The sequence below is a fragment of the Crystallibacter permensis genome, from assembly GCF_025960875.1.
Taxonomy (GTDB): domain Bacteria; phylum Actinomycetota; class Actinomycetes; order Actinomycetales; family Micrococcaceae; genus Crystallibacter; species Crystallibacter permensis.
Genome location: NZ_JAODLR010000015.1, coordinates 1 through 55,993, shown reverse-complemented (window position 1 = coordinate 55,993; position 55,993 = coordinate 1). Strand labels below are relative to the sequence as shown.

The 55,993-nt window shown below is 65.1% G+C and carries 54 protein-coding genes and 1 pseudogene (1 of these 55 cut by a window edge); 29 read left to right on the top strand and 26 right to left on the bottom strand.

Annotated elements, in window-relative coordinates; translation table 11 throughout:
• Together B0G38_RS16150 and B0G38_RS16145 are read left to right on the top strand one after the other, a co-directional pair.
• Positions 1 to 37 carry the end of an NAD(P)-dependent alcohol dehydrogenase gene (locus tag B0G38_RS16150; RefSeq protein ID WP_264670350.1) on the top strand. The gene continues 1,082 nt to the left of window position 1, outside the view, so 37 of the gene's 1,119 nt are visible here — the last part of the coding sequence; its start codon lies off the left edge, out of view; the stop codon is at positions 35 to 37.
• 170 nt (positions 38 to 207) lie between these two features.
• Entirely contained in the window at positions 208 to 1,107 is a 900-nt protein-coding gene (locus B0G38_RS16145) for a pullulanase X25 domain-containing protein (protein ID WP_264670349.1), read from the top strand.
• Positions 1,108 to 1,237: 130 nt separating this feature from the next.
• Here B0G38_RS16145 and B0G38_RS16140 read toward each other — a convergent pair whose 3' ends face one another.
• Complete coding sequence (locus B0G38_RS16140) at positions 1,238 to 1,510, bottom strand: DUF3040 domain-containing protein (RefSeq protein WP_264670348.1); 273 nt, start codon at positions 1,508 to 1,510, stop codon at positions 1,238 to 1,240.
• A 106-nt stretch (positions 1,511 to 1,616) separates the two neighbouring features.
• Entirely contained in the window at positions 1,617 to 2,561 is a 945-nt protein-coding gene (locus B0G38_RS16135) for an NAD-dependent epimerase/dehydratase family protein (RefSeq protein WP_264670347.1), read from the bottom strand.
• Between the two features lie 138 nt (positions 2,562 to 2,699).
• On the opposite strand from B0G38_RS16135, the gene B0G38_RS16130 reads away from it, so the two are divergent.
• Positions 2,700 to 3,401 carry a TetR/AcrR family transcriptional regulator gene (locus B0G38_RS16130; protein ID WP_264670346.1) on the top strand — a complete coding sequence of 234 codons (702 nt, stop codon included), beginning with the start codon at positions 2,700 to 2,702 and terminating at the stop codon, positions 3,399 to 3,401.
• A gap of 40 nt (positions 3,402 to 3,441) precedes the next feature.
• Here the strand turns inward: B0G38_RS16130 and B0G38_RS16125 are convergent, their stop codons facing one another.
• Positions 3,442 to 4,152, bottom strand: a complete 711-nt coding sequence (locus B0G38_RS16125; protein WP_264670345.1) for an HAD family hydrolase — start codon at positions 4,150 to 4,152, stop codon at positions 3,442 to 3,444.
• A gap of 217 nt (positions 4,153 to 4,369) precedes the next feature.
• On the opposite strand from B0G38_RS16125, the gene B0G38_RS16120 reads away from it, so the two are divergent.
• Complete coding sequence (locus B0G38_RS16120; protein WP_264670344.1) at positions 4,370 to 5,095, top strand: hypothetical protein; 726 nt, start codon at positions 4,370 to 4,372, stop codon at positions 5,093 to 5,095.
• A gap of 74 nt (positions 5,096 to 5,169) precedes the next feature.
• Positions 5,170 to 5,571: a hypothetical protein gene (locus tag B0G38_RS16115; RefSeq protein ID WP_264670343.1), complete on the top strand. Its 402-nt coding sequence runs from the start codon at positions 5,170 to 5,172 to the stop codon at positions 5,569 to 5,571.
• Positions 5,572 to 5,785: 214 nt separating this feature from the next.
• Here the strand turns inward: B0G38_RS16115 and B0G38_RS16110 are convergent, their stop codons facing one another.
• From B0G38_RS16110 to B0G38_RS16095, 4 genes are all read right to left on the bottom strand, one after another.
• Entirely contained in the window at positions 5,786 to 6,403 is a 618-nt protein-coding gene (locus B0G38_RS16110) for a DUF305 domain-containing protein (RefSeq protein ID WP_264670342.1), read from the bottom strand.
• A gap of 117 nt (positions 6,404 to 6,520) precedes the next feature.
• Positions 6,521 to 6,991 (bottom strand): DUF6153 family protein, encoded by a 471-nt coding sequence (locus tag B0G38_RS16105; RefSeq protein WP_264670341.1) that lies wholly within the window; start codon positions 6,989 to 6,991, stop codon positions 6,521 to 6,523.
• Positions 6,992 to 7,077: 86 nt separating this feature from the next.
• Positions 7,078 to 9,222, bottom strand: coding sequence for a heavy metal translocating P-type ATPase (locus B0G38_RS16100; protein WP_413542081.1), 2,145 nt, complete (start codon positions 9,220 to 9,222; stop codon positions 7,078 to 7,080).
• A gap of 28 nt (positions 9,223 to 9,250) precedes the next feature.
• The gene (locus B0G38_RS16095; protein ID WP_264670340.1) at positions 9,251 to 9,595 is read right to left on the bottom strand and encodes a heavy-metal-associated domain-containing protein; all 345 of its coding nucleotides are present in this window, start codon (positions 9,593 to 9,595) and stop codon (positions 9,251 to 9,253) included.
• A gap of 337 nt (positions 9,596 to 9,932) precedes the next feature.
• Here B0G38_RS16095 and B0G38_RS16090 point away from each other — a divergent pair, with 337 nt between their 5' ends.
• The 3 genes from B0G38_RS16090 (at position 9,933) to B0G38_RS16080 (ending at position 13,645) form a co-directional block, all read left to right on the top strand.
• Positions 9,933 to 10,340 (top strand): four-helix bundle copper-binding protein, encoded by a 408-nt coding sequence (locus B0G38_RS16090; protein WP_264670339.1) that lies wholly within the window; start codon positions 9,933 to 9,935, stop codon positions 10,338 to 10,340.
• A gap of 200 nt (positions 10,341 to 10,540) precedes the next feature.
• Positions 10,541 to 11,890 (top strand): Na+/H+ antiporter NhaA, encoded by a 1,350-nt coding sequence (gene nhaA / locus B0G38_RS16085; RefSeq protein WP_264670338.1) that lies wholly within the window; start codon positions 10,541 to 10,543, stop codon positions 11,888 to 11,890.
• A 126-nt stretch (positions 11,891 to 12,016) separates the two neighbouring features.
• Positions 12,017 to 13,645, top strand: coding sequence for an HNH endonuclease (locus tag B0G38_RS16080; RefSeq protein WP_264670337.1), 1,629 nt, complete (start codon positions 12,017 to 12,019; stop codon positions 13,643 to 13,645).
• A 68-nt stretch (positions 13,646 to 13,713) separates the two neighbouring features.
• On the opposite strand, the gene aztD is transcribed toward B0G38_RS16080, so the two are convergent.
• Positions 13,714 to 14,967 carry a zinc metallochaperone AztD gene (aztD, locus tag B0G38_RS16075; protein WP_264670336.1) on the bottom strand — a complete coding sequence of 418 codons (1,254 nt, stop codon included), beginning with the start codon at positions 14,965 to 14,967 and terminating at the stop codon, positions 13,714 to 13,716.
• Between the two features lie 631 nt (positions 14,968 to 15,598).
• Between aztD and B0G38_RS16070 the strand changes: the two genes are divergently transcribed.
• From B0G38_RS16070 to B0G38_RS16045, 6 genes are all read left to right on the top strand, one after another.
• Positions 15,599 to 17,482, top strand: a complete 1,884-nt coding sequence (locus tag B0G38_RS16070) for a hypothetical protein (RefSeq protein WP_264670335.1) — start codon at positions 15,599 to 15,601, stop codon at positions 17,480 to 17,482.
• A 178-nt stretch (positions 17,483 to 17,660) separates the two neighbouring features.
• Positions 17,661 to 19,052 carry a CAP domain-containing protein gene (locus B0G38_RS16065; protein ID WP_264670334.1) on the top strand — a complete coding sequence of 464 codons (1,392 nt, stop codon included), beginning with the start codon at positions 17,661 to 17,663 and terminating at the stop codon, positions 19,050 to 19,052.
• A gap of 58 nt (positions 19,053 to 19,110) precedes the next feature.
• Positions 19,111 to 20,142: a universal stress protein gene (locus B0G38_RS16060; RefSeq protein ID WP_264670333.1), complete on the top strand. Its 1,032-nt coding sequence runs from the start codon at positions 19,111 to 19,113 to the stop codon at positions 20,140 to 20,142.
• A gap of 75 nt (positions 20,143 to 20,217) precedes the next feature.
• Positions 20,218 to 21,222, top strand: coding sequence for a pirin family protein (locus B0G38_RS16055; protein WP_264670332.1), 1,005 nt, complete (start codon positions 20,218 to 20,220; stop codon positions 21,220 to 21,222).
• Between the two features lie 64 nt (positions 21,223 to 21,286).
• On the top strand, positions 21,287 to 21,649 hold the full coding sequence (locus B0G38_RS16050) for a GNAT family N-acetyltransferase (RefSeq protein ID WP_264670331.1): 363 nt from the start codon (positions 21,287 to 21,289) through the stop codon (positions 21,647 to 21,649).
• Positions 21,637 to 22,110: a carboxymuconolactone decarboxylase family protein gene (locus B0G38_RS16045; RefSeq protein WP_264670330.1), complete on the top strand. Its 474-nt coding sequence runs from the start codon at positions 21,637 to 21,639 to the stop codon at positions 22,108 to 22,110. Before B0G38_RS16050 ends, B0G38_RS16045 begins: the two co-directional genes overlap by 13 nt.
• A 28-nt stretch (positions 22,111 to 22,138) precedes the next feature.
• Here the strand turns inward: B0G38_RS16045 and B0G38_RS16040 are convergent, their stop codons facing one another.
• Positions 22,139 to 23,662, bottom strand: a complete 1,524-nt coding sequence (locus B0G38_RS16040) for an FAD-dependent monooxygenase (protein ID WP_264670329.1) — start codon at positions 23,660 to 23,662, stop codon at positions 22,139 to 22,141.
• 212 nt (positions 23,663 to 23,874) lie between these two features.
• On the opposite strand from B0G38_RS16040, the gene B0G38_RS16035 reads away from it, so the two are divergent.
• On the top strand, positions 23,875 to 24,267 hold the full coding sequence (locus B0G38_RS16035) for a TraR/DksA family transcriptional regulator (RefSeq protein WP_264670328.1): 393 nt from the start codon (positions 23,875 to 23,877) through the stop codon (positions 24,265 to 24,267).
• Between the two features lie 24 nt (positions 24,268 to 24,291).
• On the opposite strand, the gene B0G38_RS16030 is transcribed toward B0G38_RS16035, so the two are convergent.
• On the bottom strand, positions 24,292 to 24,576 hold the full coding sequence (locus tag B0G38_RS16030; protein WP_264670327.1) for a hypothetical protein: 285 nt from the start codon (positions 24,574 to 24,576) through the stop codon (positions 24,292 to 24,294).
• A gap of 246 nt (positions 24,577 to 24,822) precedes the next feature.
• On the opposite strand from B0G38_RS16030, the gene B0G38_RS16025 reads away from it, so the two are divergent.
• On the top strand, positions 24,823 to 26,133 hold the full coding sequence (locus B0G38_RS16025; protein ID WP_264670326.1) for a Glu/Leu/Phe/Val family dehydrogenase: 1,311 nt from the start codon (positions 24,823 to 24,825) through the stop codon (positions 26,131 to 26,133).
• Between the two features lie 85 nt (positions 26,134 to 26,218).
• Here the strand turns inward: B0G38_RS16025 and B0G38_RS16020 are convergent, their stop codons facing one another.
• The 6 genes from B0G38_RS16020 to B0G38_RS15995 form a co-directional block, all read right to left on the bottom strand.
• A complete protein-coding gene (locus B0G38_RS16020; protein WP_264670325.1) occupies positions 26,219 to 27,748 on the bottom strand; it encodes an APC family permease in 1,530 nt (509 codons plus the stop codon).
• On the bottom strand, positions 27,745 to 28,770 hold the full coding sequence (locus B0G38_RS16015) for an agmatine deiminase family protein (protein ID WP_264670324.1): 1,026 nt from the start codon (positions 28,768 to 28,770) through the stop codon (positions 27,745 to 27,747). Before B0G38_RS16015 ends, B0G38_RS16020 begins: the two co-directional genes overlap by 4 nt.
• Positions 28,771 to 28,784: 14 nt before the next feature.
• Entirely contained in the window at positions 28,785 to 29,810 is a 1,026-nt protein-coding gene (locus B0G38_RS16010) for a nitrilase-related carbon-nitrogen hydrolase (RefSeq protein WP_264670323.1), read from the bottom strand.
• Between the two features lie 141 nt (positions 29,811 to 29,951).
• A complete protein-coding gene (locus B0G38_RS16005) occupies positions 29,952 to 30,317 on the bottom strand; it encodes a PIN domain-containing protein (RefSeq protein ID WP_264670322.1) in 366 nt (121 codons plus the stop codon).
• Positions 30,314 to 30,559: an AbrB/MazE/SpoVT family DNA-binding domain-containing protein gene (locus tag B0G38_RS16000; RefSeq protein WP_264670321.1), complete on the bottom strand. Its 246-nt coding sequence runs from the start codon at positions 30,557 to 30,559 to the stop codon at positions 30,314 to 30,316. Before B0G38_RS16000 ends, B0G38_RS16005 begins: the two co-directional genes overlap by 4 nt.
• A gap of 199 nt (positions 30,560 to 30,758) precedes the next feature.
• Positions 30,759 to 32,450 (bottom strand): amidohydrolase, encoded by a 1,692-nt coding sequence (locus tag B0G38_RS15995; RefSeq protein ID WP_264670320.1) that lies wholly within the window; start codon positions 32,448 to 32,450, stop codon positions 30,759 to 30,761.
• 189 nt (positions 32,451 to 32,639) lie between these two features.
• Here B0G38_RS15995 and B0G38_RS15990 point away from each other — a divergent pair, with 189 nt between their 5' ends.
• Both B0G38_RS15990 and B0G38_RS15985 read left to right on the top strand, forming a co-directional pair.
• The gene (locus tag B0G38_RS15990) at positions 32,640 to 34,043 is read left to right on the top strand and encodes an AAA family ATPase (protein WP_264670319.1); all 1,404 of its coding nucleotides are present in this window, start codon (positions 32,640 to 32,642) and stop codon (positions 34,041 to 34,043) included.
• 47 nt (positions 34,044 to 34,090) lie between these two features.
• Positions 34,091 to 34,840, top strand: a complete 750-nt coding sequence (locus B0G38_RS15985) for a hypothetical protein (protein ID WP_264670318.1) — start codon at positions 34,091 to 34,093, stop codon at positions 34,838 to 34,840.
• A gap of 122 nt (positions 34,841 to 34,962) precedes the next feature.
• Here the strand turns inward: B0G38_RS15985 and B0G38_RS15980 are convergent, their stop codons facing one another.
• Positions 34,963 to 35,580, bottom strand: coding sequence for a TetR/AcrR family transcriptional regulator (locus tag B0G38_RS15980; protein WP_319801261.1), 618 nt, complete (start codon positions 35,578 to 35,580; stop codon positions 34,963 to 34,965).
• 222 nt (positions 35,581 to 35,802) lie between these two features.
• Between B0G38_RS15980 and B0G38_RS15975 the strand changes: the two genes are divergently transcribed.
• The 4 genes and pseudogenes from B0G38_RS15975 (at position 35,803) to B0G38_RS15960 (ending at position 40,688) form a co-directional block, all read left to right on the top strand.
• Positions 35,803 to 37,242, top strand: a complete 1,440-nt coding sequence (locus B0G38_RS15975) for a flavin monoamine oxidase family protein (RefSeq protein ID WP_264670317.1) — start codon at positions 35,803 to 35,805, stop codon at positions 37,240 to 37,242.
• Between the two features lie 5 nt (positions 37,243 to 37,247).
• Entirely contained in the window at positions 37,248 to 38,132 is an 885-nt protein-coding gene (locus B0G38_RS15970) for a universal stress protein (protein ID WP_264670400.1), read from the top strand.
• 2 nt (positions 38,133 to 38,134) lie between these two features.
• Positions 38,135 to 39,664, top strand: a pseudogene (locus tag B0G38_RS15965) (APC family permease).
• A gap of 127 nt (positions 39,665 to 39,791) precedes the next feature.
• Positions 39,792 to 40,688 (top strand): diacylglycerol/lipid kinase family protein, encoded by an 897-nt coding sequence (locus B0G38_RS15960; RefSeq protein ID WP_264670316.1) that lies wholly within the window; start codon positions 39,792 to 39,794, stop codon positions 40,686 to 40,688.
• Positions 40,689 to 40,705: 17 nt separating this feature from the next.
• Here B0G38_RS15960 and B0G38_RS15955 read toward each other — a convergent pair whose 3' ends face one another.
• Both B0G38_RS15955 and B0G38_RS15950 read right to left on the bottom strand, forming a co-directional pair.
• A complete protein-coding gene (locus B0G38_RS15955) occupies positions 40,706 to 41,200 on the bottom strand; it encodes a LapA family protein (RefSeq protein WP_264670315.1) in 495 nt (164 codons plus the stop codon).
• Between the two features lie 188 nt (positions 41,201 to 41,388).
• The gene (locus tag B0G38_RS15950) at positions 41,389 to 41,967 is read right to left on the bottom strand and encodes a dihydrofolate reductase family protein (RefSeq protein WP_264670314.1); all 579 of its coding nucleotides are present in this window, start codon (positions 41,965 to 41,967) and stop codon (positions 41,389 to 41,391) included.
• 155 nt (positions 41,968 to 42,122) lie between these two features.
• On the opposite strand from B0G38_RS15950, the gene B0G38_RS15945 reads away from it, so the two are divergent.
• Positions 42,123 to 42,647, top strand: coding sequence for an IclR family transcriptional regulator domain-containing protein (locus B0G38_RS15945; RefSeq protein ID WP_264670313.1), 525 nt, complete (start codon positions 42,123 to 42,125; stop codon positions 42,645 to 42,647).
• 104 nt (positions 42,648 to 42,751) lie between these two features.
• A complete protein-coding gene (locus tag B0G38_RS15940) occupies positions 42,752 to 43,654 on the top strand; it encodes a macrolide 2'-phosphotransferase (RefSeq protein WP_264670312.1) in 903 nt (300 codons plus the stop codon).
• Here B0G38_RS15940 and B0G38_RS15935 read toward each other — a convergent pair.
• The 4 genes from B0G38_RS15935 to B0G38_RS15920 form a co-directional block, all read right to left on the bottom strand.
• Positions 43,651 to 44,484 carry an MSMEG_6728 family protein gene (locus tag B0G38_RS15935; protein ID WP_264670311.1) on the bottom strand — a complete coding sequence of 278 codons (834 nt, stop codon included), beginning with the start codon at positions 44,482 to 44,484 and terminating at the stop codon, positions 43,651 to 43,653. The genes B0G38_RS15940 and B0G38_RS15935 overlap by 4 nt on opposite strands.
• Before the next feature lie 5 nt (positions 44,485 to 44,489).
• Complete coding sequence (locus tag B0G38_RS15930; RefSeq protein ID WP_264670310.1) at positions 44,490 to 45,923, bottom strand: FAD-binding oxidoreductase; 1,434 nt, start codon at positions 45,921 to 45,923, stop codon at positions 44,490 to 44,492.
• 251 nt (positions 45,924 to 46,174) lie between these two features.
• A complete protein-coding gene (locus B0G38_RS15925) occupies positions 46,175 to 46,930 on the bottom strand; it encodes a hypothetical protein (RefSeq protein ID WP_264670309.1) in 756 nt (251 codons plus the stop codon).
• Positions 46,927 to 47,304, bottom strand: a complete 378-nt coding sequence (locus B0G38_RS15920; protein WP_169991265.1) for a MarR family winged helix-turn-helix transcriptional regulator — start codon at positions 47,302 to 47,304, stop codon at positions 46,927 to 46,929. The genes B0G38_RS15925 and B0G38_RS15920 overlap by 4 nt, the downstream gene beginning before the upstream one ends.
• 365 nt (positions 47,305 to 47,669) lie before the next feature.
• Here B0G38_RS15920 and B0G38_RS15915 point away from each other — a divergent pair, with 365 nt between their 5' ends.
• Positions 47,670 to 48,116, top strand: a complete 447-nt coding sequence (locus B0G38_RS15915) for a hypothetical protein (RefSeq protein WP_264670308.1) — start codon at positions 47,670 to 47,672, stop codon at positions 48,114 to 48,116.
• Between the two features lie 50 nt (positions 48,117 to 48,166).
• Here B0G38_RS15915 and B0G38_RS15910 read toward each other — a convergent pair whose 3' ends face one another.
• Complete coding sequence (locus B0G38_RS15910; RefSeq protein WP_264670307.1) at positions 48,167 to 48,448, bottom strand: hypothetical protein; 282 nt, start codon at positions 48,446 to 48,448, stop codon at positions 48,167 to 48,169.
• Positions 48,449 to 48,687: 239 nt separating this feature from the next.
• On the opposite strand from B0G38_RS15910, the gene B0G38_RS15905 reads away from it, so the two are divergent.
• Positions 48,688 to 49,176 (top strand): NADPH-dependent FMN reductase, encoded by a 489-nt coding sequence (locus tag B0G38_RS15905; protein ID WP_264670306.1) that lies wholly within the window; start codon positions 48,688 to 48,690, stop codon positions 49,174 to 49,176.
• Position 49,177: 1 nt separating this feature from the next.
• Here B0G38_RS15905 and B0G38_RS15900 read toward each other — a convergent pair whose 3' ends face one another.
• Positions 49,178 to 49,720, bottom strand: coding sequence for a histidine phosphatase family protein (locus tag B0G38_RS15900; protein WP_264670305.1), 543 nt, complete (start codon positions 49,718 to 49,720; stop codon positions 49,178 to 49,180).
• Positions 49,721 to 49,987: 267 nt separating this feature from the next.
• On the opposite strand from B0G38_RS15900, the gene B0G38_RS15895 reads away from it, so the two are divergent.
• The 3 genes from B0G38_RS15895 (at position 49,988) to B0G38_RS15885 (ending at position 54,724) form a co-directional block, all read left to right on the top strand.
• A complete protein-coding gene (locus tag B0G38_RS15895) occupies positions 49,988 to 51,097 on the top strand; it encodes a DUF1611 domain-containing protein (RefSeq protein ID WP_264670304.1) in 1,110 nt (369 codons plus the stop codon).
• Between the two features lie 14 nt (positions 51,098 to 51,111).
• The gene (locus tag B0G38_RS15890; protein ID WP_264670303.1) at positions 51,112 to 52,869 is read left to right on the top strand and encodes an ABC transporter ATP-binding protein; all 1,758 of its coding nucleotides are present in this window, start codon (positions 51,112 to 51,114) and stop codon (positions 52,867 to 52,869) included.
• 193 nt (positions 52,870 to 53,062) lie between these two features.
• On the top strand, positions 53,063 to 54,724 hold the full coding sequence (locus tag B0G38_RS15885; RefSeq protein WP_264670302.1) for a catalase: 1,662 nt from the start codon (positions 53,063 to 53,065) through the stop codon (positions 54,722 to 54,724).
• 107 nt (positions 54,725 to 54,831) lie between these two features.
• On the opposite strand, the gene B0G38_RS15880 is transcribed toward B0G38_RS15885, so the two are convergent.
• A partial coding sequence (locus B0G38_RS15880; protein ID WP_264670301.1) for an HNH endonuclease signature motif containing protein occupies positions 54,832 to 55,993 on the bottom strand: 1,162 nt, incomplete at its 5' end.

Sequence of the window (55,993 nt, the reverse complement as noted above, 5' to 3'; positions counted from 1 at the left end):
CCTCAAACCCGTCCTGCACTTCCGCGACGAAAGCTGAACCGGCGCGCCGTGTTCCGAATCCGGGCAGGACACCTGTAACATCATTGCCGATTGGGGAGAGCGGTGTCACAAACCGTTAAGTCATGAGGAATTAACCTTTAACTTATCCTTCGGGCATCACCGTCATGCCACACTGCAAGTAAGCGATCGACGATGGGGAAAACCATAATGAGCACAAATCCTGCCGACCGTACTAACCTGCGGCTGAAAATTGTCCTGGACACGCTGGCGGAGGCGGCTGCCTCCGGCGAGGCTGCCATGGGCGGCAGCGCAGTCCTGGCGCAGGCCATCACACAGTTGCCCTTGAGCGATGCTGAAAGCGAGCTGCTTGCCGGGGGAGTCCCGCGGGGCCACAAGTCCCTGACCACCGCCACCAGCAAGCTGGTCAAGGCCGGCTGGCTGGTCAAGAAGCGCGGCGGCTGGGTGCTGACGGACGAGGGGCTGCGCGCCGCGGCCGCTTTCCCGGATGCTGAATCCCTGACCGACGCACTGCAGAACGGTTCACCGGTTCCGGCTGTCGCAGCCGCGGCCGCGAAGACCTCCGGATCGAAGTCCGCGGTGGCACCGGTTGAGGAATCCAAGCAGGCCGGGGGCCGCAAGCCGCGCGCCAAGAAGACTGCTGCCGCAGCGCAAGCAGTTACAGCAGCCGAAACCACAGCTCCGGCAGCCGCGGAGTCCGCAGCACCGACCGCAACCGAGCCTGCAGCTCCAGCCGAACCCGCAGCTCCAGCCCAACCCGCAGCGCCTGCCGCTGCCGTGGATACCGCCGGGCAGCCGGAGGCCGTAGCGCTCGCCGGTGACTTCAGCACCAAGCTCGGTGCGCCGGAAAACTGGCAGCCGCACTTCGACGAGGTCCAGATGGAACTGGATCCGTCGGACCGGCTCTGGAAGCTGACCGCCGAACTGCCCGCGGGCTTCTACACCTACAAGGTCGCGCTGGACCGGTCCTGGGAAGAGAACTACGGCGCGTTCGGCGTCCGCGACGGGGCTAACCACGAGTTCCACCACGACGGCGGCGCCCTGACCTTCCACTACGACCACAAGACCAGGGACGTCAGCCGCGTCTAGCGGTATCAGGCCCGGCGGGACATCGGGTCCAACTCCATTGCCCTCCGCTGGGACTGCGGTGTGTTTCAGTCCCTGAAACGCACCGCGGTCTCGCGCAGGTACAGGTCCTACCGGACAGGCACATGGCTGGTCAGTTTTGACGGATCCAGTCCGTGGCCATCCGGAACATCCCCGCAAGCAGGGTGACCAGGCCGATCACGGACAGCACCGAGATGTTCGTCGAAATGCTGAACAGCAGGAGCAGGGCACCGACCAGCATAAGCTTGGCGCCGAAGCTTAGTTTCCATCTGGCTCCTGGCTGGCGGCCCTTGCCCGAGAGCGAAGCCGCGAGCCTGGGGTCTTCCGATTCCAGCTGCTGTTCCAGTTCGGCCAGCCGCTTTCTCTCCTCGTCGGACAGGGGCATGGACGGCTCCTCAAACTGGATGATGTCAGCGGGACGGCCTCCGCTCTTCGGCGGCGGACCATCAGTATACGTACCGGTTGCCGTTTAGCGGCAGGTGCGGCCGGATTTACCGCCGGGCAGGAGCATGTTCGCCCTGCCACCAGTGCACCGTCTCTTCCGCTGCCGCCGCGACCGGGGTCGGAGCCAGCCCCAGCAGCGCCTGCGTGTAGGACGAGTCCATGACGAACGGCTCCTCGAACTGATAGAGCATCTCAGCCAGTTCGCGGGCGTCGGCCGACAGCAGACCCGCGGCGCGCACCACCCACCCCGGAATCGAACCTACCTTCGGGGGTTCTGCTCCTGCGGCACGGGCAAAGGCCGCCGCCATGGTCCGCTGCGTCACCGCCGGTCCGGTGGGAGCATGCAGCACCGAGTTCCAGGCCGCCGGGTTGTGTGCGGCCGTAATCATAGCCGCGGCGAGGTCGGGCACGTAGGTGAAGGAATGCGGCGTGTCCGGATTTCCCATCACCCGGATAGTCCTGCCCGCCAGGACTGCCGGCACCATGCGCTCGCCGGCGTGGGCATTGAGCGCCCGCGGACCAAAGTAATCCGAGGCCACCATGCTCACGGTGGGCGTCGCCGAAGCCGCCCGTGCCCGAAGCAACTGCGCGCGAATGCCGCGCTTGCCGGACGCTGCCTCCCGTGAACTGCGCTCGGTCATTACGTCCTGCGGCCGGTCATGCGCGTACAGGCTTTCCGGGAAAACAACGACGGCGCCGGCCCGCCCGGCTGCATCGAGTACCGTTTGTTCGGCGGCCGGGAGCTCATGGGCCCACGCCTTGGCGCTGTAGGCGCTGGGATGGATGCAATGGAAGACCGCGACGGCGCCTTCGAGGGCGGCTTCGAATCCGGCCGGCTGCGAGACGTCGACCTTCCGTCGTTCCACCAGAGGGTGCTCGGGTCCGCTTCCCGAGCGCGTCAGCAGCCGGACCGGGTGGCCCTGCCCGGCGAGTTGCTCGGCCACGGTCGAGCCGACCGGCCCGGCGCCGGTGACGATGTGCAGATCTGACATTGCTTGTCCCATCTCTGGAGCCTCCTAGAATCCGAGAGCGGTGCTCTCTCAATAAGGGTGCGCCGTCGTTCCAGCCCTGTCAAGAGCGCTGCTCTCTAAAGTTGACAGTGCTCTCTTATGGGCGGCAGGGTAGAGGGCATGACTGGTACCCCACGGGAGCGTGCACGAGAACAAACCATCACTGAAATTATCCGGATCGGCCGTGAACATTTAGCCGCCGAGGGCGCAGCAGCGCTGTCCCTGCGGGCCGTGGCGCGCGATCTTGGTGTGGTTTCCAGCGCCGTGTACCGGTATGTCAAGAACCGCGACGACCTGTTGACCCTGCTGGTCGTGGATGCCTATAACGATCTGGGCGACGAGGTGGATGAGGCCGTCGTGTCCGCCGGTGCGGATTTCATCGGGCAGTACAAGGCGCTGGCCCGGGCGGTCCGCGGATGGGGTATCTGCGAACCGTCCCGCTACGCGCTGCTGTTCGGCAGCCCTGTTCCGGGCTACCGTGCACCTGCCGAGCGGACCACCGGCCCCGGAACGCGGGTGATCCGGGCACTGGTGGACATCGTCGAAGCGGCCTATCGTGCAGGGAAAATCGTGCCAGGGGAGCAGAGGGAGCAGGGTGCGCTGCAGCCGGTTCTCGCCGATGATCTGGCCCGGATCCGCGCCGAGCTGGATTTGTCTGCTCCGGAGCCGGTGGTCGTTCGCGGCGTGATGGTCTGGTCCGCGCTCTTCGGCGCTGTCAGCTTCGAGGTCTTCGGGCAGTACGGGGAGAACACTTTCACCGACCCGGCCGGACTGTTCGAACAGCATCTGGAGTTCCACGTAAGGTTACTGGGACTCGAGTAGCCGGGCGCCGCCGTCGTTGTTTTACGGGTTGTGGTCTGGTTTACCGGTTTTGGCCTGCATCCGCAGCGCCCGCGGCCAGCCTTCCCAGGGCGCTGGCTTCGAAGTCCGCGAGCAAGGCCGCCGGATCCGTGTGGATTTCGATGGCGCCTGCGTCCCGCAGCTCGGCCTCGCCGGTGCCGCCGCAGGTCAGGCCGATGGTGGGGATGCCCAGTTCGCTGGCGGCCAGGACATCCCAGACGGCGTCGCCGACGAAGAGCGCGTCCGCCGCCTGGAGTCCGCCCGCGTCGAGGGCCGCGGCGAGGATGTCCGGCGCCGGCTTGCTCTCCTCCGCGTCCGAAGAACTCGTGGTGCCGGCCACCGCGTCGTCGGCGTCGATGGCGGCGGTGAGGACGTCCAGTTCGCGCCGTTTCGACGAGGACGCCAGCACTACGGTGAGGCCCGCTCCGGAGCAGTGCTGCAGCAGGTCCTTGGCGCCGTCGAACGCCTGCAGCGCCGGCCAATAGGTGGAGAAAACAGCGCCGTGGGCGGCTTCGGCCTGGCTGTCCTGGTCCTTGTCCCGGTCCTCGCCCAGCAGGTGCGCGATCAGCTTATCCGCGCCCATGCCCACCGCGCGGTGGATGGTGGCCATGGGAACGTTCCGGCCCAACTGGCGGAAGGCGTGCCACCACGAGATGGTGTGCAGATAGTTCGAATCAACCAGGGTGCCGTCCACGTCGAACAGTACGCCGAGCTTGCGGTTGGCCTGCTGCATGGTCTCCTCCTGGTCGATCCTGCGCGGATGTGACCGAGTCTAGCGGCAAGCCTGCCGTGCCATCGCGGGTAATAGTGGTAGAGGGTTTGATCGATCAACCTTCAACCACCCAGTTTCGGAGAGTATCCTAGGTAGTCCATCCACAGCAGTAGGGGCCCGCCGGTCGGCGCCGCGCCCTCAGGACCTGCCCCAAAACTTACCGGATCGAGGTACGGCTGTGTACCAGCTCAAGGACGGATCGCCGCGTTATGGCATCCGCACTGAACATCATGACCAGGCACTGCAGCAGGACACGCTCCCGCGGGGCGGCAGCCCGGAAACGATCGCCCGTGAGGCCTCGCAACTGGGGCTGCACCATTTGGCGGCGGGCGCGGAGCACCGGTTGACCCAGTCCTGGGCGGACGAGGATGATGCGCTGCTGGTGTCGCTTCGGAACGAAAATCCGCTGGAACTCGCCGTGGCCGAGAAGATCGTCAACGAAAAGCTGGGCAGCACGAAGCAGTGGCTGCACAAGGCCCGCACTGTATATAGCCGGCGCCTGGCCCCGGCGGCCGCCCGCCGGCAGACCGCCGGGATGCTGGCCAAAGCGTTGTTCCTGCGGCTGTTCCTGATTGTGCTGCTGATCGGCCCGGCCGTGCTGGCCGTCAGCGTCAACGTTCCGCTGCTGGTCCTGGTGCTTATCGGCGTGGCCTCGATCCTGGCGGCGATGTACCTCGGCGGCGTGGTGACGGAGTGGCTGCGGCTGCCGGTCCATCCTCCCGTCCGTGCAGGCTGGGTCAAGGAACTGCGGCGGGACGTGGTTGATGCCACCCTGCTGGCCGTCCTGCAAAACAAGCGGGCTGCCGTGGACCGCCAAACCGCTGCTGCCGCCGCTCGTGGCTGGAAGCACCTGAGCTTCGTCGCTGGCCAGCTGGACCGGATGGACCAGGGACCGGCACTCTGAGTAGCCCGCTGCGACGGGGAGATTTGTGACGGAGCCGGCCTCCCGCCGTCGTACTTTGGAATAACATCGGAAGTATGCCCAGCGCTTTGGAATCCATCGGCCTGATCACCGAAATTTTGACCTGGGTGGGGCTGGTGCCCGGGCTGCTGCTCCTGCTGGCCGGCTGGATTGTCCGGCACTCTGGCGTGAAGTGGCGCAGCGCGGACGGCGTGGTCTTCATGGACGGCGAGGGGAGCGGTTTCCGCTGGTTCGACAAGCAGCATGGCTTCCTGCAGGCCAGGCTGCCCGTCGAACAGGAGCGCAGCGTGGTGCCCGGGTCCGACGTGCTGATCTATTACGACGCCCACCGGCCGATGACCTATCGGACCACGCCGCCGCCGGAGCGCGGCACGATACTGCTGCTGTTGGGCAAGATCCTCACCGCTGTCGGCGTCGCGGCCTTCGTTGCCGGGCTCATCGTCATGCTGATGCTCTGACTTGTCCGGGGCTGTTCGGACCCGAGCCGTTGAGGCCTGGGGCCGACAACATCAGTTCAGGACATATTTGGGGTCAACCGTGCGGTGTTCATCAGGGAAAAGTCTCCGAGTAAGGGGAAGGCGTCTGCGGGTACGCGCGAGGCCGGGGAGGGAACAGCACGCTGCCGGGGCACCAGGATCAAGCCGAGTGCCCCGGCAACGTGGCCAGGAAGGGTCAGAGACCGGCGAGGAGATCCTTCATCTTCTCGATCTCCGCACTTTGGTCAGCCACGACCGCCTCGGCGAGAGCTACGGCGTCAGCGTTCTTCCCGTTGTCGACTTCCTCTTCAGCCATGACGATGGCGCCCTCGTGGTGGGCGATCATCTGGGTGAGGAACATCCGGGCTGCTTCGTCACCCTGGGCCGTCTCAAGCGCGGCGAGGTCGTCCGGACTCATCATGCCTTCCATGGCATGATCACCGGACATTTCCATCGGCTCGCCCCAAGCCTGCAGCCAGCCGGTCATTTTCTCGATTTCCGGACCCTGGGCGGCCTTGATGCCCTCGGCCAATCGGACGATCTGCGGATCCAGTCCGTCCTTGGTGAGGATAATGTCGCTCATTTCCACGGCCTGCTCATGGTGCGGAATCATCATCTGCGCGAACATGGCGTCCGCGCTGTTATGGTCCGCGGCAACGCCGGAAGAGGCAGCCGAGGGGGACGCAGACATACTGCCGTGGTCCATGCCCGGAATGGTCCCTTCGGTGGTGTCCGATCCTGTGTCCGAACCGCAGCCGGCCAGGAAAAGGGCGGTGGCGACGGCGGTTGCTGAAATGGCGGTAAAGCGCTTCATGGCGGATTCCTTTGTATGCTCAAAAAATTTGCGTGGCTATCAGAGGCGCAGTGCCCCGCACATGCTGCAGGACATGCGGAAACATGCCTTCCAGGTACGGGAGAAGGCGCCGGGATTCTAGGTGCGGCTGATAGAGAGCTGGACGAGTGAAGGAGGACGAAGCGCGGGGACGCCGGGGCCAACCGCTTTGGGCGGCGCACGGAGGCCAGCCCCGCTTCTGATGCGGATCCATTTGGGGACGAAGAGCAGGACGAATCCGGCTACGATCGTCATCAGCACGCAAACAGCAGCCATCAGATGGTGGTCTCCGGCGCAAGGGCCGCCGGCGCAACCATCAGCGGGAAGTATGTCATTGGCAGCGTCAGCCGAAGGGATGGCCGTGTCCGCGTCGGGCGCATGATGCGTGGCATGGGCAACAGCCGCCGGAGCCGACGTGGAGTGACCGGACATGGCCGGTACGGAAGCCTGGTGCGAGACATTCAGGATGTGCATCCCAATGATGCCGAAGATGATCGCGGCCAGTCCCAGGAACAATGCCAGGGTGGGACGTAGGTGCAGACCGAGGCGGGGTGCCGCGCCGTAGCTCATCGTTCCCTGCCTTTCCCTCGGGCCGCATCTGCTGGCCGCCACCAACGGTATCGAAGGGTGGGGGCCCGGGCGAACCTGCCGACCGGTCATTGAACCGCGGCCGGGTCCAGCTTGATACGGCGCAACAGTTGGGCGTTCAAGGCCACAACGATGGTGGACACCGACATCAATACCGCAGCTACCGCCGGGGAGATTGCGACGCCGGCAAAGGCCAGTACACCGGCGGCCAGCGGGACTGCGATGACATTGTAGCCGGTGGCCCAGATGAGGTTCTGGACCATCTTGCGGTAGCTGGCCCGGGACAGATCCACCATGGACAATACTGCCCGCGGATCGTTGCCGGCCAGGACCACGCCGGCCGATTCCATCGCCACGTCCGTTCCCGCTCCAATGGCGATGCCGACCTCCGCCCTGGCAAGGGCAGGGGAGTCGTTTACGCCATCGCCGACCATGGCCACCTTCAGGCCGCGGGACTGCAGTTCGCCGACTTTCTTGTCCTTGTCCTGGGGCAGGACCTGGGCGAAGACTTCGTCGATGTTCAGTTCAGCTGCCACGGCATCGGCGACCTGCTGCGCGTCCCCGGTGATCATGGCGACCCTGATGCCCCGCTTCTGCAGGGCAGCGATCGCCTGACGGGATTCCTCGCGGACCTCGTCCTCCAGGCTGACGGCCCCGATGACCTCTCCGCCGCGGATTACATGAAGCACGGAAGCACCGCGTTCGACCCAGGGACGGGTCTGGTCCCGCAATTCCGGTGGGACCTGCAGGCCTTCGGCCGCGATCAGGTTCGGTCCACCGACCATGACGGTGGAGGCGCCGACGTCGGCCTTGACCCCGCGGCCGGTCAGCGAGGCGAACCCGCTGGCCCTCGGTACACGGAGCCCGCGCTCCCGGGCTGCGGTGACGATTGCGCGGGCGGAGGGATGCTCGCTGTCCGCTTCCACGGCCGCGGCCAGCGCCAGAACGTCGTCGTCGTTCATTTCCTCGATTGCCGCAATGCCTGTCAGGCCGGGCTGTCCCTTGGTCAGGGTTCCCGTCTTATCGAAGAGTACGACGTCGATAGTGCGCATGCGCTCGAGCGCGATGCGGTTCTTGATCAGGACTCCGGCACGGGCAGCTTGTTCCGTAGAGATCGCGATGACCAACGGGATGGCCAGGCCGAGGGCGTGCGGGCAGGCGATGACCAGGACGGTGACCGTCCGGATCACGGCCTCGTCGGGGCTGCCCAGGAGTACCCAGGCGATGAAGGTGATGATGCCGGCGCCGAGGGCGAAGTAGAACAGGAACGCCGCAGCCTTATCCGCCAGCGCCTGCGCTTTGGAGGAGGACGCTTGTGCTTCGGCGACAAGCCGTTGGATGCCGGCCAGCGCGGTGTCGGTGCCGACCGCGCCCACTCTGATGCGCACTGCACTGTCGGTTGCCACCGTTCCGGCCACCACGGTATCGCCGGGGCCACGCGGTACGGTCTTGGACTCACCCGTGATCATTGATTCGTCGAGTTCGGCCCGGCCTTCGATGATTTCGCCGTCGGCGGGCAGCCGCGCACCGGAGCGGACCAGGACGACGTCGTTGACGGAGAGCTCGCTGATGCTGACTGTTTCCGTGCCGTGTTCGGTGATGCGTTCGGCTTCATCGGGCAGCAATTCGGCGAGTGCATCCAGGGCACCGCGTGCCGAACCGAGGGCCCGCATTTCGATCCAGTGGCCCAGCAGCATGATGACTACGAGCAGGGCCAGCTCCCACCAGAAGTCCAGATTGAAGTTGCCGATGCCCAGCGTGGTGATCCAGGATGCGACGAAGGCGACGGTGATGGCCATCGCGATGAGCAGCATCATGCCCGGCTGCCGGCTGCGCAGCTCTGTCCAGCCGCCCTTGAGGAACGGCAAACCTCCGTAGAAGAAGATCAGCGATCCCAGGACCGGCGGGATCCAGAGGGAGCCCGGGAATTCCGGAATGTGGTAGCCGAGCAGGTGGGCAAACATCGGGCTGAAATAGACCACCGGAATGGACAGTGCCAGGCTGAGCCAGAACTTGTTCTTGAACATGGCCGTGCTGTGTCCGGCATGCTGGCCGTGCTCGTGGACGGTGTGTTCCTCGTCCACGGCGGAATGGGCATGGTCTTCAGGCATGGCCTGGCCGTGCGTGTTGTGGTCCATATGCTCAGCTTCGGAAACTGTCGTACGGGCGGATTGGTCTCCGGATGTGCGCCGTCCGTGGTCCTCGTGGTTCATGGTCTTGCTCCCCTCCAGATCCGGCCGATCAAACCGTGCCGGCGAATTCGTACCCTGCTTCAGAGACGGCAGCGCGCACAGCGTCAGGGCTGATGTTTTCGGTGCCGTAAACCGTGACGGTGGAAACGCCGTCCGGGATGAGGCCCACTTCGACGTCGGTAACGCCCTCGAGCCGGCCCAGCTTTTCGGAGACGCCGGCAACGCAATGTCCGCACGTCATGCCGGTGACTTTGAACTGCGCCGACCGGTGGCGGATGTCGGCTGTGTCTACCGCAACCGCCGGTTCTACTGCGCGGTTTCCCTGCGGGGAACAGCAGGCGCAGCCTGATGAAGCCTGAATAAGCGGCAGGTTATGGCTGGATGTGCCACTCATAATGATCTCCTCAGTGAGGTATCGGGATTGGCCTTCGCCAGAACCTTCCATCGGGAAGGCATGCGCTTGAGCCCTGTGTGGACCGTTGGGGGCGTAGGGACCGCGAGGATCCGACGCTGTTTCCGGTAATCACGAACTTATACCCCCCGGGGGTATAAGTCAAGGGCTGTTTGTGACCGGGTCCTAGCCAGGTAGCGCAGCTGCCCCCGCTCGCCAGAAGTTGCCCTGTGTGGGCGGGCAGTAAGGTTTCCGCATCCGAATAGTAAGGCTACTGTGGTTTTGTGAGGTGGTCGGACTGCCGGTCCGTTCCCTGGCCAATTGCAGGAGGAGCAGAACAATGAGCCACATCAAGTCCATGCTTGAGACCTACCCGAAGGATCTGGGCGGGATCGACAAGCAGAAACTGACGGACTGTATCGCGGCATGTTTTGAATGTGCGCAGACCTGTACGGCCTGCGGGGATGCGTGCCTCAGCGAGGATATGGTGGCTGAGCTGACGAAGTGCATCCGGACAAATCTCGACTGTGCGGATATCTGTGCCACGACCGGCAAGATCCTCTCTCGGCACACGGGGTATGACGCGAACGTAACCCGCGCTGTGCTGGAGGCCTGCCGGGTGGTATGCAAGGCCTGTGCCGACGAATGCGAAAGCCATGCGCAGATGCACGAGCACTGCCGCGTCTGCGCAGAGGCCTGCCGGCGATGCGAGCAAGCCTGTGCTGAACTGCTGGGAGCGCTCGGCTAAGCAGCGGCAAAGGGTGCATTGTGATCCGCCTCTTCAGGGGGCGACTTATCCCAACCGGCATCTGCCCACGGACAGTTTTTATGGCCGCTGACAGGCAGTGTTGTTCCGCTACGACAGTTTGAGGCGATAGGGTGGATTCTGGTGAGCCGGGAAGTCTGGTCGGCATGAGAATTCGTCGACCCTTTCCCTAGGAGCCCCACATGGCCCAAAGTTCCCCCGACCGTCCCCGAAAGGCCCGCGTTCTCGGCAGGGGCAGTTACGCCGAAGCCCTGCGGATCGGCGAAATCCTCCGGAAAGAGACCGTCGGCGGTGCATTGCTCGTCGCGACGGCCCTGATCGCCCTGATATGGGCCAACTCGCCGGCGTCGGGCAGCTACTTCGCCCTACGCGACTTCAAGATCGGCTACGAGCCGTGGCACCTGAATCTAAGTCTCGGTGCTTGGGCGGCCGATGGTCTGCTCGCGGTTTTCTTCTTCCTGGTAGGTCTGGAACTAAAGCGTGAGTTTGTTGCCGGGGATTTGCGCGACGCCCGGAAGGCGGCAGTGCCGGTGGCTGCGGCTGTCGGCGGCGTCGTTGTGCCGGCGGTAATCTATGCAGCTGTGAACTGGGGCAGCCCGGATACCATCCGCGGATGGGCCATTCCGACAGCCACGGACATTGCCTTCGCCGTCGCAGTTCTTGCCGTCATTGGTTCCCATCTGCCTACGGCCTTGCGGATATTCCTGCTGACACTGGCGGTAGTCGATGATCTGATTGCCATCGCCATCATCGCGTTCTTCTACACCAGCGATATCCACGTTGCCCCGCTACTGCTGACACTTATCCCGCTTGCCATTTACGCTCTTCTGGCGCAGAAATACCGGCGGTTCTTCGGTCTCAAACCAGCGGCCGCGTGGCTGATCCTGCTGCCGATTGGCATTGTCGCTTGGGCGTTGCTGCATGCCTCAGGTATCCATGCGACAGTTGCAGGTGTACTGCTCGGTTTCGCCATCCCGGTGCTGCGCGGCAAGGCCAGCGGCGGACCGACGGCGGGGCCGGGGCTCTCGGAGATTTTCGAACACCGTTTCCGTCCCGTCTCTGCCGGCTTCGCCGTTCCCGTCTTCGCGTTCTTCTCGGCCGGAGTGGAGATCGGCGGCTTCGATGGCTTGGCCGCCTCGCTCGCCGACACAGTGGCCATCGGCATCATCGCTGGCCTGGTCCTAGGTAAACCGATCGGCATCGTGGCGACTACGTGGTTGATGAGTAAGTTCACTCGCGCCGAGCTTGATCCGTCACTGAGGTGGATCGACCTGCTTGGCATCAGCCTGCTGGCCGGCATCGGGTTTACCGTCTCGCTGCTGGTTGCCGAACTTAGTTTCGGGCTCGGCTCTGCGGCGAACGACCATGCCAAGGTCGCCATTCTTGTCGCCTCGCTGCTTGCGGCGCTTTTGGCGACAGTTGTCCTGCGTGCACGCAACCGGCACTACCGCAGGATCGAAGCAGAAGAAAAGATCGACGCCGACCACGACGGCGTTCCTGATGTCTACCAACAGGACCAGGATGCGTCATAGTCTCTGAACCCATAGATCCCGAACTCCTGCGGGCGGCCGTTTCCTGTGTTGATCGTGCGGCGGAAAGATATCCACCGCCGGGTTTAATGCTTGTGTCGTCCATCACTCAACGATAGAATCGAATGTATGTTCGAGTCAATCGTTCCAGCAGAGATGGATCCGGTGAAACCGGTCCCCGGTGATCCGGGTGCAGCACTGGTCCGTGCCGCGATTGTGGAACTGGCAGATATGGACCAGGACGTCTCCGAAGGGGTGCGGATCGACCGGATCACGGCGATGGAGGAACTCAAGGCAGCCCTCGCTGCCGCGCAGGCCCGGGAAACGGAGGTGTTTGTTGCCTCCCGGCGGGAAACCCGCGCGGCGGCCGGGGTCGCGGCGGAGAAGCGGAGCCGGGGCCTGGCCAAGGAGATCGGCCTGGCACGCAAGGACTCGCCCAACCGGGGCGGCAAGCACCTGGGTATCGCGACCACGCTGATCAGGGAAATGCCGCACACGTATAAGGCGCTGGCCGAGGGCCGGCTGAATGAGTGGCGGGCGGCCATCCTGGTCCGCGAGACCGCGTGCCTGAGCATGGAAGACCGCGCCAAGGTTGACCAGGAATTGTGTGCTGATCCGAAGACGTTGCGCGGCTGCGGGGACAAGCGGATCGGGGCGTTGGCGAAGCAGGCCGCGCTGCGGCTGGACCCCCTGTCGGTGGTCCGCCGGGCCGCGAAAGCCGAAACCGAACGCCATGTCTCCTGCCGTCCGGCGCCGGACACCATGGCCCAGGTGTCCTGCCTGGTGCCGGTGGTGCGGGGCGTGGCCGTCCTCGCCGCCCTGACCAAGGAAGCCGACCGGTTGAAGGCACAGGGCGACGAACGCTCCCGGGGCCAACTGATGGCCGACATTTTCGTCGAACGCGTCACCGGCCAGCCCGCGGAGAATCCCGCAAAAATTGAAGTCCAGCTGGTCATGACCGACCGCACCCTGTTCCAAGGCGACTCCGAACCGGCACACCTGACCGGGTACGGCATCGTCCCCGCGCAATGGGCCCGCGATCTGATCCGCACCGGCGACACCGACGACGGGGTTGAGGGAACGGCCGGTAACGCGGACGATCCCGGCATCGGTGGCGGCCCCAATAACGGCACCGCAAAGAAGCTCAAAGTGACCGACGGACCTGTACCGGCCGATGATGCCGGTGCAGGCACCGGAGACACTGGAAATGCGGGAGACAGCGACGCCGGCAAGACAGGAGAAGCCGGCACGGCGACCGGGCCCCCTGGCTTCAAGCGAAAAGCCTCCGGCAATTCGGAAGATGTGGAAGTGTGGGTGCGCCGCCTCTACACGGCGCCGGGCACCGGGCAGTTACTTGGGATGGATTCGCGGGCGCGGTTGATGCCGGCCGGGATGCAGCGGGTGATCCAGGCGCGGGACCAGCTCTGCCGTACCCCGTGGTGTGACGCGCCGATCCGCCACCACGACCACGTTGTGCCCTGGCGCGACGCCGGGGAGACCACCGAGGTCAACGGGCAAGGGCTATGTGAAGCGTGTAACCTGGCGAAGGAATCTGAAGGCTGGGACGCACAAACGGTCCCCGGACCGCGGCATACTGTCGAAACCACCACGCCGACTGGGCACACCTACTTATCCACCGCACCAGCACTGCCCGGCACCTCACCGGTTACGGAGCAACCGGATGAGCTGCCCGAGCCGGTGTCGGTCTTCGAACGGGCGCTCGGCCGCATCGACTTCCTCTACCGACCCGCCGCCTGATAGTGGTGACGTACGAAGCTACCAAGGTAAAGGCATTCAGCCTGATGTGTGCCGGATAAGGCAGGGCATCAGTTGCCGGCGCCAGTCAGCTCATTCGGAACATGCGGTAGCTTTGCGCTCTCAATCACGTCGCCGGATTCCAGATCGACTGCGTGGATGGACGAGTTGTCTGGATCCGTCACGTACGCGGTATGGCCCTGGACTGCCAAAGCAGGCCGCGGCTGCTGCCATTCCACCGGCTCCTCCCATTCGCCGATCACAGGGATGCGGGCGGTCGCGGCTCCGCTGGCAGGATCGATAACGTGGAGTGATCCATCCGTGCCCAGTACCAAAGCTTGACCATGCGGACCTCGACCAAGCGATCTGAAGGAGTAGCTCGTGCCCAGTTCGACCAGGTCCACGCTGCGGTTGTTGGTATCTATCAGGGCGATCCGCTCCGGCCGTTCCAGTTCAGCGTTCGGATCCGTTTTGTAATCCGCAAGCACAACCGAGGACTCCTCCGAGCCCTTCTGGTTTCCCATCCGGCCATAGTCGTCCGGACTGTCCACCTTGGTGATCTTGCCGTCCCGGTAGACCAAGGCTCCGTTTTCGCACCCAACGGTGACCGCTTCGTCTGCCGCCGTGGCCTCGCCGTGCACGCCTGGGCATTGCTCGTTGCGCATAATCTCGCGGCGGTCCTGATCCAGCAACGCAAGGCCCGAGCGGGAAGTGCTGTTGCCGATAGTCAGCAGCATGTTGCCGTTTTTTAGTTCGACGGCGACGCCGTGGTGGGCTTCGGCGGCGGTGTAGGTGTCGGTATCCGGCTGGCCGTTGGCAAGCTGGGCGGGGTCGAAAGATTCGATGACCCCCGTGCCGTCGCTGAATAGGACCGTCCGTCCGGCATGGCTAACCACGTGGCCCGGTTGGTCCGCTACGAACTCGACGCCCGTCAGTGATGGGGCAGTGGCGTAATGATGCGCATGGTCTCCATGGGCCTCGCTCCAGCTGCCCGTGTCCAGGACTTTGAAGGCGCTGCCGGTCGAGACGATGACGTGTCGGCCGTTGCCAGCTGGGTTGAGCCGGTTGAAGCCGTCCAACTCCACGGTTTCCACCAGTTCAAGGCTTGCGCCGTCGAGAACCATGACGCCGCCGTCGTACGTCAGGGTCAACCGGGGTGCGGCCTCACCCAGTTCGACGACATCGGACTTCGGAATGGGGCCGGCAGCAGAAGAGCCAGCCGGATCCGGCCCCGCGGCGGCTGCTCCACAGGAGGTCAGGAGCGCGAGGGCAAGAGGTGCGGCGAGCCAGGTGTGCCTGCGGCAAGGTGCTATCAGTGAATGCATGCATTGAAGTTAGCATTAAATGAGAATCATTTTCATTAAAGAGATGAGAAGGATTATTTTGGGATTGCGGATAGAAAGTGATGCATGAGGTCTAACGTTTCAGCAGTTTTGGCCGCATAATGTCGTTGGGGGAGCGGCGGCGACATCGTGGGCCCCCATCCGGAACGAATCTTGGGGGTACATCATTAAGGGTCTCAGCCTTTTCCGGCCACGTCTGGCGGGACGAGTTGCCATAGCAGCACTTGCATCATTGGCGCTGCTGGCCTCCGGCTTGCCGGCGCAAGCCGCGGACCTGCCGGAAGTGTCCGGCGCGTCCGCGACGCAGCCGCCAGCCGGTGAAGTGAGGGCAACGGACACCGCTGTGCGGTCGACGGCGCCGACGTCGTCGTCAATATCGGAACCGGATGGAGCTTCTTCCAGGATGCCATCGGATGGCTCGGCTGATCCCGTTCCTGGAACGACGGATGCAGGGATGACGGGCGGGACTGAAGCGCCTGCGGGATCGACTGCGCCTGCCGAAACTGCGGCGCCAACGGAAGCCGCGGTCCCGGTCGAGCCGTCTACGCCAGCGGAAACTTCCACGCCAGCGGAAACTTTCACCCCGGAAGAAACACAGACGCCGGATGGGCAGTTGACTCCCGGTCCCGGCGAAACAGACCAGACGGACTCTACGGAGGAAGCAGCCGAAGCCGAACCGCCAGCCGAGGAGGCAGCCGAGGCCGAAGCGACGGCCGGGGAGGCTATCGCGGCGAAGGCCGATGAGCTGAAACTCGTGCCGCACAACGATCTTAATTGCACTCTGGTCGGCGAGGGCTGCGTGCAGACCTACACGTCGGCCGATCGTCCCACGGAGCGCATCGCCATCTACTGGACCGCCGCTACCGGCGCACACACCGTGGACCTGACCCACGCCGTCGGCAAGGCCTACCGCAAAGCCGGGTGGGAAGAGGGCAAGTACGGCTACCCGACGTCGGACATGTCCGGCGTGCCGAACACCAAGGTTTCGGTGCAGTCCTTCGAGCACGGCAAGATCGTGGACACGTCCGCCCACTATGCGGCGGGCCGGAAGGCGCTGGCGGACCGGGCCTCGAAACTGAAACTCACCGCGGTCAACGGCTACGCCTGCGAGCTGCGCGGCTACGGCTGCGTGCGCACGTACAAGCCCGCTGGCAGCAGCAAGCGGATCGCAATCTACTGGACCCAGGCCACAGGTGCGCGGACGGTGGAACTTACCCACGCCGTCGGAAAAGCGTACAAGGCGTCCGGCTATGAGAAGGGCAAGTACGGCTACCCGACGTCGGATATGAGCGTGGATTCGAAGACCCTGGTCGCAACGCAGAGCTTCCAGAAGGGCAAGATCGTGCACACGCCGCCGCACGTGACGGCCGGCCGGAAGGCCCTGGATTCCCGGGCCAAGCAGCTGAAGTACACGGCGGTCAACGACTACAACTGCCGCCTGCCCGGCGACGGTTGCGTGCGCACCTACAAGCCCTCGCTCTCGAGCAAGCGGCGCATGGCCATATACTGGACCGCCAAAACCGGTGCCCGCACCGTGGAACTGACCCACGCCGTCGGTAGGAAATTCGCGGCGGCCAAATACGAGCGCGGGCTCCTCGGCTACCCCACCGGGGACATGAAGTGCGGGCTCAAGTCCAGGGGCTGCGTGCAGGTGTTCCAGAAGGGGCAGATCGCCTACTCGCCGGCCACCGGAGCCCGGACGCTGACCGCCCAGATCAACTACAGCTGGAAGGTTCGCAGCAGCCAGAACGGGACGCTTGGCTACCCGCTGCAGGACGCGGTGACGCGCAGCGGCAAAACCACCCAGGTCTTCCAGGGCGGCTCGCTGATCGCTGCGAAGGTCGGCGCCAGCTACCTGCCGAAGAACGAGTGCTGGGCCATCGGCGCGCACAAGACTCGCTACTACCACGGCTGGGCCAATCGGGTCTCGTTCACCATCTCGGAGAAATACGGCACGTACAAGGCCAGCTTCATCAACTGCGTTCGGATCGGCTCCGTCTATAAGCAGGAATGGAAAACGTCCAGGGCCACGGTGGGGCTCAAGGGGTTCAAGAAGCCCGGCGTCGCGTCGGGCCACACGATGTACCGCTGGTCGCCGCAGGGCAGCTTCACCGTCACCGATGCCTTCGGCGAAGGTAACCCGGGGACCGGGCTCAACTACCGGAAGCTGAATCCGCGGTCGCAGTGGTCGGGCACGCCGGGCAGCGGGTACAACAAGTACTTCGAGTCCTCCTTCAACCGCTGGCCGGACGAGCAGATGTGGCAGATCATGCGCGCCCCCACCGGTGACTACCGCCAGGGCGCGGTGATCGACTACAACCGCGGGCCGGGACAGAAGATCAAGCAGGGCGCGGGTTTCGCCATCTTCCTGCACGCGAATGCGGTTCCCACTTACGGCTGCATCGCGCTGGATCTGCCCAACGTGACCAGGTACCTGAAGACGGCGGATAAAGGCGATCGGATTGTGATGGGAGTCCGGGCAGACATCTTCAAGTAGCTCCGCAAGCAGTTTCCCGCCGGCTCGACTACTAGTAGATGACGGGCACTGACAAGGGTCTTTGGGCCATTGTGTGCGCATTCGTTATGGTTTTGTGAGCTAACGACGGCGGCGCCCCACCTGAGGTGGAACGCCGCCGTCGTTGTGACCCTCCCCAAGGAAAAACAGGAAAAAGACAGTGTCGAAACTTAAAGCATTAATGTCCCTCGCTCTCGGTGCCTCCGTGGCCGCCGCAGCCGTTGTGGGACCCGCCCCCGCCGCCCTGGCCGCTGTGCAGCCGAACCAAGGTGCCGGCGTCGTTGTTCCGCAGGCCGCGGGCGACAGACTCAACACGGCGAACAAGCAGCAGATCATCGACGTGTTCAACGGGATCAACAAGTTCCGGGCGAGCAAGGGCCTCAAGCCGGTGAAGTTCAACGCCACCGTATCGGAGCTATCCGAGGACTGGTCGGACAAGATGGCCAGTACCGGCGACTTCAAGCACAACCCCGGCTACACCCAGGATCCGCGCGTTGCCGACCGTTGGTCCAATGCCGGCGAAATCATCGCCTACCGGACGGATACCAGAGGCCAAGGGCTGGTGGACCAGTGGATCGGCTCGCCCGGTCACAACCGGATCATGAGCGACCCGGCGTACGACACGATCGGCGTCGGCATTTCCATCAAGAAGGACGCGAACGGGCGCGTGAAGATGTACGGCACCGTGAACTTCTTCAAGTTCCGCACACCTCCGGCCGGCCAGTACAACACGGCATCAGCGTTCTTCGGCTCCACGGCGCCCTCGCCCGCTGCGGCCCCGGCTCCTGCCGCTGTTTCTGCTCCTGCGGGTCCGTCCATCCAGTCCGCCGGGGACATCGTGGCCGTGGACCAGGCCGGTGTGCTGTGGAACTACGGGACCGGCAAGAACAACGCGAATTCATCCGCGTGGAAGGTCGGCTCCGGTTTCGGCAACGCGAAGGAAGTCCACGTCGCGGACTGGAACGCGGATAAGACGATGGACATCGTGGCCCAGTGGGAGAGCGGCAAGCTCAGCGTCTACCCGGGCAAACCCGGCGGCGGTTTCGCCAGTGCCATCACCATCGGCGCCAGCGGCTGGGCCGGCTACGAGGTCACGGTTGGTAAATGGAAGAAAACGGACCGCTACCCCTCCGTAGTCGCGAAGAGCGGGTCGGGCACCCTGTACCACTACCCGAACCTCTCCGGCGGCAAGCCCTCCGCGCGGACCCAGGTGGACACCGGCTGGAAATCCCTGACGATCAACCAGCTTGACTGGGACAAGGACGGAAACACCGACATCGTCGCCCGCACGTCGGCCGGCCAGCTGAAGCTCTACCGCACCAACGGCAACGGGAAGTTTGTTCCGGAGAGCCGCAGGATCATCGGCAACAGCGGGTGGAACTCGATGACCGCGCTGACCTCGATCCGCGGCTACAACGGGGCGGGAAGCCAGGGGCTGCTGGCCCGCTCCGCCGCCGGCGTCCTGTATTACTACCAGGCGAATGACTCCCGCTGGGCGGGCCGGGTCACGGTGGGAACCGGCTGGAACGGCATGGAGATCGCCGGCCACTAGCGCGTCTCCTGCCGCCTGCCCTCTACTCAGCCAGCGTGAGGACGCCTAGGGTTGAGTCATGGAAGACGTTGTACTTGTGGGCTTTGACGGATCGCCGGCCAGCAGCGGCGCCTTGGACTGGGCCATCGGCGAGGCCCGGCTCCGCGGCTGGCCGCTGCGGCTGGTGACGGCGTTCTCGCCGGCCCAGAACATTGCCGATCCTATGGTGGAGGGCAAATACGTCGAACTTGAGACCCGCCGGGGCGAGTCCATGCTGCAGGAAGCCCTCGAGCGTGCCAGGAACCAAGGCGTAACGGTGGAGTCCCGCGTGGTGGCGGGGAATCCTGGCGGCGTGCTCGTAGACCTCTCGAAGTCCGCCGCGCTGGCGGTGGTCGGCAAACGGGGCCGCGGCGGGTTCGCCGGCCGGCTGATGGGCAGTGTCTCCTCGGGGCTGGCGGCACACTCGAAGTGCCCCACCGTGGTGATTCCCGAAGCTGCCGCTCCGGCCCGGAACGCCGGCCGGAACGCCAGGGGCACTGAGGCGGAGCACGCCGAAGTGCCTGCCCGCAGGACGGAGACGGCACCGGTTCCTTGGCTGGTTTCGGCCCCGGAGGGCATGAGTGCCGAGGGCGTGCACCCCGACGACGAGAGCCAGTCCTGGAGCTATGCAGGCCAGATTGTCATGGCCATGGACGCCCTCGGATCGAAGAATCCGGCCCTCTGGGCTGCAGCGGAAGCGGCGCAGTTCCAGGCCAAGCCGCTGACCCTGGTTTCCACCCGCGCTCCCTACTACAGGGACTCGGTCTGGCTGGACCACGCCGAAGGCGCCAGCCGGTTCCGGCAGGAAGTCGCCCATGACCTGGACACGGTCCTGGCGGAGGTCCGCTCCCGGTATCCCGACGTCAAGGCCAGCTGGCAGTTCTACATTGCCAAGCCGGCGGAGATCCTGGTCGAGGCCACGCAGACCGCGGATCTGCTGGTGCTCGGAACCCGCGGACACGGCGGCTTTCCCGGGCTGCTGCTGGGATCCGTCAGCCAGGCCGTCCTGCAGCACGGCGTTTCGCCCATGATGGTTGTCCCCAGGTCGAGACAGCAGCAGGAACAGCATTAGCCATACTCTGAGTGCGTAGCGTGTAGGCTATACATGTGTTTGCATGTAAGCCTTGGCAGGAAAGGGCGTTGGGCAATGAGTAACCTTGAGCCGCATCCGCAGGAAATGCTCTGCGGGAACGAAGCGGAAGTGGGCTTAGCCCAATCGCGGGTGGAACTGCTGGAGCCGCGCGAGGTGCCGCTCGGCGGCCCGCGGGCCATGAACGTCCGGCGCACTTTGCCGCAGCGGCAGCGCTCCCTGATCGGAGCCTGGTGCTTTGTGGACCACTACGGTCCGGACGAGGTGTCCGAAACCGGCGGCATGCGGGTTCCGCCGCACCCGCACACCGGACTGCAGACAGTGAGCTGGCTCTTCACCGGCGAGATTGAACACCGCGACAGCGCTGGATTCCACGCGTTTGTCCGCCCCGGCGAACTGAACCTGATGACGGCGGGCCGGGGTATCTGCCACTCAGAGGTTTCCACCGCCGAAACAACGGTCCTGCACGGCGCCCAGCTGTGGGTGGCGCTGCCGGATCATGCCCGTTTCGCCGATCCCGGGTTCGACCACTATGCGCCGGAGCCGGTCATCACCGATGCCTACGAGCTGCGCGTCTTTATGGGATCGCTGGCCGGCAGCGTATCCCCGGTGGCACTCCATTCGCCGCTGCTCGGCGCGGAACTCCTGCTGAAACCGGGGCAGAGTGCCGTCTTTGACGTCGAGGAGGCCTTCGAATACGGCGTCCTGGTGGACAGCGGTACCGTCCGCTTCAACGGGGCCACGGCCACCGCCGATCAGCTGGCCTACCTGCCCACCGGGCACCGGGAAATCGAGCTGACCTCGGAGTCGGACGAGCCCGTCCGGCTGCTGCTGATCGGCGGCGAGCCGATGGGCGAAGCGATCGTCATGTGGTGGAACTTCGTCGGGCGCGACCACGACGAGATCGTTGAATTCCGCGCCAACTGGCAGGCCGAGATCGGTGCCGAACCGCATCCAGCCGGAGCCGCGGCGACCAACCAGTTCGGCACGGTGGTGGGCAACACCTTGGCTCCGCTGCCTGCCCCGACGCTGCCCAATGCGCGCATCCGCCCGCGCCGCTAACAGCAACGCCTGCCCCGTCCTCCGGGCCGGGTGCACCGACTTATCCATCGAGGAGAGGAACACCATGTCCAACGAAACTGCCGCCGAGGCCCGGGAAATCACTCTGGTCCACGCGCCCGAGCGCCACCGCTACGAATTGCACGACGGCGATGCAACCATCGGCTTCACCATCTACCGGCGGCTGCAGCCCGGACAGGACCAAGTCGTGTTCGTCCACACAGAAGTGGATGATGCGTACGCCGGTCAGGGGCTGGCCTCGAAGCTGGCACGCTTCGCCCTCGACGACGTGAAGGCCAGCGGCCGGCGCATCCTCCCGCTGTGCCCCTACATCGCTGCGTTCGTACGTAAACACCACGAGTACGACGACGTTCTGGACGTCCCCGCGCAGGGCGAGGCCGAGACCGAGGAGGCCCGGTGGAGCAAGTGACGCGGGAGCGGATCTTTATCGACAAGCAGCACCCGGCCGTCTACCGGGCGCTGAACGGTCTGGGCCTCAAGGTTCGCGAAGCCGCGGATGCCGCCGGCATCGACCGCATGGTCACCGAACTGATCAACATCCGGGTCTCCCAGATCAACGGCTGCGCATACTGCCTGGACATGCACGTCACGGATGCCCTGGCCAATGGGGAAACCATCCAGCGGATCGTGGTCCTGCCGGCATGGCGGGATACCCAGCTCTTCACCGCTCAGGAGCAGGGCGCCTTGGCCCTCGCCGAATCTCTGACCGAGTTGCCGGACCATGAGAGCCAGGACCGGGCTTACGCCTTTGCCCGCAAATGCCTCACGGAGGACCAGCTCTCAGCAGTCAGCTGGATCACCTTGACCATGAATGCCTTCAACCGGCTCTCCATCATCAGTGAGCATCCGGTGCGAGCTGCCAAGGCCTGAGCAACCGCCGGCACTGGCCACCTCGGGCTTACCGTGCCATCGCGGCCGTGAACGTTGAGACGGCGTTGACCGGCAGGGACTCCGCCGCGACAAAACCGTCCGGCCGGACCAGATAGAAGTACCCCGGCTGCAGCTTCTTGTTGCCGTTCAGCGGCAGGTCATGGACGTCCAGACCCAGCGCGGAACGGACGTGATGGACGGCGACGTCGTCAATCCCGCCGTAGGCGTGGACCTGCCAGGTGAGCGAGCGGAGCGTCTCGAAGTTTGAACCGGTGTACGGCAGCCTGCGCCCGACCACTTTGCCACGGCGGCCGTTGGCAGCTTCCTTGGCTTCGTCGCTCATCCAGTAGTGGATCCGCACCTGGGACACGTACTCGAACAGGCGCGGAGCTCCCTTGAGCCGGGGCAGGATGTTCGTTGCCACCGGTGCGAGCACGGGAAGGATCAGCTTGCGGAGGGTCCGGGCCACCGGACGCGCCGAAGTGATGATGCCGAAGAGTCTGTCCGTGGTCGAGATCAGCCGGCGCGCAACGGGACGCCGTTCGGCCTCGTAGCGGTCGAGATAGCGTTCCGACGCCCGGCCCTGTAATACGTCTGCGAGTTTGAAGGCAAGGTTGTGCGCATCCTGCAATCCGGTGTTCATGCCCTGGGCCCCAACAGGGGAGTGCACATGGGCGGCGTCGCCAGCCAGGAACACCGGACCGTCGCGGAAGGCCGCCGCGGTGCGGTGGTGCACTTTGTAGGTGGAATACCAGCGCGACGGTCCGTAACTGACGGAGTAGATCCGCTGCAGGCGCCGGCGCACCGTGTCCTCGGACAGCTCGTCACCGCCAATGTCGGAGTTCCGCACTGTGCCGATCAGCCGCAGGTCTGAGTTGCCGCCCATTGGAAATCCGAGCAGGAAATCCTCGGTGCCCGGCCGGATGTTGACGGCGTCATGGGCCAGACCCCGCACCTCGGTCGCATCCGAGACGTAGAAAGTGTGGGCGTTGGTGATTCCTTCAAACGCGATGCCGCGCGCCGAACGCACGGTGGAGGAACCGCCGTCGGCACCCACGCAGTACCGTGCGCGGACCCGCACCCCGCCGTCGTCGGCCGCCAGCGTGGCCGTCACCGGCAGCGGATCGGTCAGGTCCACGTCCAAGGCAGTCAGCCGGTGCTGCCAGAGCACGTCGGAGCCGAGCGCCGTGAGGTTGTCCACCAGGAGTTGCTCGTTTCTGCTTTGCTCCAGGAAGGTGATGCCGGGATACGGGGTCACATCGCGCCCCAGCCGCCCGATGGGAACCCGTCCCAGCTCGCGCGATTCGTAGCCGAAGACCAGTTTTTGCGCGACAGTGCTCTCGGTGAGTACCCTCTCGATCACGCCGAGTTGGTCGTAGATCTCCATGCTTCTGGCCTGCAGGCCTAAGGCGCGGGACTCCCGCGTCGGCTCGGATTTGCCGTCGGCCACCAGCATGGGCACACCCAGCTTGGCCAGCCAGTTGGCCAGCATCAGTCCGGTCGGTCCCGCGCCGACCACCAGGACATCGGTCTGGATCTCGCGCTCTGCCATGTCAGTCCGCACCCCGTCATCGAGCGATTTTTACCCGGCCACCAGCGCAGCCGGGCCTACACCTCAGCGTGCGTTACCGAGCCGGAAACGGTCAAGGGGGAAAGGCAGGTGGCGGTTGCGGAACGATCGCATAACAGAGGGGCCGCAAGTCGGATATAACGACGCCGGAGAGGACTATGATGCTCTCATAACTCCGAGAGGATGGTGGCGTCATGAGCGATGCGCTGGATGTAGGGTCCACGGCAGCCACGGCGGATAAAGGAATGTACCGGCAGTTGCTGGAGGAGAAGATCGCCGAGGCCCGCCTGCAGATCGAACGGCTGACGGCGGACATTCAAGAGGCGACAATAGCTGCGCACGATATCCCGGCCGACGACGAGCACGACCCGGAGGGTTCAACGCTCACGCTTGAGCGCGCGCGCGAGGTCGCTCTGCTCGACGCCACCGAGAAGTCGCTCGCCGAACTGCTGGAAGCCGAGGACCGCCTCGAGAACGGCAGCTACGGCACGTGCCAGAACTGCGGGCGCGAAATACCGCGCGAGCGGCTCGAAGTCCGGCCGGAAGCGCGGTTCTGCGTGCAGTGCGCCAGCGCCCGACGGCGGTAAAGACCGCCGCCAAGCCTGTGCTTGTTAGACGTCGGTGCCGGGATCGTCCCTCAGCCCGCGCTGGGCACGGTCGGCCTCATCGGAGGCTTCCTCAGGCAGCGGATCTGCTGCCGGCGGCACCTGGTCCGGCGCGTAGTCCTGAAGCCCCGCGGCCACGCGCTCCTGTTCAGCGGCGGCCTGCAGATCGTCGTCGTCCACGGTCTCAGGCATTTTGCCGTGGCCGGTCCGCGTCGACTGGGGCAATGCGTCCTCCTGCGGGTCGATGACGTCGTCGAGGTTGGGGGAGTTTTCTTCGCGTGGGGTAGACATGGTCGCTCCTTCGCTTGGGGGTCTTTCCACCCTAGGAGCCCTACCGGCCCGCTGCAATGGGCCCGTGCAGATCCGCACGCCCACGGCACAGCGTGCACGCCCACCGTGGCTTGCGCGCCGGCCGCTGTAGATGGCCACAACAACGCGGCGGCCCGCTGTGCACTCGCCCACTGACGTTCCCCTTTCGTCCTTATAGCCTCAGGAAGGCAGCTATCCGCCATCCAGATAAATAAGGATCGAACGTCAATGACGACAACTGTTTTATCTCCGCACGACTCCAGCGATTCCGTCCAGGCCCCAGTGGCCCCTAGCACAGATGCGGGTCCTTGGGAGAGCGCACAAAGCCAGCTGGCCTCGGCCGTCCGCACCCTCGGCTACAGCTCCGGGCTGCACCAGATGCTGGCCCGGCCACGCCGCGAGCTCTCCGTCAGCATCCCGCTGCGCAGGGACGATGGCAGCGTGGAAATCCTCACCGGTTACCGCGTCCAGCACAACTTCTCGCGCGGGCCGGCCAAGGGCGGGCTGCGCTACAGCCCGGAGGTTTCGCTTGACGAGGTGCGCGCCCTGGCGATGTGGATGACTTGGAAGTGCGCCCTTCTTGATGTGCCTTATGGCGGGGCCAAGGGCGGGATCACCATTGATCCGCGCAACTACTCGCAGCAGGAACTTGAGCGCGTGACGCGCCGGTACACCAGCGAAATCCTGCCGGTGATCGGCCCCGAAAAGGACATTCCGGCTCCGGACATCGGAACCGACGAACAGACCATGGCGTGGATGATGGACACCTACTCCGTCAACGTCGGCTACACCGTGCCCGGCGTGGTGACCGGCAAGCCGGTCAGCGTGGGCGGTTCCCTTGGCCGGGCCAGCGCGACCTCCCGCGGTGTGGTCCATGTTGCCTTGGCCGCCCTCCGGCAGGCTGGGATCACCCCTGCCGGGAGCACCGCCGCCGTGCAGGGCTTCGGCAAGGTTGGTGCCGGTGCCGCGGAATTCCTCGCCGAAGCCGGCGTCGCCGTCGTCGCTGTTGGAGACCAGTACGGCGCGATCTACAACGCAGCCGGACTGGAGATCAAGGCACTTACGGAACATGTCCGTGAAACGGGCAGCGTAGTCGGGTTCAAAGGCTCTGAAGCCATCGGTTCCGAGGAGCTGCTCGAACTCGAGGTCGACCTGCTGGTGCCGGCCGCCGTCGAAGGTGTCCTGCATGGCGGGAATGCCGGACGGGTGCGGGCAAAGGTCATCGTGGAAGGCGCCAACGGGCCGACCACGGCGGCTGCCGATGCTGTTTTCCGCGAGAACGACGTGCTGGTAGTGCCCGATATCCTCGCGAATGCCGGCGGCGTGATCGTGTCCTACTTCGAGTGGGTGCAGGGCAACCAGGCTTACTGGTGGACTGCGGCCGAGGTCGAGGAGCGGCTGGAGCAGCGCATGCTCGCCGCTTGGGAGAACGTGCTGGCAGTAGCTGCCCGGCGCGGCCTGAGCCTGCGCGAGGCAGCAACCGTGACGGCGGTTGAGCGCGTGGCGGAAGCCCATCTCACCCGCGGCCTCTACCCCTAAGCCCGGAGCCTGACCGCAGGTAAGAAACAGCAAAGGGTGCTGCCGCAGATTGCGGCAGCACCCTTTGAGCTTGGTGAATGTGGAACTACTCCGGCACCACCAGGGCTGGCGAATCCTGCTCGAGCGTTTGGCCGCGGAAGAACGCCGGGTTCCGCCGGTAGAACAGCAGCATCGCCACCAGTCCCAGCGCGATGATGCCCACGCCGATGATGAAGACCAGCCCGACCCCGAAGACCTCAGAGCCGCTGCCGAACGCCGGATCCCAGCTGTCCACCGCGGTCTGGAGGAAGACGACCACCAGGGCCAGGCCGCCGAGCAGCGGGAACAGGAACCGGAACAGGAAGCTGCGTGCATTCACGAACGCGGTCCGGCGGAAATACCAGACGCAGGCCAGCGCGGTCAGTCCGTAGTAGAAGCAGATCATCAGGCCCAGCGCCATGATCGTGTCGTTGAGGACGTTGTCGCTGACAAAGCGCATCAGCGTGTAGAAGCCTGCCGAGACCGCACCGGCCACCACCGTGGCATAGACCGGCGACTGGAAGCGCGGGTTGATTCTCGCGAAGCGCTCCGGCAGCGCCTTGTAGTAACCCATGGCGAGCAGGCTGCGGGCGGGGGAGATCATGGTGGACTGCAGCGAGGACGCGCAGCTGGAAAGTACCGCCAGCGAAAGGAGGATGGCGAAGGGGCCCATGACGGGGCCGGCGATAGCGGTGAAGACGTTCTCGGAGATGTCCGGATTGTTCAGTCCCAGCCCGGTGTCCCCGATGCCGGCGAACATGATCGTCGCAACCGAGCCCAGCAGATAGATGACCAGAACGGCGATGGCGGTAACCGCGGCGGCGATGCCGGAGGTCCGCTTGCCGTTGGTGGTTTCCTCATTCATCGTCAGGCAGACGTCCCAGCCCCAGAAGGCGAAGATGGACAGCGACAGGCCGGCGGCGAAGGCGGAGAAGCTCTCAATGCCGAACGGGTTGAACCACTCCCAGTCGAATGCCAGCGGCTGCGCCTCCGGGACAGTGCCGAGCTTGGCCAGCGCGCCGAGCACAAACCAGGCCAGCACGCCCAGCTGGAAAATCACCAGCACGTACTGCACGGTCTTGGTGGTCTTCATGCCGCGGCACGAAACCCAGACCGCCAGCGCCACAAAGACCAGGCAGGTCAGCACATTGACCACCTTGTTCGCGGCCAAATCCGCAATGGCCTGGGAACCGGTGAGCTGGGAGAGGAAGAGATAGAAGAAGTCCACCGCCACGCCAGCCAGGTTGGAAAGCACGATGATGTTGGCGGCCAGCAGCCCCCAACCGCCCATCCAGCCCACAAACGGTCCGAACGCCTTGGTCACCCAGGTGAACGTGGTGCCGCTGTCCGGCGAGTCCGCGTTCAACTCGCGGTAGCCCAGCGCCACCAGGAACATCGGCACGAAGCCGACAATGAAGATCGCCGGCAAATAGGTGCCGATGGCCTGCACGGTGGGACCCAGCGTGGAGGTCAGCACGTAGGCCGGGGCGATGGTGGAAATACCAATAACGACGACGGCGAGCAGGCCGAGCTGTCCGCTGGCGAGCCCCTTGCCGGTCCGGGCCGCCGCCGGGGCGGTGCGTGTTGTCTGGCTCATGTCATGGCCTTTCGGGAAGAGCGGGGCTGCTGCTGGGTGATGCAGTGGATGCCGCCGCCGCGGGCGAAGAGTTCGCGGGCGTCCACGCCGACAACGCGGCGGCCGGGATAGACGTCGGCGAGAATGGCCAGCGCCTTTTCATCCGACGGGTCCGCGAAGGTGCAGGCGATGACGCCGCCGTTGACCACCAGATGGTTGATGTAGCTGTAGTCCACGAAGTCCTCGTCGTCCCGCAGCGTTTCCGGCGCGGGTACTTCGACGATGTTCCAGCTGCGGCCGGCGGCGTCCGTGGTGCCGTGAAGGAACGCGATGATCTCGCGGCTGACCTCATAGTCCGGATGGTCCGGGTTGTTCTGGGCGTGGACCAGCAGCGTCCCGGGGGAGGGGATTGCGGCCACAATGTCCACGTGCCCGCGCGTGCCGTAGCGCTGGGAATCGCGGGTCAGGCCGCGCGGCAGCCAGATGACCTTGGCGGCGCCGATGGTGCGCGCGAGCTCGGCCTCGATCTGCGCCTTGGTGGCCCCGGGATTCCGGCCCGGGTCCAGCTGGACGGTCTCGGTGACCAGGACGGTGCCTTCGCCGTCCACCTGGATGCCGCCGCCCTCGTTGACCAGCTCGGATGCAATGCGTTCGACGCCGGCCATATCGGCCACGTGCGCGGCGATCTTTTCGTCCTTGTCCCAGCTCGCCCAGTCCTGCTGGCCCCAGCCGTTGAACACCCAATCGACCGCAGCCAGCCCGCCGTCGTCGTTCGTGACGAAGGTGGGGCCGATGTCCCGCATCCACGCATCGTTCAGCGGAGCCGTGACCGTTTCGACGGCGGGGGAGAGGTAGTCCCGCGCGGTGGCGACGTCGGCCGGATCCACCACCATGGTGACCGGTTCGAATTCGGCGACGGCGTTGGCCACGGCCGCCCAGGTGGAGCGGGCGGCGTGGGCCTGCTCCTCGGTGTCGCCCAGTGTGTAGCCGCCGGGCGGGAAAGCCATCCAGATGCGGGACTGCTCGGCCGTTTCGGCGGGCATCTTCCAGACCATGGTCAGGCCACCGTTCCTGCGGTGGCTGCTGCCACGGATCCTGCTGCCGGCTGCGCCGAGCCAGGCGTGCCGAAGGGCTGGTCCGCGCGGACCGGTTCGGTCAGCCGGGCGTAGGTGTCCGGGCGGCGGGTGGTCAGGAACGGGAAGAGCGTCAGCCAGTCCTTGCGCTGGTCCAGATCGAGGTCCGCAACCAGTACCGCCGACTCGTCCCGCGGAGCCTGCACCAGGATGCGGCCGTAGGGATCGGAGATGAAGGAGGAGCCGTAGAAGGTATTGGTGCCCTCGTTGCCCCAGCGGTTCGGGGCGACCATGAACAGGCCGTTGGCAATGCCGTTGCCCACGATGACCTGCTGCCAGAGCGGCTGGGTGTCGAAGTCCGGGTGGTCCGGCTCGGAACCGATGGCCGTCGGGTAGACCAAGAGTTCCGCGCCGCCGAGGGAATACATCCGCGCGAGTTCGGGGAACCACTCGTCCCAGCAGGTCGGCATGCCAAGCCGGAGACCGCCCAGTTCCGCCGGCTCGTGCACCTGGTAGGCGTCCTCGCCGGCGGGCCCCTGGCGGAAATACTTGTCTTCGTAGTAGCCGGCGGTGACCGGAATGTGGAGTTTGTGGGTGGTGGCCAGCAGTTCGCCCTGCGGCGACACCAGGATGGCGGTGTTCAGGCCGAGCTCGTCGGCCGGGTCATCGGCGCGCTGGTAAAGCGAGGCGTGCACGCACACGTTGTTGGCACGGGCGGCCTCGGCGGCGAAGGTGAAGGTGGGGCCGGTCAGGAGGTCTTCGGCCAGGTCCGCGGCGCGGCCTTCGGGCAGCTTGTCGGCCGGGTATTTGGACAGCGTGAGTTCCGGCAGGAAAACGACGTCGGCGCTGAGGGCTGCCGCACGTGCGATCCCTTCGGCGAGTTCGGCTTTGGTCTCCGCTGTATCGGCATGCCAGCGGTGCTGGACCAAGCCGACGCGCAGCGGTGCGCGGTCGCTCCGCTCAGTACGGGCAAACGAGACAGGCGGATCCAGTTGAGTCAGTTCAATCATTGGGAGAAACACTTCCGTGGGATGCGGGTCACATCAAATGAATTTGATTCATTTATTATGCAGGTGTGAGCCGTGCAACACAAGGGGGAAATGAATCTCGTTCGTTAAACTGCGGATGCCGCGAGTTCAGTTGAGGCGGTCCTATCTGATTTGTCTGATTCTTCCCTCCGCGCCCCACGCCGTATCGGCGGTCCAGACGAGGGCATCAAGTCGTTCGGCCGTAGCGAGACAGAGACGATCCGCAAGAGACAGGCCGCTGCCCCGGCGCCAAAGATGGGCGGCTTGCTCGGCGTCGGATGCGTGGACCGGCTCAATCACGAGGCCGTAGCTCAAAAGCAAGCGACGCGACAGCTCCCAGTCCTTGCCTTTGGACAGCAGTTTTTGCGCGGTTTCCGACCAATTGGCGGCGCTGCAGGCTCCGCCTTTGACCAATTGCTCCTCGACAATGTCGGCGCCGTCTTCCGCGGCGAGAAAACTCAGTAAGGCGGAGGCGTCAAAGAGATTCATGCAGCATCTTCGGCGGCCGCCTGTCGGCGCCGATCGGCGAGTAGCTCGGCTACGATATTCGTGCCCTCAAGTTGGCCGCGCACGAGCTGCTTGATCTGTTCACGCGTTGCTAAAACCACCCCTTGCGGAGTTTCGAGCAGAATCAGCACCGTTCCAGCCTCAAGATGGAGGCGCTCGCGCAGCTCAGCTGGCACGACCAGCCGGCCGCGTTCTCCCATGACTACCTGAAATGTCCCACTCATGCTCCTATGTTCCCACTCAGCGAAGATCCTGCACAGGGCCGTCAGCGCAATCAAGCGTCAGTTTCAGGCATAGTTCGTTGGAGTGTTCGGTAGTAATCGTGACGACGAGCCTTGCCCGCGCTGCGGCGATCCGTTCCTGTGGAAAATGGCGTTTGGCGTCGTCGTAGATGTGGGCCGGCTCATGACTTCGCTTCCTTGGCTATCCGGTATAGACCGCGGCCCCCGCCACCATGGTGAAGTCGGTGCTGACCGTATGCAGCTCGGCCGGGTCGAGCCGGAAGGGATCCGCATTCAGTACGACCAGATCGGCGGCCTTGCCCACCGCGATGGCGCCGCCGTCGTCGTTGCGGTTCAGCCAAGCCGAGCGCGCTGTGTAGGACGAAAGAGCGGTCTGCAGCGAGATAGCCTGCTCCGGCAGCAGGGGCGGCGCGTCGGGGTAGGCGGGGTAGGCGCGGTTGACCGCCACGTGGATGGCTTGCCAGGGATCGGGTGTGGACACGGGCCAGTCCGAGCCCATCGCCATGGTGGCGCCGGCCGCCAGCAGCGAGCCGAAGGGATACTGCCAGGCGGCGCGTTCCTCACCGATGAGCGGCACCGTCAGTTGCAGCATCTGGTCGTCATTGCAGGCCCAGAGCGCCTGGGCGTTGACCGTCACGTCGAGGGCGGCGAAACGGGCGATGTCCTCCGGATGGATGATCTGCAGGTGCGCCATGTGATGGCGTCCGCGGGTTTGGGGGTTGCTGCGGCGGGCGTGCTCGACGGCGTCCAGCCCGTCCCGTACGGCGCGGTCGCCGATCACGTGCAGGTGCAGGTCGAATCCGGCCGCATCCAGAGCGGTGGCGACATCGGTCAGCACCTCCTTGGGCAGGTACAGCAACCCGTTGTCCTCCCCGTCCGCGTCCTGGGCGGGCACGGCATAGTGTCCCGTGCCGTCCGAGGTCCCGCAACGGCACGGACGGAGGTAAGGATCCAGCATCGCGGCCGTGCGGTTCTCCGGCACGCCGTCCACCATGATCTTGGCGCTCGTGGTGACGAATCCGGCGGCACCGTTGGCCCGGCGTCGTTCTTCGAAATCGGCAACCAGTTCGGCGATGTTGTCCGCGGTAGTAGTGCGCGGCACCCAGAGTGCGCCGGTTGCCCTGCCGGTCAGCAGGCCGCGGCCGGCCAGAGTGCGGTAGGCGCTGCTGGCGTCCGGGTAGCCCGCGTAGCTGCCGAGGATCGCTTCCTGCCAGCCGGTAACGCCGACCGAATGCAGGTAGCGCTGGGCCTCGAGCAGTCCGCCGCAGAGATCCTCGTCGGTCAGTGGCGGCAGGAGCCTGTTGACCAGGTCCATCGCGCCCTCGTGCAGCGTACCGGTGGGAAAACCGTCCGGACCGCGCTCGATCCAGCCGTCCGCGGGGTTTGGCGTTGCCGCATCCACCCCGGCGAGTTCCAGCGCACGGGTATTGACCCAGGCGCTGTGATGGTCCGCGTTGATGAGGTAGACCGGGCGGTCCGGCACGATCGCGTCGAGCAGGTCACGCGTGGGGTAGCCATTGAGGAAGTCCGCCTTGTGCCAGCCTCCGCCGGTGATCCAGTTCTTTTCGGTGGAGGCAGCGTAGGCGTCGAGGCGGGCCAAGATGGCGTCCAGCCCGGAGACCTCGGACAGATCGCAGCCGCGCCGCTCCACGCCGCCATAGACGGCATGGACATGTGCGTCCGTGAAGCCGGGAGTGAGGAAGCGTCCGGCCAGGTCCACTGTTTCCGCGGCGGTTCCGGCAGCTTCGCGCACCTGCGCTTCGGTGCCCACGGCGGTGATCCGGCCGTCCTTGACCGCTACCGCCGTCGCCGTCGGATGGATCTGCTGCCCGTCGAAAATCCGACCGGAGTGGAAGATCCAGTCTGCGCTCACAATGCCTGCTTTCCGAAGTGCTGTTTTGTATCTACGAGGCGTCCTGCGCAGCCGACAGCGCTAATCCGGAGCGGCCATGAGTCAATCTTACGAACGTTAGAAGGAAGCTCCGCTCGTACTTTGCCTTCGTTGCCTTCGTCCACGGCATCGGCTCTCCGCCGCGGCGAGTCCCGCTGGTAGGGTCAAGCCATGACCGAGGGCCTGGGGAAGTTCATGGACGATTTCGCCGCGCTGGTGCAGTTGGCGCAGGCGCGGCAGCAGCGGTTTCCCCGCGGCGAGCAGCTGCTGAACACGCTGTCGGAGCACCTCGGGCTGCCTGCAAATGAAGTCCCGGTGGTCGTGGAGGAAATCTCCGCACACCGCTTTGCGGACGTGGACATCCTGCTCGCCGAGTTGGCAGCGGAGGATCCGGAGCAGCGGCTGGTCGGCATCGGCGGCGGGGACCAGCGCCACCACTCTTCCCTGAGCGACATGCTGCAGCAGGCCCAAATGTTCCCGCAATTTCCGCTCGCCCAGCCGGACTACACCAACCTTGCCATCGGCCCCAGCGAGCAGCGTCAGGTGGTGGCCCTGGGGATCCGCCTGATCACCCGCTCCGGCGTGCCGCTCGCCGTGCTGCAGCGGGAAGCAAGCCCCCGCTTCGGCCGGCCAACAGCGCTGTTGGAGGTCCTTTCGCCCGAGCCGAGCGCCGCCGCGGAATTCCTGTCCGTGTTGCGCACCCAGCTGCAGACGCGCAGCGTCCTTAAGGGCCAGGTGGTCTCGCTGACCATGGATGAGTACGGCTCCAGCGGCGCCGGCGTGACCTTCCACGAACGGCCTTCCCTCACGGCCGCGGACGTCATCCTGCCCGAGGGCCTGCTCGAGAAAGTATCAGACCACGCCGTCGGTATGGCCGAGCACCGGGAGCAGCTCGAGGCGCTCGGCCAGCACCTCAAACGCGGCATCCTGCTCTACGGGCCACCCGGTACCGGCAAGACCCACACGGTGCGCTATCTGCTGGGCCGCAGCAAAGGAACGACGGCGATCATCCTCTCCGGCGGCTCGCTGGCTTATATCGCCGAGGCGGCCAGAATGGCACGGGCACTGCAACCGTCGATGGTCATTCTGGAGGACTGCGACCTCATCGCCGAAGACCGCAGTTTTGGCCATGGCCCGCAGCCGCTACTCTTCGAAGTGCTGGACGCCATGGACGGTCTCGACGACGATGCGGACGTGGCCTTTATCCTCACCACCAACCGGGTGGACATGCTCGAGCGTGCTCTGGCGCAGCGGCCGGGCAGGGTGGACCTGGCCGTGGAGATTCCCCTGCCGGAAGTACATGAACGCGCTGCGCTGCTGGAACTTTATGCACGCGAAATCGCGTTCAGCGCGGAGGCCATCAGCGTGACAGCGGAACGGACCGCGGGGACAACCGCCTCGTTGGCCAAGGAGCTGGTCCGCCGCGCCGTTGTCGCAGCGGCGCTCGCGGGAGCCGACGTGGCCGACGAGCACCTGCTCTCCGCCGTCGAGGAGCTGATGGCGGACAGCGCGGCGCTGACCCGCAGCCTGCTCGGCAGCGGCGGAGAGCGGCACAGTGCGGACATAGCGGAATGACGGAGAACCGGGAGGGGACGAGGGTCCGCTCTGATCACGCAGCCCGGGTGGCAGGCACAGCCGCGCTCGCCGTCCTGCTCGCAGGCTGCGCATCCTCGCCGACAACCACCTATCAGGCAGGCGGCCAGGAGATCACCGTTGACTGGGCAGAGTACCCGGGCCATGCGTACACCGCAGCGGAAGACGTGCTGCAGGCTCCGCCGGCCGAAGAACTGGAGGCCGTTTCAGGGAAGCTGCTCGGTGAGATCGAGGCGCGGCTGACGGACGAGTTCGGGCACGCCTGGGAAGACGGGCCCGACGACGGCGAAAGTTTCTTTCCCCAGGAGGGCAACGGCTACGGCGGCGACTCGCTCTACGTCTCCTTCAACTCGGTGCCGCGCGAAAGCCTGGCCGTTCCCGAAGATCCCCAGGACTGGCAGCGCGCCGTGGACATCGTGTCCGAGGTGACCGAGTCCTACGGCCTCGGCAAGCTTGAGCTGGGGAACCTTGAACCGGCCCTTGCCGAAGAGACCGCCGAACGCCTCGGCTCAACTGAGCTGCAACACCAGTGGCAGTGGTTCGGCGACGCCTACGGCCAGTCCCAGTGGGTGAGCCTCACGCTGACCGATGTGGAGCGGGACCCGACCGGCGAGGCCGTCGAGGAGATGAAGGGCAGCATCGAGTACGGCTGGAATCCGCGTTCCATCACCATCTCCTACGGCGCTACCACTGTCCGGAATGAAGACCGCGAACAGTTCCTGGCGGCGCTGGAACCGTTCGAGGGCCTGGACCGCCCGGAAGCGACCACCTCCGACTGACTCGGACAACGACGAGGGCTGGCCCTGGTCGATGGCAGATCATGCTTTGCCGTTTATCGTGCAGGTCAGGCGACTTTTGCCCATGGTCCATACCGCCTCATCTGCACAATGGATTCACTCAGTTACCCGGCGGTGCTGGGGGCGTCGGCCCATGCCTGCCGCTGGGCGTCCAGTCCGGAGATGAGCCCGTTGAGCCCCAACCGGAAGGCTGCATCCGCCGGTGCTCCGTCTGCCGGCAATTGGCGGGCCCGGACAGCCGCGGTGAAGTGCGGGCTGGAATCGGCCAGTTCGCCGGTTTCGAAAATGTCCTCGGGAGCAGCCACGTCAAAGGCGGAGCCGAAGATAAAGGACTCCAAGGCGACGATCGCGGGAACCACCAAAGGCTCGGGCCAGCCGGCGTCGAGAAAGCCGCGGGTCAGTTCTTCATACATTTGCAGGGTACGCGGTGCACCGGTCACGGGCAGCACGGCGATGACGGGAATCAGCGGGGAGTGCTGGGTGAACACGTCGCGGTAGGACCAGGCCCAATTGCGAACGGCCTCCGGCCAGGGCAGCGTGCCAAAGCCGCTGACGTCCACCCTGTTCATCAGGTGGTCCTGCAGGAGCAGGAGGACATCGTGCTTGGACTTCACGTGGTTGTACAGCGCGGACGGCGCGACGCCCAGGCGTTTGGCCAGGGCGGACATGGTCAGGGCGTCGTAGCCGCTGGCCTCGATCAGCTTCAGGGCCGCCGACGTGATGAGCTCCTTGGACAGGACCTTCTGTGCCGGGCGTCCGGCAGAGCGGTGCGTCCCCGATGCTGAAACCGCGATGGCGGGCCTCCTTGTGGCTCGTTTATCAACCGGCCCGGTGCGGGCCGCTAAAAATATCCTACGTTCCGCTTCCCATCCGCCCAGCCACCGGCTACAGTTAAAGTAAATGAACGTTATTCATTTATTCCGAAACACACTGGGAGTGAAAAAGTGAGCACCATGGAACGCGACGTCGTTATTATCGGCGCAGGACCCTCCGGACTGACCGCCGCCTGGGAGCTGAAGAAAGCCGGCCTGAGCGTCGCCGTGCTGGAGGCGCGCGACCGTGTTGGCGGCCGTACCTGGACCGACACCATCGACGGCGCCATGCTCGAAATCGGCGGCCAGTGGGTCTCGCCGGACCAGACCGCGTTGCTCGGGCTGCTGGACGAACTGGGCCTGGAAACGTTCCCGCGCTACCGCCACGGTGAATCCATCTACATCGGTCCGGACGCAAAGCGGAAGCGCTACACCGGCGAGCTGTTCCCGGTCAGCGAGCGGACGCAGGCCGAAATGGACCGCCTGATCGGCATCCTGGACACCCTCGCCGCGGAGGCCGGCCCCGACGCGCCGTGGACCCACCCGATGGCGCGCGAACTGGACACCATTTCCTTCCACCACTGGCTCCGCAAGCAGTCCAGCGACGAGGACGCCTGCAACAACATCGGCCTCTTCATTGCCGGCGGCATGCTGACCAAGCCCGCGCACTCCTTCTCCGCGCTGCAGGCCGTGCTGATGGCGGCCTCCGCCGGATCCTTCAGCAACCTGGTCGATGACAATTTCATCCTGGACAAGCGCGTTATCGGCGGCATGCAGCAGGTGTCGGAACGCCTCGCCGCAAAGCTGGGGGACGACGTCGTACTCAACAGCCCGGTGCGCACGCTGCGGTGGGCGGGGCAGGCACCGGATGCCGCCACTGCTGCCGCGGATTCAACGCACGACGGCGTGACCGCCATTTCGGATTCCGTTACCGTGCGTGCCCGCTACGCCATCATGGCTGTGCCGCCGAACCTGTACTCGCGGGTCTCCTTTGAGCCGCCGCTGCCGCGCCGCCAGCACCAGATGCACCAGCACCAGTCGCTGGGCCTGGTCATCAAGATCCACACCGTCTACGAGACTCCGTTCTGGCGCGAAGAGGGCCTATCCGGCACTTGTTTCAGCCCGGCCTCCGTGGTGCAGGAAGTCTACGACAACACCAACTACCAGGATCCGCGCGGCACCCTGGTCGGCTTCATCTCCGATGAAAAGGCCGATGCCATGTTCGAGCTCAGCGCGGAGGACCGCAGGGCCGCCGTCCTGGGTGCAGTGGCGGAATACCTTGGTCCGAAGGCGCTGGAGCCGGTGGTCTACTACGAATCCGACTGGGGTTCGGAGGAATGGACCCGCGGAGCCTATGCGGCCAGCTACGACCTGGGCGGGCTGCACCGCTACGGCAAGGACCAGCTCACGCCGGTCGGCCCGATCTACTGGTCCTGCTCGGACCTGGCGGCCGAGGGATACCAGCATGTGGACGGAGCCGTCCGGATGGGCCAGCAAACCGCCGCCCGGATTCTTGGCGCAGCTCAAACCGCGGCCGGGGAGCGTGCCGGGACCGCGCACCACGGGGCGTGAGCAGCATGCGCAGGTACGTCGTCGGCTACACGGCCACCGAGAACGGCAGGGACGCGGTCAATCTGGCCGTGGCCCTGGCCCGCAGCCAGCAGGCCTCGCTGGACCTGGTCATGGTCCAATCGCCGGACTCGCCCTATGCCGGAACCTATCCGCCGTCGGGCCGGGGCTACGAACGGATTCTGGCAGAGCAGCTCGATCAGTGGCTGGCCGAGGGCCTCGCGCTGGTGCCCCATGATGTGACAGCGAAGGCCCATGTACGCCAGGCCGAGTCAACCGCCGAGGGCCTGATCGAGGCCGCGCGCGACTTCTCCGCCGCGGTCATCGTGGTGGGCGCTGCCCGCAGCAGTCTGCTGCGCCGGTTCAGCGTCGGCAGCGTTTCCTCGACGCTGCTGCACGCCGCCGACGTGCCGGTGGCGCTGGCGCCCAAGGGCTACCGGCGGCAGGAGCCCATCACGCGCCTGACCTGCGGGATCGGAACCAGGCCCGGCGCCGACGACGTTCTGCAGGCAGCGGTAGGGGCGGCATCCTGGCGGTCGCTGCCACTGCGGCTGGTGTCCCTGGTGGCCCTGGACCCGGATAATCCCGAAGCCGTCCGCGCCGCAGAAGCCAACATGTCCGAGCGTTTTGCCGCGGCTGCAGCACAGCTTCCCGGCAAAGTGACCAGGACGGTTGCCCACGGCAGGACCATTGAGGATGCCATCGAGGGACTGGAGTGGGACGAGGGGGAGCTAATGATGATCGGCTCCAGCCGCCTGGCCCGGAACAACCGGCTTTTCCTGGGCGCAACGGCCAACAAGGTGCTCCGGACGCTGCCCGTACCGATGGTCGTGGTACCGCGCAACTACCGGTCCGACCGGACCACACCGGCGGACACAAACAAGGATGGCTAGCCATGAGTGAATCTATCGGCACCCGGAGGGTGTCCGGGCTGAGCCGCAAGGGCCTGAAGGGCGGTACGGTCGGGCTGCTTGGCGCCGTCGTTATTGGGGTTTCCTGCATCGCCCCGGCCTACACGCTGACCGCGTCGCTGGGGCCGACCATTGCCCAGGTGGGGGTGCAGCTGCCGGCGATCTTCCTTGTCGGCTTCATTCCGATGCTCCTGGTGGCGCTGGGCTACCGCGAGCTGAACAACGCGATGCCTGATTCCGGCACCTCGTTCACTTGGGCCACCCGCGCTTTCGGTCCGTGGGTGGGCTGGATGGGCGGCTGGGGACTGGTCGCGGCGACCATCATCGTGCTCTCGAACCTGGCCGCCGTTGCGGTGGAGTTCTTCTACCTGATGCTGGCGCAGGTCACCGGGAACGCTTCGCTGGCCGCGCTGGCCGGGAACGTTCCGCTGAACATCGCCACCACCCTGGTGTTCATCTCGCTGGCGTGCTGGGTGTCCTACCGCGGCATGGAAACCACCAAGAAGCTGCAGTACATCCTGGTCGGCTTCCAGTTGCTGGTGCTCGCCTGGTTCGCCGTCGCCGCCTTTGTCTAAGTGGGCAACGGGACGGCCTTCGACTCATCGGCCATCAGCGCCGAGTGGTTCAATCCGTTCGCGGTGGACTCCTTCTCGACCTTCGCCGCCGGCGTCTCGCTGTCCATCTTCATCTACTGGGGCTGGGACGTCACCCTGACCATGAACGAGGAGACCAAGGACCCGGAGAAGACCCCTGGCCGCGCCGCTGCCGCCACCATTTTCGTGATCGTGGTGCTCTACATGCTCATGGCGCTGGCCGTGCTGAGCTACGCCGGGATCGGGACCGAGGGTCTCGGCGCCGGCAACCCGGAGAACCAGGAAAGCATCTTCGCCGCCCTGGCCGGACCGGTGATGGGACCGTTTGCCATCCTGATGTCGCTGGCCGTGCTGAGCAGCTCGGCTGCTTCCCTGCAGTCGACGTTCGTATCCCCGGCGCGGACCATGCTCGCCATGGGCCACTACCGCGCACTGCCGGCGAGCTACGGGCGGATCAGCCCGCGCTTCCGCTCCCCGGGCTACGCCACGGTGGCCGCGGCCATCGCTTCCGGAGCGTTCTACACGGTCACGCGGGTGCTGTCCGAGAACGCGCTCTGGGACACCATCACCGCGTTGGGCATGATGATCTGCTTCTACTACGGCGTCACCGCGCTGGCTTGCGTCTGGTACTTCCGCGCCGAAGCATTCGCCGGCGCCCGGAACTTTTTCTTCAGTTTCCTCTCGCCGCTGCTCGGCGGGATCATCCTGCTGGTGATGTTCTTCCAGACCGCCAAGGACTCGCTGGATCCGGCCTACGGCTCCGGCTCATCGGTGGGCGGCGTCGGGCTGGTCTTCATCCTCGGCTGCGGCGTGATCCTGCTCGGCGCGGTGCTGATGTTCGTGATGTACAAGCGGCACCCGGGCTTCTTCCGGGGAGAGACTCTGCGCCGTGGAACCGCCGCCGACGACGTCCACGCCTGACCCGCCCGGACAACCGCAAACAAAGACGACGACGGCGGTGCCTCCTTGGGCTCGATTGCTCAGCGCACGTCCGCCCGTCCTCCCGCAATGGCGCACGCCATCGGTTCGACGTGATTAAGCTGGCCGTATGAGTAGTTCTCCTTCAGGACGTTTCGAACGGATTGTGCTGATCTACAACCCGGATGCCGTCAAGTTCCCGTTCTACCTGGCCGAGCAGCTGCGCGAGGACCTGGCCCTTCGGCTGCCCGCTGTGCCAGTCCAGCTGCGGCACACGAAGTCGGCCGGCCATGCCCGCGAGCTGGCGCGCGCCGCAGCCGGGGAGGGCTGGCCGCTGATCGTCTCCATCAGCGGCGACGGCGGCTTCAATGAAGTGGTGAACGGCGTGATGGACGTTCCTGAGACGCAGGCCGTCTGCGCGGTCATGGCCGGCGGCAATGCCAACGACCACCGCCGCAGCACCCGCAGGCAGGCCCTGATCGAAGCGATTGTGGACGGCGAGGTTCGGCAGATCGATCTGCTCAGGCTGCGCGTTGGCGATGGGCCGCAGGCATGGTCACGCTACGCCCACTCCTATATCGGGTTCGGCCTGACGCCGCTGATGGCGATCGGTATCGAAGGGGGCCAGAAGGGGGTCATTAAGGAGCTGATCTCCGTAGCGCGCACGGTTGCCGGACTGCGGCCCTTCGAAATTGCCCGCGCCGATGGCGCCCGGGCCAGGCTGGACAGCCTGGTGCTGGCCAACATCCCGGAGATGGCCAAATACGGCCGGGTGAGCGAATCCGGAGATCCAGCGGACGGAAGGTTCGAAGTGGTGATGCTGCCGCACGCCAGTAAATGGCGCATTGCGCTCATGACCCTCCGCGCCGTCACGGTAGGCCTGGGCGAACAGCCCAGCGTCAGCAGCTACGCCTTCACTACAACGGACAGCATCCCCGTCCAGACCGACGGCGAAGTCATGACCGTCAGCGCCGAAACGGATGTGGTCGTGGAGTCGGTGCCCAGGGCCTTGACCGTCATCGGCTGAGGCTAACCGGGTGACGTTCAGCGGGTCTGATTCCGTTTCCGCTTCCGGTCCTTGTGCGCAACGGCCCGAAGCTGGATGATCCGGGCAGCACCGGCAATGGCGGTCAAGAGCCCGCCACCCACTGCCGCAATAAACAGGGCCAGACCCAGGTTGACTCTGCCCTCCAATGCGAAGTAGCGCAGTGTGACCTGGTCCTGGTTCTGGGCGATGAAGATGATCAGCAGCACCAGCAGAATCAGGCCCGCTACCGTGGCGGTCCAGATCATGCCGGCCCGGGTTATCCGCGGCTTCTCCTCAACGTCCCTGTCCGCCGGCTCGGGCCGCTTGGGTTCTTCTTTCCCGGCCCTGCCCTTCTCTTTCCCTGCTTTCCCTTTCGGCACCACTGCACCGCCGGAAGCACCGGGAACGGTGCCGCGGCTGGAAGTGCCTGAAGCGCCGGGCTTGGTGGGTTCCTCGTGCCCCGACTCTTCACGGGCGGGAACGTTATCGGGCGTGCGCGGATCGGAGGCCATGGTTTCTCTCTTCTCTTGGCAGCAGTCTCGTGGCAAAGGGCCGGTTGCCCTTCAGCATAGGCCCGCCCGCACTCCCGCGTCAGGACCGGCAGGCAGATCGGCAGCGTTAATCTGAAGGGGTCGGCCCGGCTCTGGATCGCCGGGATCATCGCCGCGCCCTCCCTGCCGAAGGTCAGCGCAAACCAGCGCTAGGACGTGTTGCTATAGCCCAAGGAGGTTTGAGCGTCGTCGCGGGAGTAGCGGAGCAAAACCACGCCGTTGCCGAACGCTCGTGTCTCCTCGAGCCTGAGGCTCAGCCGGCTATCAGGGGACTCGAACAGCGGCCGCCCCTGCCCCAGAACCACGGGGTGGACACGAATTTGAAACTCGTCGATCAGGCCGTGCCGCATGAAAGTAGAGGCCAAATTGGCTCCGCTAAGGGCGATGTCGCCCCGGAGCTGCACTTTCAGTTCCGAGATTTGTTCAGGCACGACGTCGTGAATCACCGTGGTGTTCCAGCTTGCCTGCGTGAGGGTCCGTGAAAAGACGAACTTGGGCATCTCGCGCCAGATCCCGGCGAACTCAACGAGTTCCGCCGAGAGGTCCGGATCCTGGTCGGCTGTGGGCCAGTAAGCGGCCAACAGCTCATGGGTGACGTGCCCGAACATGAAGGCTCCCATCGTCCGGAACTGCTCGTTCAAGTGGCGGTGGAGTTCGTCATCCACCAGCTGCCAGCTGATGTCCCGGTCCAGCCCCTCGAAAAACCCGTCCAACGACACCGACTGCATCAGGATGATCTTGCCCGTTCGAATACCTCCAGTGGGAGCGAAAGGAGGCTTGCCCGCCGTCGTACCTTCCAGTGAAGCACTCCGGGGCCCGGCGGAACAGGACATGTTGCAGCCAAACGCATTCAAGCCGCGAAGCGGTTTGGCAACGGTCTCACTTGAGCGGGCGCGCGATGGTGGAATACGGCTTCCTGCGCCGCAACGAAAGCGGCGGCTTCCAGTTAGGCCATCGATTTGTCCATACCGTGCTGGAGAATGCGGCGCTGCCGGTTTTGACCGAATTGCGCGATACCACGGGGGAGACCGCCCAACTGTGGATCCGCCGCGGGGATGAACGCATTTGCCAGTTCAGCGTTGACAGTGAGCATGAGCTGAAGGCAACCCTGCCCGAGGGCTCACGCCTGACGTTACCCGCAGGGTCGAGCGGACGTCTCCTGGCAAGAGAGGCAGAAGCCTTGGAGGAACTGGCGGCGAACGGTTGGGTGGAATCTGTCGGCAGGAGGACACCCGGTCTTGGCTCCGTGAGTGCGCCGGTGCTGTCACGAACCCAGATGATTGCCACGATCTGTCTCGCCATGCCGCTCAGCCGGATCAAGGAATCGCCCGGCTTGGACTTCGGCACCGCTCTTATGCAGGCTGCCCACCGGATAGAAGCGGATCTCGCACAAGCCCATGAACGGTAACCCGCCGGCTGCCGTCTTTGGCATCGTGCGGGCCGAAACCGTTTTGTCGCCAGGCCACGCCAGCATCCGTTCGGTACAGTGGCACCAACGCAAGGAGGACCGCCATGTCAGACGAACCGGAATTCACCGCCGCCTCGGTCGCGGAACTGGCCCAGGAACACGGACTGAATATCGATTCCACCAGCGTCACGTTCAATGAGGCCGGCCTGGATTACCTGGTGGCGTTCGCCGTCGCCAGGGACAACAAGCACTGGGTCCTGCGGATCCCGCGCCGGCCGGACGTCTCCGCCAAGATCGCCGACGAAGCGAAAATCCTCAAGCTGGTCAAAGGTAAACTTTCCGCCGCGGTGCCGGACTGGCGGATCCGCAGCCGCTCGCTGGTCGCGTATCCGGCGCTGCCGGGGGAGCCGGGCCTGACGGTGGAGGACGGCCAGCCCGTCTGGCATTTCGACCGCGAATCGTCAACCTATTGTGCCGCGCTGGGTCGGCTGATCGCCCAGCTGCACCGGATCGACGCAGAGCAGGCCCATGCCGCCGGCATTCCCACGCTGACCCCGGAGGAGGTGCGCGAGGAATGGCGCACCAATCTGGCCAAGGTGGAGGCCGAATTCCAGATTGCCGATAACTTGCTGGAACGTTGGAACGCCTGGCTGGCCGAGGACAGCTATTGGCCGGACTTCACGGTCTTCACCCATGGCGAGCTCTACCCGGCGCACCTGCTGCTGGACGAGAACGCCGAAATCCGTTCCGTCCTCGACTGGACCACTGCCAAGGTGGCGGATCCGGCGCTGGACTTCATGTTCCACCACATGGTTTCCACCCCGGAGGCTTTTGACCTCACCGTACGCAGCTATCTTGACGACGGCGGACGCGTACCGCCGCGGCTGGCCGACCAATGCGCGGAGCTAATGGCCGCCGCACCGATCAGCTACGGCGTGTATGCGATGACAACAGGGAATCCCGACCATCAGGCGGCGGCTGCCGCGCAGTTGAACCCGGCGGACTAACGGTAGGTTGGACACGGCCCCGGGGCGCCGCGGAGAACTGCCGGAAGCGGGACGGCGAAGAACAGGCGCGGGTCCTGCAGCAAGGCGGGACAGTCAAAATCCGTCCGGCTGATTTCCCCGCTGAGCACCAATGTCCGCGCGAGCGCGTCCGCCGTCCCGGTGACCGGACCGAGCGTACCGGTAGCGAAGCGCAAGCCGCCGTCGAGCGGTAAGGCGGCCAGGTCGCCGTCGTTCGCTTCGTTGAGCAGCGCATCCAACTGCCTGGCCTTCTTCCCCCGCACCGGCACCCCGGCGGGCGTCAAGGCAGGAAGACTAACGACGGCGGTGCCCGGCTTTGCGCCTTGCCCGCCGTGAGTGCGGGCTATCCACAGGCGCGGACCGGTGACTTGAGCGGGGACCAGTTCGGTGGACGGTTCGGGCCAGATATAGGGGAGGGCATCGGCAGTGCCCGGGAAGCGGGGGCGGTAGAATCCCGGATCCTTCTGGATCAGATTGGAACGATGGGCGCGGTGAAAATCTTCATCGCCCAGCCACGGCGGCGCCGCCGGCGCCGCGCTTTCAGCTTCCGGTGCGAATTCAAGGATCAAACCGCGGGTGCCGTCTGCGTGGCCGCGTGCCAGCCATTCGTCCGTCATCGCTAAACCGTAGCGGACCAGCGCCGGCACGTACCCCATCCACATCCGCACTGCCGGATGCCGCTGCCAACCGTAGTCGGGGACAACCAACGCGCGCAGGATCTGCAATGTCTCCACCCGTTGCTTGCCCAGGCGCGGCCCGTCGAGGACGGCCGCGCTGGCAGCAAAGTCAGGAAAGGGCAGGAAGGTCTGCATCCTGCCTAGGATAGCCCGGCGGGTGGAGCGGGAGCTGGACGATCCGCTCTTTCCGGACCCTGTACTGCCTCCGTCCTGATCGTATGGCCGAAGCGCAGCAGGTTCGCGGGATCCCAGCGGCTCTTGGCTGCAGCGAGCTCCTCGTACGCTTGCGGGGACCAAGCACGGGCACGGTCCGTGGCGTCCCCAGGCGTTCCATGGAAGTTCACCAGCGTCCGGCCGGTGGAATAGGGCGCCATTGCTTGCAACAGAGACCGGATGGCCGCGGTAGTGGCAGTTGCTATGGGCGGGGCCGTCAAGCCAATGGCAAGCAGAGAGAAGGCGGCGTCTCGTCCGGAAACCGCGTCCGTTCCGACGCCACCCAGGGAGAGCGCGCCCCCGAGTGGACGAAGCTCGATCAGAATGAGGGGGCAGTCCGAGTCCGGACCAGCCGCGGCGAGGAAGGCCGCCTCGGCATCGCCGTCGAAACTGTGCAGCAGCGCGCCGGCTTCTTCGTATGGCAGCGGTTCCTGTGGGTCGAAGTGCACCATATCCACGTCCAGATAACTCATCGGCCCGACCATATCCATGACCGGTGATGAAACCATGCGCAGGGGCGCCAACAGGGCCTCGGCTTCCTCCTGCGGGCCGGGATAAGCGAAGCGGAGGTGAACGACGAATTGCGCGCGCAAGGGTGGCGGAACGAACTCCAGATCCGGGAGCCGCAACAGCGCGATAGAGGTCGCTGCCTTGGTGGGCAGGGTCGGCCACCAACGGTTGAACGTGGAGAGTACGTTGGCTGCATCTGTCCCGGGGAAAAAGATGCCACCGCCGTAGAACTCGTCAACCGGCAGAAGGTTGCAGGTCAAGGAGGTTACGATACCGAAGTTGCCTTTGCCGCCGCGTAGCAGGCGGAACAATTCCGGCTCATGCTCCGCGTCCACGTGGCGCAGCACGCCGTCCGGTGTGACGATCTCGAAGCTTCGTACATGATCGGCGGCAAAACCGTATGCGCGGCCGAGAAGAGGCAACCCTCCGCCGAGCGTATAGCCGACGACGCCGACGTCGGTACTCGAACCGTGCAGGCCGACCAGGCCGAGCGGGACGCTGGCTGCCAGCAAGCTGCGCCATTTCACTCCGGCACCGATCCGCGCCGTCCGTTCCACCGAATCGATCTGCAGGTCCTGCATACGGCTGGTATTGATCAGCAGACCGCCTTCGATGGAACTGTTGGCTCCATGACCGGTGGCTTGGACCGCGATGGGTATATTGCGAGCTGCAGCCCACTGTATGCCCGCCACAACATCAGCGGCGTTCATAGCACCAAGGGCCACGTCCGGTCGATATACGGCAGCGAGATTAAACGCGGCGGTATCCTCCGCGTAGCCCGGCGCCCCAGGTGCCGTAACAGGTCCCGCGACCAAGGCAGCCAATGTTTGTATTTCTTCAAGAGATAGCATGACGAGCTCCAACCATTCCGGCTCAGCCAATGACCCGGGACCGTGAGCCCGGATCCGAAGGTATTCAATGCCACGTCCGCATGAGCCGGTAGAAACATCGGCCCCAAGCCCTGCGTCCTTCCGGTCCACCAGTCGGTTTTCCAATTACTGGAAACAAACCCCAACCAGTTGGACTATCCTCCAGGTTCAGTAGGCCGTCAAGAGGCCTGTGGCGTTCCTACCTGTGGCGTTCCCAATGGTGTACTGGTCCGCTATGGCCGCGATCTTGTCCGGCCTTTGCGTTTCAGCAGCGGCTTCGTTTTGGACGCTTTCGCTGTGGCGGCTTTCGCCGCAGGCGCCTTCGCGTTGAGGCTCGTTCCACTCTTGGCCGGCGCTGGCCGTTTGGCGGTGGTGGGAACTTCGGTTGCTGGGGCTGCGGTTGTTGGCTCCGCAGTTTCGCATGTTTGCCCGGCAGGTGCGGCAGGGGCCGAGGGCGCGGTCTGCTTGCTGGAAGTCGTGGGCTGGTCTGTCGGCATGCCGCTCTCTGACGGTGCTTCGACGGCTGGATCGGTCGAGGTAGTATGAGCCAGCGGGGAGACCGGGGCATCCATGGAAGAAACCAGTTTAGTGATTTGTCCGGTGAAGTCCGGGATGGAGGAATCCCACATCGGGGCCGGCAGCGGCTGTTCTGTGCTGTCGTCCTGCCCGTCGAAGAACACCTCTCGGTAACCTAACCTCTGAACGATCATCCAGACCGCGATCGCGACCATGAGCAGCGTCAACGTGACAAATGCGCCTGTCCCGTAGATCCGGACGAGTACGCCCACGGGGGAGATCGAGCCCTGCAGGGCATGGTCCGCCAGCCAGACCACAAGCCAAAAGGTGGCCGTGACAGCCAGGATTCCCAGCGGGAGGCCAAGGCTGGCCTCACGGGCACGGCGCCGCCAGATATCCAGAGCAAGGAGCAATCGAGTCATAGGGCTGGTCTTGAACTCCTGTATGTTCCTGGCGGGGGCGGGGACGCTCACTTGGTGTTTCCTTCGGGGACTGGTTCGAAACCGGTTTCTTGGTGGTCAGCGAGTTCCTGGACGAAGCGGTCCAGCATACGCGCAAGTGTTTCACGGTCCTTCGCGGACCAGGTAGCCAGGACCTCGTCAAAGAGATCGGCTCCGGCCGCACCGATCTGGCGCTGCATCTCGCGGCCTTCTTCGCTGGTGCTGACCAGGGTTGCCCGGGCGTCACCAGGATCTGACTGGCGGTCCACGAGCCCCTTGTCATCGAGCCGCCGGACCTGCGGGGTCATGGTGGATTTATCGACGCCGTGCTGGACGGCAAGTTCGGAGACGCGGACGGGACCGTTTTTGCTGATGTAGTCCAGCAGCGCCACATCGTTGGGGGACATGTCTGAAGCGGCGGGGCCAAACAGTTCTTTACGGACCTGCGAACGCGCAGCCCAACGGATCAATTGGGTGACGCTGGACCGCACTTTATCGCCCGCGGTTGGGCCGGTGTCAGCCTGGCTTCCGGCCCCTTGAATCTTTTGCACATGATGAGGATACGTCCTAAAGTTTGATTGTGCCAATCAAACTAAATCGGGAGGCAAAGTTGGCGAGTTCATGCGGTTCGCGCTCTGTGGTCGGCTCTCGGGTTTACACTGTAAGTTGAACCGCTAAGTATACTTAGTGGTAGTTAGACCGGATTTAGTTGGGGGTTGGCGTAGCAAAGTCCAGATTGAACTTCTGTGAGGGAGTGAGAGTGAGAGTGGTAATGCCTAATCACAAAGAGCGCTACCGGCCCATCGGCAGGGATGACGAAGTCTCTGATCCTTGGTGCTCGGTCTGCGCCACAGACGACTATTTGATTGTTGAAGAGGTCGAGCCCGCGGAGGAGCAGGATCTCAGCGGGCATCCGTTGTGGAACATCAGCTATTCCTGTGCCGAGTGCGAGAGCTTCTACGGGCATCAGACCCGGAAGCCATGGCTGGGCTCGACCGATGAGGCAGGCTGGCTGGTGGCGATCGATACCGCCTACATCCATTGCGGCGAGCCGATGCGGCCATTTGATTCCGCTCAGCGTCCCATTTACGATCCGGTGCTCAACCATGATCCCGAGGCGGACGCGCTGCCGCATGTCGAACTGGACACGCTGGTGCTCCGTTGCGCCTGCGGATTCCAGATTGCGGTCCCGGCGGACAGCTATTCGGAAGGCAACTGAGCCGGCAGGAATGCTAAGAGCCGCGCCGGCATTCGGTGCGGCTCTTGACCTTAGGCCATGGTCACGCGTTCCACGGTCAATGGGGAGGTGGCTGCGGAGTCGGCCGCGGGTGCTGCCGCGGGGGACCAGGAGAGTGTGATCTGGATGCCGTCCGCCAGTTCGCTGATCCTCAGGCGCAGGTCCTCGTCGTAGAGGTTCCGGCGCTGGGTGGCAAGGCCGTCATCCTCTGCCTGGTGCAATAGCTTGGAGACTGCCAGGGCCATGGCGCGGCCCCAGTCGTACGGATGCTTGCTGTTGGCTTTGGCTGTGGCCGTGTACCTATTCTCACGCATGGCAGATGTCCTAACGGTCCTGGGGATGGGCGTATTGGAAGGCCTGATGATTCGTCCGCCCGGACGCAGGGTCAGAGAGGACATGCGTTATTCAGTTGCTAAGGGTGCTGATTTGGTCATTCAGTGTAACGCCGAATAAAAGCATTCGTCCATCATGCGAACGGGTGGCAGCGAAGCCGGGCTTGTAACGTCCTGACACGTGGCTCCCCGCGGCCGGGGCAGAGCGGTAGCGTCCCTGTATGACCGTTACCGTAGTTGCAGGAAACCCGAAGCCGGCCTCCCGGACCCTTGTCGCGGCCCGGCTCGTGGCCGAACAGATCACCGGAGCCCCGGTGGACCATGCCATCGACGTCATCACTTTGGGGCCGGGCCTGCTGGGGTGGGGCGACGACACCGTGGCGGCGGCCGTGAAGACAGTCCAGTCCAGCGATCTGGTGATCTTCGCGTCGCCGACCTTCAAGGCCACTTATACCGGAGTGCTCAAACTCTTCCTTGATCAGTTTGCTACCGGCGACGGGCTCAAAGGCGTTGTCGCGGTGCCGTTGATGCTCGGAGCCGGCCCGGTCCACGCGCTGGCCCCGGAGCTGCTGCTCAAACCGGTACTCGTTGAGCTCGGTGCCACGGTTCCGGTCCAGGGTTTGTACCTCAACGAGAAGTCCTGGGAAGACCCGGAAAGCTCGCGCGAATGGCTGGACCGGTGGACACTGGTGATCCAGTCGCTGCTCTGAACTAGCCGGCGACTTGCTCCGCCTTGAACCCGAGCAGCAGGTCGGGGTCCAGCTCGATGGCTTCACCGTTGATGACGTGGGCATGGGCTTCGCCGCGCAGCAGCCCCATTGTCACCCTGATGAGCGTGCCGTGCGCCACGACGATGATGCGCTGGCCCGGGTTCGCGTGGACCAGCTCCTGCAGGGTGGCAATGCTGCGTGCCGCCACTTCGGCTTCCGGCTCGGAAACGAGCAGCAACTTGTCGATCTCGGGCCGGTCCATGCCTACGAGGACGGCGCCTTCGGCGTCACGGAAATCCCGTTCCATCAGCCCGGGAAGGGTGCTGGAGATCGACAGCCCGACGTGCTTGCCGATGATCTCCGCGGTCTCGCGGGCGCGGCGCAACGGTGATGAAACCATAAGGTTCCATTCTTCCGTTGCCAGCTTGGCGCCGGCGTCGTTAGCCTGGCTGCAGCCCAACTCGTTCAGCGGGATGTCCGTATGCCCCTGCAGCCGTCCAGCCGAATTCCAGTCGGTCTCACCGTGTCGCACCAGTGCCAGCACTTAGGCCTCCTCATGTCCAGTTGTCTGCATCAATCCTGCCCCACTGCGGTGCCAATAGGAAACGACGTCGCGTCTTGGCGCGCGAATGGGTGCGGCGGTCCGGGGGATTGCGGTCCAAGGTGGCAGGGCCGGCTGAAGCACCGGTGCATGCAACATGAACCGAGGGTAAACGGTTCATGAGAGCACTCTCATCGGTACATCATGTCCCTTTCATCTGGGCTGGGTTTAGTCATTACTGACAGCAAAACCTGGACCAAGGAGAAGACCATGACACTCGTCGCCCACCCCAGCGAAGCCCTTTCCCTCACCACCAGCACCGCCGGCACAGCAGTAACCGCGGATCCACAGCGGCTGCAGCGGGCCAAGAAGGCCTACACCACCCGGTTCCTTGCAGACCGGTTGGCACTCGATCCGACAGGGTATGAACTGCTGGACACCGTCCCCGCCGCCGGCGACGTGGTGCTGGCCAGGGTTGTGGAGCTCGGGAAGCACACGAAGCTGGAAAGTCCGGCGTCGCGCCGCCAGGCCATGTTCCCCGGCGACGAAATCCTGGTCGCCTTCGGGAACCGCTACGCGCCGGACCAGTTCCTCGCCGTCGTGCCGGATGACCTGGGCGAATGCAGTTTGGTGGCCGGCGGCGGACTGGCCGCCCGGGTCCTTGAACAGCACGCGGACATCGACAAGGCCACCACCATCCAGCCGATCGGCCTGCTAGCCAAGGACGGCGCCGTGGTCAACCTGCAGGACCTGGCACCGCACGCCGTCAACCACGCCACTGAACTGCCCGGCCGGCCGCCGGTAATTGCGGTGCTGGGTACCTCGATGAATTCCGGCAAGTCGACCACGCTGGGCTGCCTGGTCAACGGGTTGGACGCAGCAGGCCTGCGGGTTTCCGCGGGCAAGGCGACCGGGACCGGCTCCGGCAATGATCCGCGCCTCTTCACCGACGCCGGTGCCCGCCTGGTGCTGGACTTCACCGACTTCGGTTTCCCGACCACTTATCTGCTGGACTACGAAACCGTGCGCGGCCTGCTGACCAGTCTCATCGACACCCTGACCACGGCCGAGACCGATGTGATCGTGGTGGAAATTGCCGACGGCGTCTACCAGGGCGAAACGAGCAGGCTGCTCCATGACCCGGTTTTCCATGCGGCCGTCGACCATGTGGTGTTCGCCGCCGCGGATGCCCTGGGCGCTACGGCGGGGATCGGCGTCCTGCAGGAAGCCGGCGTTTCCGTGCCGGCAGTCTCGGGCCTGCTCACCGCCTCGCCGCTTGCCGCCCGGGAAGCCGCCGGCGTGATCACCACCCGCGTGATCAATACCTACGATCTGTGTAACCCGGCAACGGCCCTGGGCCTGTTGCCCGCGCGCAAATAAGGCAGGTGCGAAGCATGCCCAGCAAGAATCTTCCGTCCGGCCTGCCCAGGCTGCTGAGGGGCCGGCGTCGTGGGCTGATGGCGCTGCTGGTCGGCACCGGCCTGGCCATGGCGGCGGTGACCGGTGCCAGCGCGCTGCTGATGATGTTGCTGCTCGACCAGGCCCCGGCAACTGGTGGCGGGAAGATCGTTCCCCTCGTCGCCGGACTGGCCGCGGCCGCGCTGGCCATCGGCGGCCTGCGGGCCCTCGAGCGGGTGCTGGGCGAGATGCTCGGCCAGGACTACATCCATCAGATCCGCAAGGGCCTGGTGAAATCCGCGCTGGCCACCGACCGGGGACCGTCCCCTGGCGTGACCATCGCGCGCAGCACCAACGACCTCTCCAGCGTGCGCAACTGGATCGCGATGGGAATTGCTCCGCTGGCCGTGGGCATCCCGCTGATCCTCGGCACCGCGGTGGCGCTGTGGCTGCTCACGCCGGGACTTGCCCTCGCCGTCGTCGTTCCCTTGGCCATCCTGGCCGCAGGCCTGGCGATGTTGGCCAGACCGGCCTTTGAACGCGCGCGTGCCCTGCGGCGCCAACGCGGGCGGCTCGCGGCACGGCTCGCCGATACGGTCATGGCAGCCGGCACGATCCGCGCCGCGGGTGGCGAGGAACGCGAGGTCAAGCAGGTGGACAAGGCCGGCCGCAACGTGGTCGATGCGGCGGTGCACCGCGCCGCCGCTTCCGGCTCCATCCGTGGTGCCGCTGCCGCCGCGGCCTCGCTCGGCACGGCTGCCGTCGCCGCCGTGGGCAGTTGGCAGGCAATTCCGACGGCGACTGTTGCCGCGGCGCTGACCATCGTCGGCATGATTGCGGCCCCCATTACCGACATGGGCCGCGCCGTCGAATACCGGCAGAACTTCAAGGCCGCACGCCGGATCCTCGGTCCCGCCCTCGCCGTTTCGGCAACGCAAGGAAACGAACGACGACGGCGGGTTGCCGCCTACGGGGGCCACGCCGGTGTGGTGGGTGTGAATGAGGTGGGCGCGAACGAAGAGGCTCCAAACGGGGAGACGCTGAACGATGAGGCGACGAACGGTGAGGATGCGGGCTCGCTCCTGGTGGCGGGCTTGTCGGAATGCAGGAACTGCCCCGTCCCGGAGCTTCGGGCTTGGCCGGGGCAGCGGGTGCTCATCCGCTCCACCGATCCGGCGGTGGAGACCAGATTGCTGGAAACGTTGATCGGTGTGCGCAGCGATCCCGATGCGTTCACGCAGGTCGACGGCATGTTGCTGCTGGACAGTGGCGGCCGGGACCGGCGGCGGCTGGTCGGCTATGCCGCTGTCGGAGCCTTCCTGGAGCGGGGTTCGATCGCGCGCAGTGTGCGCTACCGCAGGCCTGATTTGGACGCGGCGAAAGGATCGGCTGCCTTGGAACGGGTGGGACTGGCCGGACCTATTGCCCAGCTGGAACGGGGCGAGCAAACCATGCTCAAGCGCGGCGGCGAGCCCCTGTCCACCTCCGAGCGGGCGCGGCTGGTGCTGGCCCGGGCAATGCTGGGGGAGCCGCCGGTGCTGGTGATCAACAGGTTGGATGCGGACCTGGACCGGGACGGCAGAAAGATGCTGGCCCGGGTTGTGCGCGATTATCCCGGAGTAGTGCTGTTCGCATCGGATGATCCGAACGCGCTCGCCGCCGGTTTCACGGAATGGTCCGTCGACTGCCCGCACGCCGGGCTGGACCTGACCTGGGTAGCCGCGCGCCCCGCCGTCGTTCATGATGCCTACTGACCTCGGTGAGCGGTGCTCTGATGACCTCAGCGACTGGTGGCCACGAGGCGTTGGCCAGTGCGTTCATCCACCGCTGTTGTCTCTTGGCGTCTGCACCTATTGACCTCTGCCGCGGCCGGTAACAGAGTGGTAACTACGGGCGATGGCCTGTCCCGGGCCACCTTGCATCCATTTCCCCTAAGAAGGTAAGACCATGACAGATGCAGCCAATCGGCCACCAGCAGAAGACGATGACCGGTCCATCCTGACCAACCGGCAAGGGCATCAGGTTTACGACAACCAGAACCAGCGGACGGTTGGCCCACGCGGTCCGGCCACCCTGGAGAACTACCAGTTCCTGGAGAAAATCAGCCACTTTGACCGGGAGCGCATTCCGGAACGGGTGGTCCACGCACGCGGGTTCGTTTCCTTCGGCACGTTCGAAGCCACCGGAAAGTGGGGCGACGAACCGATCTCCGAGTACACGCGGGCGAAGCTGTTCCAGGAAGCGGGCAAAAAGACGGACGTGGCAGTGCGTTTCTCCACGGTGATCGGCGGCCACGACTCCTCGGAAGCAGCCCGTGACCCGCGCGGCTTCGCAGTGAAGTTCTACACGGAGGACGGCAACTGGGATCTGGTGGGCAACAACCTGGCGGTGTTCTTCATCCGGGACGCCATCAAGTTCCCGGATGTGATCCACGCGCTCAAGCCGGACCCCATCACCTTCCGGCAGGAGCCCGCGCGGATTTTCGACTTCATGTCGCAGACACCTGAGTGCCTGCACATGCTGGTCAACCTGTTCAGCCCCCGCGGCATCCCCGCCGACTACCGCCACATGCAGGGCTTCGGCGTCAACACCTACAAGTGGTGCAATCAGACGGGCGACACGGTCCTGGTGAAGTACACCTGGCAGCCGCACCAGGGCGTGAAGAGCCTGACGGAAGCGGACGCGGCGAACATCCAGGCCAACGACACCGGGCATGCCTCCAAGGACCTGTTTGAAGCGATCGAACGCGGCGACTTCCCGAAATGGGATCTCTACGTGCAGATGATGAGCGACGACGAGCATCCGGAACTCGACTGGGACCCTTTGGATGACACGAAGACCTGGCCGGAACAGGACTTCGAGCCCAAACTCATTGGCACCATGACACTGAACGAGAACGTCTCTGACCATCACAATGAGAACGAGCAGATCGCCTTCGGTACGGGCGTGCTGGTGGACGGGTTGGATTTCTCTGACGACAAAATGCTCGTCGGCCGCACGTTCAGCTACAGCGACACCCAGCGATATCGTGTGGGGCCGAACTACTTGCAGCTGCCGGTGAATTCGCCACGACGTGTGCAGGTAGCCACGAACCAAACCGGCGGGCAGATGTCCTACGGGCGCGACCTCGGTGTAGGACAGAACCCGCACATCAACTATGAACCGTCCATCACGGGCGGCCTGCGCGAGGGGCATTACCAAACGGAGGACATTGAAGGCCCGGAACTCACCGGCCGGCTGACTCGTGCCCGCATCCCGCGCACCAATGATTATGAGCAGGCAGGCCAGCGCTACCAACTCCTCGAAGACTGGGAGCAGGATGACCTCGTCACCAACTTCACCACGCTGATTGCGCAGGCGGACCGGAAGGTCCAGGAACGCATGCTCTGGCATTTCTACATGGTCGACGACGAGCTCGGCTCACGCGTGGGAGAGGGCTTGGGTATCAGCCTCGAGGACGTGAAGGACCTTGGGCCGTTGCAGACGCAGACGCTCACCGATGCAGAGGTGTCGCGGATGAAGAACCTGGGCAAGAACGGCCCGCGCAACGTTGAAGGGCTCACCATGACGCATTGCGTGCCGAACGAGCACGTCGTCGTCGCGCCCTGAGCGGCCACCACGACTAACGACGGCGGCGTCTCACCTTGCGTTGTGGCGCAGCTGCTGCAGGCATGACATCGGGTCATGGTGTGTGGCGCCGCCGCTGTATGTCGGCGTTAGAAGGGTGGTGGGGTGTAGAGGTCCGGTGGTGGGTCGGTTGGCGGGCGGATGGACCAGCTGTTTTCGGGGGTGCTGGTCCATTCGTGGCCGGTGCGCGATTTCCAGGTGGTGCTGCCATCTGGGTGTTGGGTGACTTTCCAGCCGCCGGCGTGTTTTGAAATGTGGTCGGGTTTGCAGGCGGCTTTGAGATTTTCGAGCACGGTTTTACCGCCGTCTTCCCAGGCGATGGTGTGATCTACTTCGCAGAAGCGGGCTTCCACGCGGCAGCCGGGGCCGCTGCAGTGCCCGTCACGTAAGCGGACGAGACGTTTCAGCCATTCGGGCGGATGCCGCAGGTCTTTCGCGGCGGCGATCGCTTTATCGTATTCATCGGTGAGCACCAGCAGCCACGACTTCGCCAGTCCGGCGAGGTTCCGGGCCATTTCCGGCGGGATCGGCCCGTATCCGGCGAGTTCGCCGGGCTCCTCGCTCAATCCCGCCGCGGTCTCCAACGACAACGTGACCGCGACACTGGCGGTCACTCCCGCCCCGGCACCGGTTCCCGTCCCCGTGCCGGTACAAGTTCCGGTCCCGGTGGCTGCGCTGCCGCCGCTGCAGGTGCCGGGGTTGTTGACGAGCAGGTCGGTGATGACGTCGGCGCGCAGCTGGGGCAGGGTCCGGGCCTCGTCGGGGCCTTGCAGCTTCTTCGCGAGGGCCTGGACCAGGTTGAACACCATCACCGCTTTGTCCGCGCTGCAGCGGAACCAGACTTCGGCCATCCCGTCATCCTGCGGCACGAGGCCGACGTTCCGGGACTGGTTCGCGCGTTCATGGCGGATGGTGAGGGTTTCCGGGTGCAGCCGTTCACGGGCCTTGCGGGCACGGGCCTGCACACTCTCGACCGTGATCTCGCCGGCTTTGGGCAGGACCTTGGCCTCGAACGCGGGCAGCAGGTTTTCGGGCAGGTCGGCGGAGCCGCGGGCGATGGCGGTGGCCCGCGGCAGGTCCAGGTTCCCGGCGGTCATCGCCTCCACCGTGGCCGGCAGGTGCTGGGACAGTTGCGCGGCCTCGGCCAGATCCTTTTCCGCGCTGCCGCGGGGCTGGGCCAGGGCCGCGGCGATCTCCGTTGCGGCGCAGGAGGAGAACCCGTGCGCGTTGCCGGTCTCGGCGTCTTCGGCC

Bases quoted from the DNA above. Each gene is read 5' to 3' on its own strand.
- nhaA (WP_264670338.1), top strand. From the start codon at position 10,541: ATGGCCCAAAGTTCCCCCGACCGTCCCCGAAAGGCCCGCGTTCTCGGC.
- B0G38_RS16030 (WP_264670327.1), bottom strand. From the start codon at position 24,576: ATGTCTACCCCACGCGAAGAAAACTCCCCCAACCTCGACGACGTCATC.
- B0G38_RS16105 (WP_264670341.1), bottom strand. From the start codon at position 6,991: ATGAGCTACGGCGCGGCACCCCGCCTCGGTCTGCACCTACGTCCCACC.
- B0G38_RS15885 (WP_264670302.1), top strand. From the start codon at position 53,063: ATGACAGATGCAGCCAATCGGCCACCAGCAGAAGACGATGACCGGTCC.
- B0G38_RS16115 (WP_264670343.1), top strand. From the start codon at position 5,170: ATGCCCAGCGCTTTGGAATCCATCGGCCTGATCACCGAAATTTTGACC.
- B0G38_RS15895 (WP_264670304.1), top strand. From the start codon at position 49,988: ATGACACTCGTCGCCCACCCCAGCGAAGCCCTTTCCCTCACCACCAGC.
- B0G38_RS16140 (WP_264670348.1), bottom strand. From the start codon at position 1,510: ATGCCCCTGTCCGACGAGGAGAGAAAGCGGCTGGCCGAACTGGAACAG.
- B0G38_RS15905 (WP_264670306.1), top strand. From the start codon at position 48,688: ATGACCGTTACCGTAGTTGCAGGAAACCCGAAGCCGGCCTCCCGGACC.
- B0G38_RS15935 (WP_264670311.1), bottom strand. From the start codon at position 44,484: ATGCAGACCTTCCTGCCCTTTCCTGACTTTGCTGCCAGCGCGGCCGTC.
- B0G38_RS15910 (WP_264670307.1), bottom strand. From the start codon at position 48,448: ATGCGTGAGAATAGGTACACGGCCACAGCCAAAGCCAACAGCAAGCAT.
- B0G38_RS16010 (WP_264670323.1), bottom strand. From the start codon at position 29,810: ATGATTGAACTGACTCAACTGGATCCGCCTGTCTCGTTTGCCCGTACT.
- B0G38_RS16145 (WP_264670349.1), top strand. From the start codon at position 208: ATGAGCACAAATCCTGCCGACCGTACTAACCTGCGGCTGAAAATTGTC.
- B0G38_RS15950 (WP_264670314.1), bottom strand. From the start codon at position 41,967: ATGCAGTCGGTGTCGTTGGACGGGTTTTTCGAGGGGCTGGACCGGGAC.
- B0G38_RS15955 (WP_264670315.1), bottom strand. From the start codon at position 41,200: ATGGCCTCCGATCCGCGCACGCCCGATAACGTTCCCGCCCGTGAAGAG.
- B0G38_RS16090 (WP_264670339.1), top strand. From the start codon at position 9,933: ATGAGCCACATCAAGTCCATGCTTGAGACCTACCCGAAGGATCTGGGC.
- B0G38_RS16060 (WP_264670333.1), top strand. From the start codon at position 19,111: ATGGAAGACGTTGTACTTGTGGGCTTTGACGGATCGCCGGCCAGCAGC.
- B0G38_RS16015 (WP_264670324.1), bottom strand. From the start codon at position 28,770: ATGCCCGCCGAAACGGCCGAGCAGTCCCGCATCTGGATGGCTTTCCCG.
- B0G38_RS16130 (WP_264670346.1), top strand. From the start codon at position 2,700: ATGACTGGTACCCCACGGGAGCGTGCACGAGAACAAACCATCACTGAA.
- B0G38_RS16135 (WP_264670347.1), bottom strand. From the start codon at position 2,561: ATGTCAGATCTGCACATCGTCACCGGCGCCGGGCCGGTCGGCTCGACC.
- B0G38_RS16095 (WP_264670340.1), bottom strand. From the start codon at position 9,595: ATGAGTGGCACATCCAGCCATAACCTGCCGCTTATTCAGGCTTCATCA.
- B0G38_RS16110 (WP_264670342.1), bottom strand. From the start codon at position 6,403: ATGAAGCGCTTTACCGCCATTTCAGCAACCGCCGTCGCCACCGCCCTT.
- B0G38_RS15930 (WP_264670310.1), bottom strand. From the start codon at position 45,923: ATGCTATCTCTTGAAGAAATACAAACATTGGCTGCCTTGGTCGCGGGA.
- B0G38_RS16080 (WP_264670337.1), top strand. From the start codon at position 12,017: ATGTTCGAGTCAATCGTTCCAGCAGAGATGGATCCGGTGAAACCGGTC.
- B0G38_RS16125 (WP_264670345.1), bottom strand. From the start codon at position 4,152: ATGCAGCAGGCCAACCGCAAGCTCGGCGTACTGTTCGACGTGGACGGC.
- B0G38_RS16020 (WP_264670325.1), bottom strand. From the start codon at position 27,748: ATGAGCCAGACAACACGCACCGCCCCGGCGGCGGCCCGGACCGGCAAG.
- B0G38_RS16025 (WP_264670326.1), top strand. From the start codon at position 24,823: ATGACGACAACTGTTTTATCTCCGCACGACTCCAGCGATTCCGTCCAG.
- B0G38_RS15915 (WP_264670308.1), top strand. From the start codon at position 47,670: ATGCCTAATCACAAAGAGCGCTACCGGCCCATCGGCAGGGATGACGAA.
- B0G38_RS16040 (WP_264670329.1), bottom strand. From the start codon at position 23,662: ATGGCAGAGCGCGAGATCCAGACCGATGTCCTGGTGGTCGGCGCGGGA.
- B0G38_RS15940 (WP_264670312.1), top strand. From the start codon at position 42,752: ATGTCAGACGAACCGGAATTCACCGCCGCCTCGGTCGCGGAACTGGCC.
- B0G38_RS15990 (WP_264670319.1), top strand. From the start codon at position 32,640: ATGACCGAGGGCCTGGGGAAGTTCATGGACGATTTCGCCGCGCTGGTG.
- B0G38_RS15920 (WP_169991265.1), bottom strand. From the start codon at position 47,304: ATGTCCCCCAACGATGTGGCGCTGCTGGACTACATCAGCAAAAACGGT.
- B0G38_RS15970 (WP_264670400.1), top strand. From the start codon at position 37,248: ATGCGCAGGTACGTCGTCGGCTACACGGCCACCGAGAACGGCAGGGAC.
- B0G38_RS16035 (WP_264670328.1), top strand. From the start codon at position 23,875: ATGAGCGATGCGCTGGATGTAGGGTCCACGGCAGCCACGGCGGATAAA.
- B0G38_RS15960 (WP_264670316.1), top strand. From the start codon at position 39,792: ATGAGTAGTTCTCCTTCAGGACGTTTCGAACGGATTGTGCTGATCTAC.
- B0G38_RS16100 (WP_413542081.1), bottom strand. From the start codon at position 9,222: ATGAACCACGAGGACCACGGACGGCGCACATCCGGAGACCAATCCGCC.
- aztD (WP_264670336.1), bottom strand. From the start codon at position 14,967: ATGCATTCACTGATAGCACCTTGCCGCAGGCACACCTGGCTCGCCGCA.
- B0G38_RS16055 (WP_264670332.1), top strand. From the start codon at position 20,218: ATGAGTAACCTTGAGCCGCATCCGCAGGAAATGCTCTGCGGGAACGAA.
- B0G38_RS16005 (WP_264670322.1), bottom strand. From the start codon at position 30,317: ATGAATCTCTTTGACGCCTCCGCCTTACTGAGTTTTCTCGCCGCGGAA.
- B0G38_RS16050 (WP_264670331.1), top strand. From the start codon at position 21,287: ATGTCCAACGAAACTGCCGCCGAGGCCCGGGAAATCACTCTGGTCCAC.
- B0G38_RS15890 (WP_264670303.1), top strand. From the start codon at position 51,112: ATGCCCAGCAAGAATCTTCCGTCCGGCCTGCCCAGGCTGCTGAGGGGC.
- B0G38_RS16000 (WP_264670321.1), bottom strand. From the start codon at position 30,559: ATGAGTGGGACATTTCAGGTAGTCATGGGAGAACGCGGCCGGCTGGTC.